Below are 56,325 nucleotides of genomic sequence, written 5' to 3' on the forward strand. Positions count from 1 at the left end.
GCACGTCCGCTTTTGGGCAGCAACTGGCTACCCCAGCATCAGCGCAGAACAGCTTTCCCCATAGCTCGGCTCATGACCACCGCGGTTCGGGCATCGAAGACTTTCCGACGCCCGCCGGCGTCCGAAACTCTCAACGTTTCCAGACTGTCCGCTTCCGGACTAAGAATGAAAGAAGCAGATATTGAGATCCGCTAAGGCGCCGTTCTTGCAAAAACCGACATGGGTCGGCGCTGCCTGACGTCGGCTAGCCGTCGGGAGACCGGCAACTACCTTGCACAGCGCTCATCCGCTCGCAGACGGATCGATCGAGCCGAATAGTGTCTCCAGCAGGGGGCATTCCGGGGTCTTGCCATCCGCGCATCGCACGACGGTGTCGGCAAGCACCGACTCCATGGCCTGAAGATCCGCGATCTTGGTACGAATGTCGGTCAAATGGGCCGCGGCGACTTCGCGCGCTTCGGCGCACGGGCGATCGCGGTCCTCGGCCAACCGCAGCAGCGCGCGGATCTCGTCCAGCGTGAAGCCCAGTTCCCGCGCGCGCCGCACAAAGCCGAGGCGCATGAGATGACCATGGCCATAGAGCCGGTGACCGCCGTCGCTGCGTGCAGGCGCGGGTAGCAGGCCTATTTTCTCATAGTAGCGGATGGTCTCGATGTTACACCCGGTGCGCCGCGACAGCATCCCGATTGGAAGCCGGGGCGCTGTGTCCTGCAGATTTTTCCGATCCATGATGAATTACCTCTTGAACCTGTAGCCACTACAGATCCTATCTAGGGTCAACAACGTGATTCGGAGAACAGAAAATGACTCAACCTGAAACGGCTTCCAAACGAGGTACGTGGGTTGCGATTGCCGCAGGAAGTCTCGGCGCGATTGGCGCAGCCTCGTGTTGCATCGTCCCGCTGGTGCTCTTCACTCTGGGCGTCAGTGGCGCATGGATCGGCAACCTGACCGCGCTCGCCCCCTATCAGCCCATCTTCCTGGCGGTGGCCATCGCCTTTCTGGCGGCCGGGTTCTGGCGGATCTACCGTCGACCACAGGCGGTATGCGCCGAGGGCGAATGCGGCACGCCTTCCTCCAACCGCCTGGCAAAGACGGCCTTGTGGCTTGCAACGGCGCTGATCGGACTCGCCGTCCTCTTCCCCTATCTCGCCCCCCTATTCCTCGAAGTTTGAACAAGGAGACCATGATGAAGAAGCTTACCCTGCTCGCGGCCGCGGCTGTGCTGTTCGCATCCGGCCCGGCCTTTGCCGCAATCCGGACCGTGACCCTGGCCGTCGAGAACATGACTTGCGCGACCTGCGGCCCCGTAGTCAAAAAGAGCCTGTCGCGCGTACCCGGCGTGACCGCCGTCGAAGTGTCAGCCGAAGCGCATACCGCGACCGTCACCTATGACGACGCCAAGGCCAGCACCAAGGCGTTGATCGCGGCGACCACCAACGCCGGCTACCCTTCGCAAGTCCGCAAGTGAAAGCCGGATCATGAGTGATTGCTGCAATCCGGTCGATCGCCCTCAGGGCAAGACGTACGATCTTATCGTCGTGGGCGGCGGATCGGCTGGTTTCTCGGCCGCGATCACCGCGGCGGAGCAAGGGGCTCAGGTCGCCGTTATCGGTGCGGGCACCATCGGAGGAACCTGCGTCAATGTCGGCTGCGTTCCTTCCAAGGCGCTGATCCGCGCGGTCGAGAGCATCCACCACGCCAATGCCGCGCCGATGCGGTTCAAGGGTGTCGAGGCCCAGGCACGAACGGCCGATTGGGGCCAGATGATCGCAGAAAAGGACGCACTCGTCTCGAGCCTTCGCCAGGCGAAATATGCGGACCTCCTGCCTCTCTACAATAATGTCGCCTACCATGAAGGCACGGCGCGGCTCATCGGTAATGGCGTCGAGACCGGTGGAAGGCGGTTCATCGCCGACCGGGTCGTGATTGCGACAGGTACTCGTCCGGCTGCACCGGCTATCCCGGGCCTTCCGGATGTCGATACGCTCGACAGCACGACCGCGCTCGACCTGACCGAATTGCCGAAATCGATGATCGTCCTCGGAGGCGGCTATATCGGTGTGGAACTCGCTCAGATGTTCTCGCGCGCCGGTGTCGACGTGACGCTCGTTTGCCGTAGCCGCCTTCTCCCTGAGATGGAGCCGGAGATCGGCGCCGCGCTGACCGACTATCTTTCGAGCGAAGGCATCACCGTCTTTGGCAACCTCGCCTATCAGTCGGTCCACAAGACGGCGGAAGGGGGCTCTGCGCTCACCGTCCTGCGCGACGGGGTCGCCGAAACCATCGTCGCGGAGCGCCTTCTCGTGGCGACCGGGCGCGCCCCGAATGTGGAGGACCTCGGTCTCATCGAGGCGGGGGTGAAGCAGACGCTCAGCGGTGCCATCCTTGTCGATGACCATATGCGAACCTCTGTGCGCGGCGTCTATGCCGCCGGGGACGTGACCGGCCGAGACCAGTTCGTCTACATGGCGGCCTATGGTGCAAAGATCGCCGCCAAGAACGCCTTGAACGGCGACAGTCTGAGGTACGACAATTCGGCCATGCCGGCCGTCGTATTCAGCGATCCGCAGGTAGCCAGCGTCGGCTTCACCGAAGCGCAGGCTATCGCGGCAGGATATGCCACTCGAACGTCGACCCTCCCGCTCGAAAATGTCCCGCGCGCATTGGCGGCCCGCGACACGCGCGGTCTGATCAAACTGGTGGCGGATGGCCGGACCCGCAAGCTGCTGGGCGCACACATCCTGGCGCCGGAAGGTGCGGACAGTATCCAGACCGCCGCCATGGCGATCCGCTGCGGTCTCACGATCGACGATCTGGCAGAGACGATTTTCCCCTATCTGACCACGGTCGAAGGCCTGAAGCTGGCGGCGCAGACATTCGACCGGGATGTGAAAAGGCTGTCCTGCTGTGCAGGCTAGGATTGCCCAGTCCTGTCGCTGCGGTGAGATGACATGAGTAGCCCGCGCGGTTCCGATCCCGGCAGCGGCGCTACGGATTGGTCGGGTAGCTGGCGCACGCTTGTCGGGCTCTGGGGCATTCCGGGCGTGGCCATGCTGGCCGCCATGTGGCTGGGACCCACGCCCCGCGCGGTCATCTGGACCGTCATGCTCGTCGGCATGGGCACGGCTTGCATCATGAACGCCCGACGATGCGGACGGACTCATTGCCGTTTCACGGGACCGTTCCTGATTGCGATGGCGACACTCGTCGTTGGCTACGCAATCGGGATGCTGCCGCTGGGACCACATGGCTGGCGCATTCTGGGCGGAGTCACGCTTGGCGGTTTTGCTGCTCTGTGGTGGGGCAGCGAACGGGCTTGGGGGATGTTCTCGCGTTCCAGGGATGTTAGTGCTTCTCGCAACTGCTAGGTTTCGCGCGAAATCGGACGCCCGTGCACTGCCATTGGGGCCTATTTTCAAACGACCGGTTTGGGCCACGCATCGCTGGCTAAGAATGGCCGGGATCAGGCGCAAAGCTGCCTAATCCTGCTCGAAGAGGGGAATGGACGCAAAATCGCTGGGGGCGCGCCTGCTGCGAGATTGGTGTCCAGATTTCCGCACTTCGTCCTGATTGCTGCGGCGTCGGATCTGCGCCGCCGTGCGGCTGGCAGAAGTGCCGCGCTGCCGCTCAATCAAGCCGCGAAGGCTTTCTGTCAGGACCAACGTGGCGGCGCCCATCTTTACGATCTCGACTTCGCCTCTCGCGATTAGAAGATAGAGAGTACTGCGACTTATGCCCGTAAATTGACAGGCGTCGGGAACCCGCATGCTGATGGGCTCGATTGCAAGCGGCGACGACGGCGGAGGGGCAAGGGGTTGGAAAGGCATAACGGTGCTCTCGCGGAACAATTGTGACGGGACGGTCGGAAGGGCGCCGCCCCGTCGCGCTCGATTATCCAAATTCGTGCTGCATTAATCCACACGACGTTTGTACGCCACCGCCTGTTCTCCTACGTTAGGCTGCCTTCAACTTGGCCCGATGGACACTCTCGGTTGTCGTCGGACGCCATGGCATACGGACATAAAATGACGCGTTCTCGGCCGCAGGCTGAGTGTCGCGGGACAGCCGCGATTGCCCGGAACGTGGGTCGAAAGATCGTCCCGACACCGGCTCAGCGCTCCCGATTAGCGCGCGGCTGAACCGCCGCTAGCGTCATTTTCGTCCGCCAGGTTTGTGTCCCGCGAGGGTGCGGATGTGCACCTCGATACGTCGCAGAAAAACGTCACTTAGCGCGAGCGAGGCGGCGGCGACGTCGGATCAGCCGCTCGAAAAGTGGCGGAAAAGCGCTATGCACCCGTGCGTGAGGTGTGTCTCTCCAATATGTGGGTCCGATGCGAAGCATCGTGGCCCGGAAAATTCGGTCCGCCCAGGAGAGAGAGCCTAGGGGCGATTGACCGTTTTGGGGTGGGAAGAGGACATTCAGTCCATTATAGGAATTTGGGTCTGCGTAGCGAAGGATCGATGGTGGCCAAGCATCTCACGATATTAATGCTGGCCTTGTTGACCGCTTGTTCGTCAAATAGTGACAGTGTCACGATGCTTGCTACTAGACTGGCACACCAAGACAGCGTCGGTCTCTCTAAAGAATATCGTGACGGCTATATTCCGTGCGGCGTTAAGACGCTTTCTAAAGTGCCGAGTAAGAAAATTGATGCTGCGCTCGAAGCGCCCGATGTTTCCGCAATATGGGAGATACTCGGCAGCGACACACTTGATGGTTATGTTAAGGCGTGCAGGCAAACCGACCTCCAGAGAGGGCCTTCGCTAAAAACATAGTCATCCCCATACCGTCCACAATCGCTCGGCTGCCGTCATAATCGCAAGATCGGTGCGGAATGACCGGGATGGGAGTGGGGAGCGGACTGTCTGCTTCGGTGCGAGCATATGTAGAAACCGGACGCAAATGCTGGCAAAGTCTGTGTATGAAGCATGATCGCCTTTGCGCCATAGGGCATAACTTCGCAGATTCGATGGCCAGTGGCTTGGGGTTCGTGATTGGCCACTACCCCATAGATGTATTTGGCGAAGCTGCGTCATCTCCAGAAGCATTGATAGAAGTCGATTTTCTCAACGGTCGCGTTGTGCGTGGAAAACCGTCAGGCAACCTCGAAGTTGCTGTCGCTCTCTTTGCTAAGGCTCTGCCCGAATTTTGTGAGAGTAACGGGGCACAGGCCGCAGACTTCAAGGCCTTGTCTGCGACATTTGATACAACACCACTTGGGCGGCGAGTGTTACTTTTAGTAACCGACCAGAGCGGTCGTAGCTCTACAACCGAGTATCGAGGCGTTCCATTGAAGCGTCTCCAAGTTTTAGATCGCCTCGGGCGCATCCGGAAAAAACCAAGGCAAGTCGGTGGCCCGATCCAATGACCGTCCGACAACAGCACGCTCTGACAATCACTGGAATGGCGAAAACCGGTCGTTAGCCGACATTCGATCCAGATCGGCCGCGAACGGCGACTTTGGGGTGGAAAGCGGACGAAACGGCTTATCGCTTTTGATAGATCTCGACCGCCTCCTTCACGAGCAGTTCCTCAGTCTCTTCCATATTGGTGCCGGTGTAAGCCTCCATTCGCCATGTCCCGTCGAGGTAGTGCTCGCCGAGTGGTGACTCCAAAAAGCTCACGATTCCGCGCAGCTCTTCCTCGGTGAATTCCCAGTTGATATGGCTCTCATATGCTTCCTGATATTGAGGGCGATATTTCTCATAGGCCGCTTTCAGCGCATCAATGGGGCCGGTCCATTGCTCGATCAGCGGGCTGTTCCGTGGAGCATTTTCAGTGCCTTGCGCCCATCCCAGCTCGGGTATGAAAGCGTATCTTTCTAAAAAGCTCCCTGTGTCGATCCGGCCTTGAAGGCCAGATGCCTTCATAAACCTATGAATCAGAACCAACTTCTCCGGACTTGGCGGAGACAATTCCTGTGCGGACGGCGCAATCATAGCTTGGGAGCTTCGCGGCTCCGCGTTCGCCGACGAATTATGGCTGAGGGCCAGCAGAGCAATGCAAATTAGCCTTTTCATTCAGACACTATGACATCTTTGGCTACGTCCGCAATCGGTCGTTTGCGGACATTCGTATGGCATTTCCCTGCTCAGGGGAGAAGCGAGGCTTTCTCTTCGAGCGTAGCGATCCGCTCCGTGCAGATCGCGTGGACCGCGCGGCCGAGCTCTTCTACGCAGTCGCCGAGCCACATCAGTTCCTCTTCGGTGATCCGGTAATGCTTCGAATAGCGGGCCTTCACATAGGCCTCTTTCAGCTTCTCGAACCGTGCACGATCTTCCCGGCGTTCGCGCGGCCAGGCATCGACCAGCCGCATGTCGATGCGTTCAGCTTGCGTGCGCAGGAACCCGAGATTGTGGACATGCGGCGTGTAGAAAGTGCAAACCAGCAGGACGCAGTGGTAAAGGCGTTCCGCCGCTTGGTGCATCAAAAATGCTGCTAGTTTCGTTTTCCCGTTGGTGATGGCATCGTTCGCGCTCCCGTGAAAATCAGAGGCGGTAGGAAACCATTCGTCAAAATACTCTCGCGCCATAGCCAACGCTTGGTCGGGCGTCTTGGGCTTCGGCGTATGAAGCGGTTTGTCGTCATATTCATAGAGCGCGATCCCGTCGCGCGCGACGTCCATGAAGAAATAACGCCCGTGGGCGAGGCCGTCGTTCACCTCCTGCAAGGTATGAACGATGAAGTTGACCGGCGTCTTGAGCGTCTTGTCGATCGCAAGCTCGCGGATGAGCCGGTCTTCGAGCTTGCTCCAGAAATCGACCTTCTCGGTGAGACGCTTATCATTGACGATGATGAGAAGGTCGAAGTCGGAGCGGTAGCCCTTGGCGGTGTGCGGCTCATCGACCCAGCCGCCGCGCGCATAGCTGCCATAGAGGATGATCTTGTCGATCCGGCCCTTCTTCTTCCAGCCCATCGTACCGAGCGCGATGGCGTCTTCGAACTCCTCGAAGACAATCGCCTTCACGCGTTCGAGCTCGCGCTGCTTGTTGGCGGGAAGATGATCGAGATCGGTTTTCATCGCTGGCGGCACCCTGTCGGCGCGGCGGCTGCTTTGCAAGGTCTTGGCGGCTTTATCGCCGCCAGAATTGCCACCACCTACGGTTCTTTCTGTCGACCGATTGGGCGATGACCCGCAAACTGCGGATCATCGCTTCCTCGACTTCTACGACGCTAACGCCGTGACGCTCGGCCAACTGGCGATAGCTTAGCTCCTCCACGCGGTGTCCGAGGAAGATGGCGCGATCCTCCTCATCGATCCGATCGACGGCGCGCTCATATTGGCGGAGCAGGTGGCGCCACGCGCGGGTATAGCGGCTCATGACGTTTTGCCTTCGCAATAATCGGCCCATTCGGCCATCATCACGCGCCGCTTCTCTAGGAGATTGCCGCGCCGATAGGCAGCCTCCGTCTTGTTCGCGACGATGTGGGCTAGGGCGGCCTCGGCGACGTCGCTGGGATGGTTTGTTTCTTCGCTCACCCAATCCCGGAAGGACGAGCGGAACCCGTGCGCCGTGTATGGCTGTCCCATCTCCTTGAGCAATTTGCTCATCGTCATATCCGACATCGGCTGTTTGCCACGGACGCCGGGAAAGATAATGGGGCAGCCGGGAAGGCGAAGTTCCGCGCACCGCTCGACGATGCGGATAGCGCGAGGGCAGAGTGGCACCACATGCTCCCGGTTTGCCTTCATACGGCCCTTGGGGATGGTCCACAGGCCATCGGCAAGGTCGATCTCATCCCAAGTGGCGCCGCGCACCTCGCCCGACCGGGCGGCAGTGAGGATGGCAAATTCGAGGGCGAGGCGACTGAATGACTCTCGCTCGCGCAGCGCAGGGATGAAAGCGGGAACCTTCGCGTAGGGCATCGCCGCGAAATGGCCGTCCTGCTTCGGTTGGCGTGGCAGGCCCTTCGTAATCGCCTGCATTGGCGCTTCGCTGTCACGGTAGCCCGACGAGTAAGCCCAATTGAGGACCGCGCCGACCCGCTGGCGAACGCGACGGGCAGTTTCCGGTTTCGATAGCCAAATCTCCGACAGGAGGTTGCGGATCATCGGGCCGGTTATTTCATTGACCCGGACGTTGCCGATATGCGGGAAGGCATAATCGCGAAGGCTCTGCTGCCACTGCGCTTCGTGCTTCTCATTCTTCCAAGTTTTGCGGTGCGCCGCCAAAACCTTGGCGGTGGCTTCGCGAAAGGTCGGGATGCCTTGCGCCTTCCGGCGCTCGAAAAGCGGGTCCAGCCCGATCGCGACCTGACTGCGGATTTCCCGCGCTCGCTCGCGGGCGTCGGCGAGGCTGACCTTGGAGGCGCTGCCCAAACCGAAGTCCCGGCGGTTGCCCGCCTTCTGGACCCGGCACACCCAGCTCTTGCTGCCTCCCGGCTGCACGACGAGATAGAGGCCGTCACCATCGGAGAATCGTCCGGGACGGGTAGCCGACTTAACGGCGCTGACCGATAGCCTTTTCATGCTGATTTTTTCCCACGTTTCTTACCACAAATTCAAATGTGTGGGTCTGGACAGCATGGGATACATGAGGACACGAAACACCCCGGAGATCCTAGGTTTTCCTAGGCTCTCGGCGGATGGTCGTGGATGTGTGGAAATAAGAAAATGGAGGAGAGTGAGGGATTCGAACCCTCGGTACCGTTGCCGGCACTTCGCATTTCGAGTGCGACGCTTTCGACCACTCAGCCAACTCTCCTCGCTGAGAGGTGACGCCCCTAGCGGCGGTCCGCCGCGCTTGCAACCCTCTAGTCACAAAAGCGACGGACCGCGCCTCAGATTATGGCTTTTCCGCTTCCCACCAATAGGCGGCGCGCTTGCGTGTCCCCGTCGCCACCTCGTTCATCGTCAGCGGATCATAAAGCCGTCCGCCCAGCATGACGCGGTGGATGCGTTCGGTGTTGCGGATGTCCTGCGTCGGATCGGCGTCGAGGATCAGCAGATCGGCGAGCTTGCCCGCTTCGAGCGAACCGACGTCTTTGCCATAGCCCAGCGAGGTCGCAGGCATGATCGTCGCGGCACGCAGCGCGTCGATATTGCTCCACCCGCCGCGCACGAACGACCAGATTTCCCAATGCGCTCCGAGCCCCGATTGCTGCCCGTGCGCGCCGATCGACACCATTCGGCCCGCGGCCGCGATCTTGCCCGCTTCGCGCGCCGAATCATCGTCGACATAATCGCCCTCGGGCGCGATCGTGCGGCGCTTGTTGTTGGCCGCGAGCTGCGCGGGCGGGATATGTTTCGTCAGGATCGGATGCTCCCACACATTGGTGTGCGCGCGCCAATAGGGATCGCCAGCGGGACCGCCATAGGTGACGACCAGCGTCGGGGTGTAATCGACCTGCGTCTGCCCCCACAGCTGCACCAGATCCTTATAGAAGGTGTGGAGCGGTATGTTGTGCTCGACGGTCGAATTGCCGTCCTGAATCAGCGACACGTCCATCGTGTAGAGCGAGCCGCCCTCGGGAACGACGAGCATGTTCTCGGCTTGCGCCGCCTTGACGACCGTCTGGCGCTGATCGCGGCGCGGCTGGTTGTAGTTTTTGACGCTGTGAGCACCTTGCGCCTTCAGGCGGCGAATATGGGCGAGCGCGTCGTCATAGCTGTTGATCTCTGCATAAACCCCTGCCGCCTTCGCACCATAGATGATCTCGCCGGTGGAAAAGATACGCGGCGCGAGGATCAATCCGGCACGCTGCATTTCGGACGAGACGAAGATTTCGGATGCGCGCGACGATGGGTTGTGGCTCGTCGTGGTCCCCATTGCGAGGTTGGCGATTTCGGACCAGTTTTGCTGCGGGATGAGTTCGTCATCGCCATGGGGACCGTGCGCATGGGCGTCGACGAAGCCGGGGACGATCGTCTTGCCCGTCGCATCGACCGTAACGGCGCCCGCCGGGACGGTGATCGACGCCAGCGGCCCGACCGCAGTGATCCGGTCGCCCTCGATGACGATCGCGCCATTGTCGATGATGCCGCCATCGGCGCCCGCCATGGTGACGATCCGCGCGCCGGTGATGACGACCGTGCCACGGCGTTTGGCCGCGGCCTGCGTCATCGCCAGCGAGACGCCGTCGGTCGGCGGCGTAAATTTCGGTGCCTTTTCGTCCGCGGGCGCGTTGGTGAACAGGCTGGCGAGATCGGCGCTGAAGAGCGTCGCGCCGCGGCTCCAGTGGAGGCGGCGACCGCCGTCGGACCAATGCATATAGTCCGCGCCGCTGCCGCTGACGCGCGTGACTGGCAGCGCGCCGCTCTTGGTGCCAAGCGCAATATCCTGTCCGCCGGGCATCAGCGGGGTAACATAGGCGTCGTAATTCTGGCGGAAAGCCAGCGTGCGACCGTCGGGCGAAATTTCATAGTCGCTGACCAGTTCGCCATTGGCGTGGGTGCGCTTGTCCTGGCCGCTGAGGTCGGTGCTGACGAGCTGGCTCTTGCCGTCGCCCGCGGTGACCATGAAGATGCGGTCGCTGGTCGCGCCAAATTGCGGCTTGGCACCGTCGGCGCTCACCCGCTCTGCCGTACCGCCGGTTGCAGCGATGCGATAGACGCCGGGATCTTCGCTCCAGCGCGCCGACGTGAGCCCACCGCCGCTACGCCGTTCGAAAACGATCGTCTTGCCGTCGGGTGAGAAGCGCGGTTCGGCATAGAGCCCGGGGACGCTCGTCACCTTGCGCGACACTCCGCCGCCCGCACCGATGGTGTGAATTTCCCCCATGCCGGTGTCGGTCCAGCGTACAAAGACCAGCGACTTGCCATCGCGCGACCAGCTCGGCCACGCCTCAATCGCATCGTCCTTCGCGGCAGTCAGCCGACGCGCCGTGCCGCCGCTGGCGGGCTGCACATAAAGCTTGCCGAGCGTTTCAAAGACGACACTACGCCCGTCGGGCGAAACTTCGGCCCAGCGCGGCATTTGCGTCGTGAAGCTGTCGGGGGCGACCTCGACCGCGGGATGGGTGGCGTCGATGATCACGCGGTCGTCGTTGATGCTGAACGGAATGACGCGCGCATCGCCGCCCTGACCGCTCACACGCCGCAGCTTGCCGCCCGCCCAGAACAGAATGTCGCGGCTGTCCGGGGTCCACGCCATGTTCGGATAGACGCCGGTGACCGCCCAGGTTTCCTGCACATCCTGGTCGAGGGCGTCGAAAACCTTCCGCTCGGTGCCCGAGGCGAGGTCTTTGACGTACAGCTTCGACTGCGTCGCCTCGCGGCGGACGAAGGCCAGATATTTGCCGTCGGGTGAGGGGGTAGGTCGCACCGCGCCGCCCGCGCCCGACGCCGCGGTGCTGACCTTTGCCTCCTGCAGATTATAGCGTTCGATATGGAACAGGTCGGTGTTGCTGTCCTGCGCATATTCAAAGATGGGGCCGGGGGTGACGTTGCGCGTGTAGAAAACGCTCTTGCCGTCGGCAGCAAAGATCGGCTCGCCGAGTTCTTTCTGATGACGCTCATTGGGTTTCTTGACCAGCGGCACACCCGCGCCGCCCGACACATGATACATCCACACTTCGCCGGTGCCGAGCGAGCGGCCAGTCGTGAAATGCTTCTTGGCGACGATGAACTGGCCGTCGGGGCTCCAGCTCGGCTGGTTGAGCAGTCGGAAATCTTCCTTGCTCAGTTGCACCTTGCCGCTGCCGTCGCGGTTCATCAGCCAGATATTGTCGCCGCCGCCTGCGTCCGAAACAAAGGCGATACGATTGCCGTCGGGCGAAAAGCGCGGCTGATGCTCGAACGCCAGTCCTTCGGCGATGCGCGTCGGGGTGCCGCCCTCAATCGGCATTGTATAGATATCGCCCAGCAGGTCGAACGCAATCGTGCGGCCGTCGGGCGAGACATCGACGTTCATCCAGCTGCCCTCATCGACCGCGATCGGCACCTTGCGCGTGGTCATACCCGGCGGGGCGTTGACGTCCCATTTTTCGGGCTTGGCATCCGCGGCGGGGGCTGGCGCCGCCTGCTGCGCAAAAACCGAAGTCGAACAAGCCAAAGTCGCCGCAAGGGCGAGAGCGAAGCGCGCCATGATGTTATCCCCGTTTGAAATTATCTGCCGACCATATGACCCTGTAAAGAACATGCAAGCGACAGGTTTCGACGAAGGACTGGCAGCGTCGACGAGCGACTGCTAGCGCGGTCGAAAGACCAAGACGGGGAGAGCAAGGCGTGCCGCTGAAGGGAATACGAGTCCTCGATTTCGGGCGCTATATCGCCGGACCCTATTGCGCCGCACTACTCGGCGATTATGGCGCCGACGTGATCCGCATCGAAGCGCCGGGCGGCAATGACGACCGTTATACGGTGCCGGTCGCCGACGATGGATCGGGCGCGATGTTCATGCAGATGAACCGGGGCAAGCGTTGCCTGACGCTGAAGCCTGGTAGCCCTGAGGGCCGCGAAGTTGTCCGGCGCCTGGTTAAAACCGCCGATGTCGTCGTCGCCAATCTGCCGCACGATGCGCTGACCAAATTGGGGTTGGATTATGCCAGCCTGTCGGCAACCAACCCACGTATCATCCTGGCCACCGCCTCGGCCTTTGGCAGCGAGGGTCCGCTCGCGCAGAATGTCGGCTTCGATGCGGTCGGACAGGCGATGTCGGGCGCGGTGCATCTGACCGGGACGCCCGATCAGCCGTACCGCGCGCAGGTCAATTATGTTGATTTCGGTACCGCACTCCACACCGCCTTTGGCGTGATGCTGGCGCTGCGCGAGCGTGAGACAACGGGGAGGGGGCAATGCGTATCGGGATCACTGCTCGGCACCGCGCTGGCGTTCTCCAACGCACTGACGATCGACCATGCTCTCAACGGGATCGAGCGCCAACCGATCGGCAATCGCAGCTATAGTTCGGGGCCGACCGACATCTTCCGCACCCGCGATGGGTGGATCGTGACCCAGATCGTCGGCGGCGGCATCTTTGCTCGCTGGGCCAATCTGGTCGGGCGCCCCGAGCTGGTCGATGATCCGCTCTATGCCAGCGACATCTTGCGCGGCGACAATGGCGAGGCGCTGAGCGTCATCATGCAGCATTGGTGTAGCGAACGCAGCAGCGACGATGCAATCGCCGAGCTGAGCGCGGCACGCGTTCCCGCCGCGCCCGTGCTGCGTGCGGCCGAAGCGCTGGCGCAGCCGCAGGTGGCCGCGATGGGGCTGATCGAACCCGCCATCTATCCGGGCACTGCGACCGAGGCGCCGGTCATCCGCGCTCCGATCCGATTGTCCGAGAGCGCCAAGGTCGCGTCCGAACGAGCGCCGCAGGTTGGCGAGCATAGCGACGCAATCCTGGCCGAAATCGGCTATGGCGGCGAAGAGATTTCCGCTTTGCGCGCGGCAAGCATTATTTGAGCAGCGCAGGGTGGACGGCGGCGCCTCGGTACCTTAAATACCGATCAGTACGAAATTCACCTGCCCCCCAAACAGCCGAGGAGTGTCGAGATGAGCGATCAAGCCGAATATGTGCCGCCAAAGGTCTGGACCTGGGACAAGGACAGCGGCGGACGCTTTGCCAATATCAATCGCCCGATCGCCGGGCCGACGCACGACAAGGATCTGCCGGTCGGCCAGCATCCGCTCCAGCTCTATTCGCTTGGCACGCCCAACGGCGTGAAGGTGACCGTGATGCTCGAGGAATTGCTCGCGGCAGGACATAGCGGCGCCGAATATGACGCGTGGCTCATCAACATCGGCGAGGGCGATCAATTCTCCAGCGGTTATGTCGCGGCCAATCCGAACAGCAAGATCCCCGTGCTCGTCGATCGCAGCGGCGGCGAGCCGATCCGGGTGTTCGAATCGGGCGCGATCCTGATCCACCTTGCCGAAAAATTCGGCGCGTTCCTGCCGACCGAGACCGCGAAGCGCGCCGAAACGCTGTCGTGGCTGATGTGGCAGATGGGCAGCGCCCCCTTCCTCGGCGGCGGCTTTGGCCACTTTTATGCCTATGCGCCGACCAAGCAGGAATATCCGATCAATCGCTATGCGATGGAGGTGAAGCGCCAGATGGACGTGCTCGACCGTCGGCTGGGGGAGAGCGAATATATCGCGGGCGCCGACTACACGATCGCCGACATGGCGATCTGGCCCTGGTATGGCGCGCTCGCCAAAGGTTTGGTGTATGATGCGGGCGAGTTCCTGCAGGTGCAGGACTATAAAAACGTCCAGCGCTGGACTGATCAGCTTGCGACCCGTCCCGCGGTGAAGCGCGGGCGGATGGTGAACCGGGTGACCGGCGACCCGGCGAGTCAGCTGCGCGAACGGCATGATGCGTCGGACTTTGACCTGCGAACGCAGGACAAGCTGGAGGCGGCTGAATAGACATATTCTGCGCAGCGCCAGCTTGGGGCGTGATTAGCATTTTGTAAGCCAAGCGTCGGGTTGCCCGGAATCGTTGGCATATCGGTTTCGCGCGACGCCGGAAAAATTAGCAAATTGCGCAAAAACGGCGTCGGGTTCTTTCGACGCCGTTTTTACTCCGGCGACCACATGCTGCGCGGCATGACAGCTTCCCTTCGCTTGCCGCGGAATGCCCGCAAACCCGCACGCCCTTTGGTCGATGAAGAGCGCGGTGCCGCTATTGTTGAAATGGCGCTGGTGCTGCCGCTGCTCCTCGCGCTGATGATGGGCGTGCTTGTCTATGGTCAGTATTTCATGCTGGCGCACAGCGTCCAGCAGGCGGCAAACGATGGCGCCCGCGCCGCCATCGTCGGGCTTGACGCCACCGATCGCCGGGCCGTCGCAACGCGAGCGGTCGGGCGCAGTCTGCAAACGGTGAGCGGAGCGCACAGCGTGGCGGTGTCCGAAACGAGCGAGGCGATTACCGTCGCGGTGACCTTTACAGCGCCGGAGGACGGCTTCCTGCGCTCATCGCTGATCCCTTCGCCCACCCCTGTCATCCGCGCGCGCGCGACCTTTGAATTGCCGGTGGATTGATCATGGCCCTGCTGGACATCCTCCGCACCGTTGCCAATGATCGCCGGGCGGGGATCAGCATCGCGACGGCGTTCGCCATGACGATGCTGATCGGCGCCGCGGCGCTCGCGGTCGATGTCGGCTCGCTCTATCTCGACCGCCGCAAACTGCAGGGGATCGCCGATGCCGCGGCGATGGCGGCGGCGGGCCGACCCGGCGAAGAGCAGGCCGCGGCGCAGCGGATCATCGCGGCGAACTGCGATTGCGGCATCCGCATTGCGGCGCTGACGACCGGTACCTACACCCCGGACGCAACGATTGCGGCCGAACAGCGATTTGCCGCGGGAGGCGCGTCGGCCAACGCCGTGCGGATCGTCCTGACCCGCGATCGTCCTCTCTATTTCGGGCGCTTTTTGACGGGCCGCAGCGAAAGCATCATCCAAGCCACCGCCACCGGCGCGCGGCGCGGCTATGCTGCCTTTTCGCTCGGTTCGCGCGTCGCAGCTGTCAATGGCGGCCTGCCCAATGCGCTGCTGTCGGGGTTGACGGGTAGCCAGATCAATCTGTCGGTGATGGACTATAACGCGCTGGCCAGCACCGACATCGATCTGCTGGCGTTTTCGGACGCGCTGCGAACCGAAATCGACTCCGAGGTGCTCACCTTTGGCCAGACGCTCGACAGTCAGGTGACGATGCCGCAAGTGGTATCAGCGCTGGCGCGTGCGTCGGAGGGGCAAGCCGCGAGCGCGCTGGAACATATCGCCGATCGCGCCCTGCCGCGCGGCCTCTTTCCCTCGCGAGCGATCGATCTGGGGCCGCGCTCATCAAGCTTCCGCGTCGATCCCGCCAATCCGGTCAAGGTCAACGCGCTCAGCCTGCTGCGCGCAATGCTGCTGCTCGGCAGCGCCAATCGTCAGGTCGACTTGGCCGTGGCGAGCAACTTGCAGGGAGGATCGGGAATCGACATCGCGCTGCTGATCGGGGAGCCACCCGCGCACTCGCCGCTGATCGCCGTGACCGACACCAACGCGGTGATTGTGCGCACCGCGCAGGTACGGCTGAAACTCGACACCAAGGTGCAGACACCGCTGGCGAGTGTCCATATCCCGGTCTTGGCTGAACTGGGATCGGCATCGGCGCGAATTGCCGACATCGATTGCGGCCGCAACAGCAGCGCCGCGGTCTCGCTTGCCGTCGTTACCTCGCCGGCGATGCTGGCGATCGGTACCGTGGACGCTGCCGTTTTTCAGAACATGCAGCGCCCGCTCGATCCCCGATCGGCTCGCGTGGTGAAGCTTCCGCTCGCCAGCGTCGATGCTGAGGCCGAACTGGTGCTGTCGGATCTGAACGAAAAACAGGTCCCCTTTTCGCGCAGCGACATTGACAACGGACGGGTCAAGACCGTGTCGAGCTCCGGGCTGGTCGCGGGTGCCGCAAAGTCGCTTTCGGATCGTATGGACTTACGCGTGAACGTGTTGGGGCTAGGCCTGAACCTGAATGCGCTGCGAACGGTTGTCGGTGACACCGTGGCGCTCGCAGCGCCGGTGCTCGACACGGTGCTGGCCGATCTGACCGGGTTGCTTGGCGTGCACGTCGGGCAGGCCGATGCGCGGGTCAACGCGTTGCGTTGCGGGAAAGCCAAGCTGGTTTGATTGCGCCATATCGGCGTCGCGGCGGACAAAGTTTTTGCCCATCTTCGCGCGATCCACCCCAAAAGGATCAACAGTGATCCGACAATCGGGGAGGCCATGGTGCGAGCAACCCAGGAACCACAGCGCGTCTCGGCGGCAGATTTCATCCGCGGCTTTGCCAACTGGCGCCTGCAAGCGGCGCGCAAGCCGGTCGTGGTGACGCATCACGGCAAAGACGCGCATGTACTCATCTCGCTCGACGATTATCGTCGTCTGGACAGTGATGGGCCCGACGCCGTTCGGACGCCCGATTGCCCACAGTCTTCGCTTGCGGGGGTCGTCGAATCGATCCGCGACGCCGTGATTCTGATCGACCGGCAGTGGCGAATTGTGACGGTCAATCCCGCCGCGTCCGACATGCTCGAAAGCGCGTGCGCTGCCCTGATCGGAGAGCCGTTGATGACCGCCGTGCCGCGGATCGAGGGGAGCTTGCTGGCGCAGCATATGATCCGCCTGATTGATCATCGCGAGCGCTTTTCCGGCGACCTGCCGGACATCTTGCGGCCGCGCCAATGGCTGCGTGTTGGCCTGGTTCCTGTGCCGGTCGGCGGGGCGATCATCCTTCGCGATGTCAGCGACGCGCTGGCCGACTTTGCCGCGAACGACGCGCGCCAGGCGTTGGCCAGGGCGATCGAGGCGCAGGGCCGTATCGGTCACGCCCGTATATCCGTGCGCGGAGCAGTCGAGGCGGCGAACGACACGCTACTCGTTATGCTCGGGGTCGACGCCGCCGCGATCCGGCGGGTGCGTTTTTCGGCGTTGTTGGCGGTCAGCGATCGGCCGGCTTTTTCTGAGGGACTGGAGGCGCTGTTCCGTTCGGGTCAGCCCGTGTGCATCGCGTCCCAGATGGTGACGCGCGACGGCGACGCCATCGACGTCGATCTGACGATCGCCGAAGTCCGCGGACCTTATGCCAGCGATGGTGCGGTTGTTCTGGTCACCCGGCGCGCCGCCTAGAACCAGCTGCCGCGTTCGATTGTCTTGCTGCCAGCGGGCAGCGAGAAGGATTGGCCGTCCTCGCCGACGATGATCGGCCCGTCGAAGTGACTTTCGGCGCCGCCGAGGAAGGCTCCATTGAAGTAGGACGACGGCATCGACGGCACGACATGGCTGAGCACCAGCATCTGAACCCCTGCGACGCGCGCGCTGTCGGCCGCCTGCGTCGGGCTGGCATGATAATCGAGGATGTCGCGCATGATCTGTGCAGTCTGCTTGCGGCCCGCCTTGTCGAGCTTGGCCGCAAGCGTCTTGACCATCGCGGGGTTCAATGCCTCGTGAATCAGAAGGTCAGCGCCTTTGGAAGCTACTTCAAGGGACTTCGATGGCGCCGTGTCGCCACTGACGACGAGGCTGCGTCCCTTATAGTCGAAACGATAACCCACCGACGGCTGCACCGGGCGGTGATCGACGGCAAAAGCGGTGACGCGAAGGTCGGCCGCGTCGTAGATGACCGTCGGTGCCGCCGGGAGCGCAAAGGCGATCGCTGTGGCACCGGCAGCTGCGGGGGGCGTGATCGCCTCGCCATGGTGCGCGGTGCGATAGCCATTATCGAGTGCGTAGGCGGCGTTGAACCCGGCAATAACCCGCTCGACGCCCGGTGGGCCATAGACGGGCAGGGGACTGCCGTTGCCGCTGGCGGTCCAGCGCAGCAACATCATTGGCCCCATGCCGTCGATATGGTCCGAATGAAAATGGGTCAGGAACATCGCCTTGATGCGGCCGTTGGGCAGGCCCATCAGCGCGATGTTGCGTGCCGCGCCCTCTCCCGCGTCGACGACGAACATTGCCTTGCCGGCGATAACCACCGTGCAAGCCGCGGCGCGTTCGTGGTTGGGGAGGGGGGAGCCGGTGCCGCACAGGCCGACATGCAGGCCATCGGGCAAGTCAGCGAACGTATCGCGGCCGATATTGCGTTCGGCGGCGCGTTCGAACAACCACATGCCGATCGGGCGCTGGAACAGCCATGCGGCGAGCGCGGCGGCGCCGATGATCGCCGCAGCCCATAGCGCGGCTCGTCTTGCCTTGGTCATCGCTTTCCCCCATCCTGTCCGCAGCACCTGCTTACGCTGGACAAGGGGCGTTCTTACGCGCAATCATGGCGCCAAGGAAAGTTGTCAATTGCAACTTGCCGTTTACGTAAAGGTGAGCGCTCATTATAAGGGCGCCATTGCCCAATGGGAGATTCGTGATGGACATGGAATTCAGCCCCGAAGATATTGCCTTCCAGCAGGAAGTGCGCGACTTCATCGCCGAAAATTACCCCGCCGAGCTGCGTGAAAAGCAGGACGAGGGCGAGGAAATGTCCAAGGAAGATTTTCTCGTCTGGCACAAGATCCTGCACAAAAAGGGCTGGATCGCGCCCGCGTGGCCGGTCGAATATGGCGGCACCGGCTGGACCCCGACGCAGCGCTTTATCTGGTCTGAAGAAACCGCGCGCGCCGATTGCATTCGCCTGATGCCCTTCGGCCTCGCGATGGTCGGCCCGGTGATCTACACCTTCGGCACGCCCGAACAGAAGGCCCATTTCCTGCCGCGCATCCTGTCGGGCGAGGATTGGTGGTGCCAGGGCTATTCGGAACCGGGTTCGGGCAGCGACCTCGCTTCGCTCCGCACCACCGCCGTGCGCGACGGCGATGATTATATCGTCAATGGACAGAAAACCTGGACGACGCTGGCGCAGCACGCTGACTGGGGCTTCTTCCTCGTCCGCACCGACAAGGACGCCAAGCAGCAGGAAGGCATATCGTTCCTTTTGATCGACATGAAATCGCCCGGCATCACCGTGCGTCCGATCATCACGCTGGGCGGCGAGCATGAGGTCAATGAAGTGTGGCTGGAGGATGTTCGCGTTCCCGTCGCCAACCGCGTTTACGAAGAGAATAAGGGCTGGACCTGCGCCAAGTTCCTGCTCGCGCACGAACGCACCGGCATCGCTGGCGTCGCAGCGTCGAAGCGCGGGATCGAGAAGGTGAAGGCGATTGCCCGCACGGAGCTCGACGGCGACAAGCCGCTGCTCGCCAATGCGTTTTTCAAGCGCAAGGTGGCCGAGTTGGAAGTCGATCTGGCGGCGCTGGAATTCACCGAGCTGCGCAGCCTGGCCGGTGCCAATGCGGGCCGCGGTCCCGGGCCGGAATCGAGCCTGCTCAAGATCAAGGGGTCTGAAATCCAGCAGCGACTCACCGAACTCAGCCTCGAAGCGGTCGGCCATTATGGGGCGCCCTATTTCCGCGGCTTTGGCGAGGGCGACAACGAGCATCCGATCGGCCCCGATTATGCCCACCGCGCTGCGCCGACCTATTTCAACATGCGCAAGACGACGATTTACGGCGGGTCGAACGAGATTCAGCGCAACATCATTGCCAAGATGGTTCTGGGGCTCTGACGAAAGCGTCGCCCCCGCGAAGGCGGGGGCCGCGATCAGCCTGACTCAGCGCCGCAGTATAAACCTATAGCGGCCCCCGCCTTCGCGGGGGCGACGGGGATGTAAAATGGATTTCACCTACACCGAAACGCAGGACATGATCCGCGACACACTGTCGCGTTTTCTGAGCGACACCTATGATTTCGACACGCGCCAGAAGTTCGTCAATTCGGACAGCGGTCGCGATCCGGCGATCTGGACTGCCTTGGCGCAGGAACTCGGCATGCTCGGCGCACCGTTCGCCGAAGAGCATGGCGGTCTCGGCGGCGGCGCACTGGAAAATGCGATCGTGATGGAGGAGTTGGGCAAGGTCATCGGGATCGAACCTTATCTGCCGACCGTCGTCATCGCCGGCGGGGCGCTGAAGGCCGTGGGTGGCGCGCAGGCCGATGCAATCATCCCGGAAATTATTGCCGGCAACGTTATCGTCGCCTTTGCCTATGCCGAACCGCAGGGGCGCTACGACCTGGCCAATTTGCGCACCACCGCCAAGAAGGACGGTGCGGGCTATGTGCTGAACGGCCATAAGGGCGTCGTTTATGCCGCGCCTTGGGCCACGCACCTGCTCGTCACCGCGCGCACCGGGGGCGCCTCGCGCGATCGGGAGGGGGTATCGCTGTTCCTGATCGACGCGAACCTGCCCGGCATCGTGCGCCGCGACTATCCGACCGTCGATGGCAGCCGTGCGTCAGAAATCTATTTCGAAAATGTCGCGATCCCCGGTGATGCACTGCTTGGCGGCGAAGGCACTGGTCTGCCGCTCGTCGAACAGATCGTCGATGAAGCAACCGTCGCGGTGTGCGCCGAGGCGACCGGCGTGATGCAGAAACTGCACGAAGGCACGCTGGAATATACCCAGCAGCGCAAGCAGTTCGGGGTACCGATCGCGAAGTTCCAGGTACTCCAGCACCGCATGGTCGATATGTTCATGGAGGTTGAACAGGCGCGCTCGATGACGATCATGGGTGTGCTCAAGCTCGGCCTGCCAGCGAACGAGCGCATGGCCGCGGTCTCCGCCGCCAAGGCGAAGGTCGCGCGCGGCGCCAACTTCGTCGGCCAGAATGCGATCCAGACCCACGGCGGCATCGGCATCACGCAGGAGCTGGCGATCGGCCATTATTTCAAGCGCGCCACGATGATCGAAAGCCAATTCGGCAGCCATGACTACCACATGGATCGGTATGAGCGGATTGCGTTGGCGGATTGAAGAACCTTCGCCCCTCCCTTTGAGGGAGGGGTGCGAGGCTTACGAGCTTGCTCGTTAGTCGCAGCGGGGGTGGGTATGCGGCCAAAAGAACGCCTGCGGCGACCCACCCCTAGCCCCTCCCTGAAGAAGGGAGGGGAATGATGCTCAGTACGCCACGTCAACCGCAATCCGCAGCGTCCTCGGCCGCAGCGGCGTCATGAAGCCTTCGTTACCCTCCACGAACGGCGTTCCGAGCGAAAAGCGGTTGCCGCGTGAGTCAAACAGGTTGGTCAGCGTGAGCGACAACCCGCGGCGGTCGTTGCCGATCCGCATTGCCAGCCCGGTGTCGATATAGTCGCCCTGACTCTCGCCCAGCACCGGACCGATGCCGAGCCGCGATGGCCCGATATAATTCGCCCAGCCGTTAACGCGGAAATCCTCGTCGCCGACTACCGTGGCATAGTTGACAGACCCGCGCACCGCGTGGCTCGCGACATTGGGGATGCGACCTAGCCGTCCCGGCGCCGCGGCGAAGACCGGCAGGATCTCCAGCGCCAGATCATCGACCCGGCTGTGATTATGGACCGCGCCCAGTTCGAACGTCAGCGTCTCGGTCGGCCGCATCGCTAACGCGGCGGAGATGCTGGTGATGCGCCCGTCACCGATATTGGCGGTGGTCGGAAAGCCGGTGCTGTCGATGAAATCCGCCTGAATGTTGCGCCAGCGGCTGTGCGATATGGCAAGACTGGCGTCGAACAGGCTTTGCCCTTTGTCGCCGAATCGTACCCCGGCCTCCCATGTTCGAACCTGATCGTTCAGGAATCGCCGGACAAAATTGCCATCGACCGCCAAACCGCCGGGACGGAAACCCTCCTGATAGCGCGCATAAACGCGGACATTGTGCAGCGGTGTCGCGAGCAGCGAAAAAGACGGTAACAGGTCGGTTTCATTGCGCGACGCGGTCGTTGCCCGTCCCGCCAGCGCGAGCGCGACGCTCACGCCTTCCGCCATGCCGCCGAGCCGCGCGTGCGACAAACGCACGCCGCCCGAGGCGACGAGGTCAGGCATGACTTCGACCGTCGCCTCGGCATAGCCAGTGACCTCAGTGATCTTGTTGGTCACGCCGGGCAACACGGCACGGAGGGTGCCATAGCTATATTCGCGGTCCTGCCGGGCGCGATTGTCGATGACGCTCGCGCCGACGACCCAGCCGAGACCGTCGTGATACGGGCGCGACAGTCGGTTCTCGCTGACGAACATGCGCGTGGCGTTGCGCTGGTCGAGCACCCGCGGCACATTGCTGAGCGGGGTCACCTGGATCGGTGCGAACACCCGCTCGACATCCACTGCGCCGGTCGTAATGATGGTGCCGGGCGGTGCTTCGGGCAGGCTGGCGTCAAAGCGTTCGAACAGACGGTGGTCGATGAAGGCGTTGGACGACTGGAAATGCAGGTCGCCCCAATCCTTCATGACGACGACCGTGCCGAGACCATAACGCGCCGACGCATTTTGTTCGACCATCGAATTGCGGGTCAGCGGGTCGGCGGCCTTGTCGGCATATTGTGCATCGTTGGACTTGATCGATTGATAGACGCCGCCCAGATCGACCGTCCAGTCGTTGCCGGCTTCGAAACGAAAGGTGGCGCGCCCGCCGCGGACGTGGACCCGATTGACGTCGTTCTGACCGCGCAGTGGGTTATCGATATAGCCGCCGTCGGTCAGCATATAGCCGACCAGCCGCAGCGCATGACCCTGGTCCCCGACCGGCAGATTGGCAATCGCGGCGATGTCGCCGCCCGGATCGCCATGCTGGGTCAGCGAGACGCCCGCGATCGCTTGTATCGTCATCGCACGCGGATCGGGCGCTTTGGGGACGACGCGGATGATCCCGCCGAGCGATCCGGCGCCATAGAGCGTCCCTTGCGGACCTTCGAGGATTTCGACATTGTCGACGTCGTAAAGGCGCAAGTCAGGATCAGGCGCATTATAACTAAGGCGGATATCGCCCAGATACTGCCCAACCGTCGATTGCGTGGGACCGGTGAAGCTGGAATCGGCGATACCGCGAATAAACAGCTTGTTGCGCCCCGAACCCAAATGGGTCGAGGATACCGTTGCCGTCCGCGACAGGATCGAATCCATGCCGCGCTCACCGCCAAACGCCAAATCGCCGCCACTCAGCTGGGTGACGACGCCGGCAAAATGCGAATAGGGCAGGTCGGTTTTCGATGCCGTGACGATGATTTCGTCCTGCACGCCAGCGACCATGTCGTGCGCCGGTTCGCGCGCGCGCGGCTGCGGCGCCGGTTGCCGGGCAGGGCGATGTGCGATCCGCGGGGCAGCGGGGCGGCGCTCGATCCGCCAACTGGTCGCGCTGACGCGGACGGCGCGGGCATCCGAACCCTTCAGCAGACGCTGAATCGCTTCATCGACGCGCATCCGACCGCGCACGGGTTTGACGCGTGCTTGCCATAACTTGGCATCGACGACGCTGATGCTGACCCCGGCCTGACGACTGATCACCGGCAGCGCGGTGGACAAGCTCCCTTTTGGCACGTCGAACGCGTGCTCCTCTGCCGCCAAAGCCTGCACAGGCAGGCTCAGCAGCGTCGCAGCGGCGACAAGGGAAAGGCGCGATGAGATGCTCAGCGGGTCAGGATCCAGCCATCGCCCTGCCGCTTGGCCTTCGTTCCCGACAAGGCGGCGAGATCGGCGATCGTGCGATTGCGGTTCTTGTCGATAATCAGCGCGCCGCGGAACGACAGGTCGGCCGCACCGGGCGCGATGCGGACCTCCATTCCAGCGGTGCGTTTCAGATCCTCGGCCACGACGGCAAGCGGCGCGTCATTGTAAACCAGCAGACCGGTCCGCCACCCGCCAATGCTGGCGATATCGACATCCTTTACCGCCGGGGGCTGGCTATCGTTGTCGCGGGCCTCAATCGCTTTGCCTGCGACGATGCGGACCTTGTCGCGGTCGGGATTGTAGAGGACAATGCCTTCCGACACTGCGACCAATGTCTGCCGTTCGCGCCGCACGACGTTGAATGCGGTACCAAGGTCGACGATCCGGTCGTCGCCCGTTTCGACGATAAAGGGATCGTCATCGCGATGGACGACATGGAACATCGCTTCGCCCGCTTCCAGCCGGGCAAAGCGGGGACGATCCTTGTCAATTTCGACGACCGAGCCCCCGTTGATTTCGATCCGCGATCCGTCGGCGAGCTCGATCGTGCGATGTTCGCCCGCCGCGGTCTCGATCCGGTTGGCGTTACCGAACGGGTTCAGCGTCGATAGGCCAATGACCGCGACCAACGCGGCTGCCATCGCTCCGCCGACCCAGGCACGACGCGAAGGACGACGCGGCGCCGTCGGCATGGCCAAGGGTACGGGCTTGGCGATCGAGGGTAGCGCGTCGAGATCCTGATCGAGACTCGCCACCGCATCATAGATCGCGACATGCTCGGAATCCTCGGCGAGCCAGTCGGCAAAGCCGTCCCAATCGTCAAAAGCCGGATCACGCTGACGGACCAGCCAGTCGATGGCGCGCGCTTCGATGCTGTTCATGTCAGGATGCATCAAACTGCCTCCGTAGCGCAGCAAGCGCGGCATAGACTTTGCGCAAATCGGCTTCGACGGTGCTCAGGCTGACCCCCATTTCATGGGCAATATCGCGCTGAGCCATCCCGTCGATCCGGAACCGTTTGAAAATAGCCGCCGCCCGCTCGCCGGTGGCGGCAATCGCTGTATCGACCTGTTCGAGCTGTTGACGCGAAATCAGTGATGTCTCGGCGGAGGGTTGATGTCCCGCCGCGGCCTCACCCCACGCCTTGTCACGCAGCGCGCTCTGCCGCGACGAACGGTAGCGATCGAGCATCAGATTGTTCGCGGCGCGCATGACATAGGGCAGGGGATCAGAGATTGGACCCATCGGACGATCGGTCAACCGCATCCACAAATCCTGAAACAGGTCCTCGGCGGCATCGCCAGCGCCGCGGACCTGCAAGAACCGGACGATCCGGTCCCGGTTGGCGAGCAATACGCCTTCGATGCCTTGCGCGGTTTCGGTTCGGTCGTGCGAACTGGTCATCGATTGTTTGCTCTGGAACGCCATTTTCCGCCGGTCCGCGCTGCCCCGGCGCGCGCCATAGGTTCCCCCGATGCCGCCGTCATATAGCGCCCATGTCCCGCCGCGCAACCGCGGCGGCGGAAAAGAGAGGAGGGGCAGTGCAAGCATCGGTACCTTCGTTCATTTCTGTCTAAGCAAGGGGGAGGCGGGGGTAGGGAGGTGCCTCCCCCTTGCACGCGGGGCCGGCCGGGGGGCTAGAGGCCGACCCGCAGACTCGCACGGAACGCCCAACCAATGCGGTTTTGCTGTTCCTCCGCGGACATTTCGCCAGCAACCTGAAAGGCCGAATTGCCAGCAATGCCACGGAGACGGCCGACCCAGCCGCTCGTGCGATCATCAGGGGTAAGGGTGAACGGCGTACCGTCCTTGAACGACGCGGTGGTCGAACCCAGCGTGCCGCCGACGATCTGGCGGCGCCCGCCCTCAATTTCAAAGCGCGTCCAGCCGTCATATTGATCGAGGCCGCCGAAATCCATGCCAAGGGCAACGGTGCCGGACACCGCCAGCTCATCGCTATCGCGGCCGAGCACTTTCAGGTCGAGCGCATCGCCGCCCCCGGTTTCCTGATAGCCTTTCTCGGTCAGCTTGAAATAATCGACTGCAACCATCGGGCGGATCGTGATCCCGCCGGCGTGCGCATCATAGGCGAGTGAGCCCGAAGCCGACCACAAGGTTCCGTCCCATTTGCCCTTCATCGTCTTTTCGATGTCATCGGCGCCCGCCTCCGCGCTGAAGATTCGGGTACCCTTCATTTTGATCGGCGCGCCCGATACGCGGGCGTTGGCCATGAAGCCCTTGGATCGCAAGCGCCAGTGCAACGCGCCTTCGAACTGGCTGGTGCTGACCTCATTGGCGTTGCTGCCATTGCCGTCCTTGCCGCTGAGGAAAGCGATCGAGCCGCCGAAACTGCCGACATCGCTCTTGATTTCGGCGCCAAGGCCGATGCCCCAGCCGCTGACGTCATAGCTGGCCGTGTCGCCGATGCTTTTCGACGTACCCCACACCGCCTGATTGACCCAATAGCCCCATTTGCCTTCGTCCTGGAACGGCGCATTGGGATCCTGCAGGTGGCGCGACAGCGCGCGCGAGCCGGAGGTGACGGTTTCGAACACGCCGCCTTCATGTTCCGGCAACATCTGGCCCAGTTGGGCGCGGAACTGTTCACCATCGGTGATGCCAAGGAAGACGTCTTCGACCTTCTGGTCGGCAACCACCGCGTCGATCACCGCGTCGAAAGCGCCCGCTTCGGATCGATTGAGCCCAAGATCACTGGTGCTTTTCCGCGCCACATCGACGATCAACTGGGTCGCGTTCGACGTCAGCGTGCCTTTGTATAGGAACGGCAGCAGCGTCTGCGATGCGGTGAGATTGCTTGCCCCGGTCAACGATCCCGCGGTCAGGACGATGTGGCGTCCCTCCGCCTGTTCGATGCTGGTCAGCCGCAACGCCAGTTTGGATTCGGCGCCGAAGCTGGCGTTACCGGTCACCTGCAACGCCGTACCGGTGCTGCCGGTGTCGAGCAGAACGCCCAGCGTCCCTTTGTCGGTCACCGCCAGCGACGCAATTTGCGCCGCGCCGGATACGTCAAAGGTACCGCCGCTGACCGACACGGCGAGTCCCTGCGCATTAGCCAAAGAGCCGGAGAAGATGGACGTGCCGCCGATGCTAAGCGTGTCCGTGCCGCCACCAAAATCGGCTGCGCCGGTGAATTTGGATGTTCCAGCCAGCGTCATGCTGTCATTGCCCGCCCCAAAGCGCGCGTTGCCCGCATAAGTGGCGTCGCCCGACAGCGCGAGACGGTTGTTGCCGCCGCCAAAGAAGCTGTTTCCTTTCACCGAGCCGTCGGCAATGTCGAATACGTCATTGCCGCCACCGAACCGCAAGTCGCCAACGATGCTGGGGGCGGTGATGCCCGATGCCACGGCGGTCTGTTTCACCGTTGCGCCAGTCGCATGGGCTGACAGGTCGATCGCGACGTTGCGGTCGGAGCTGGCCAGCGCCCCTGTGGCGCTGATGGCACCGCTATTCTCGACGACATCGACATTGCCGGAAAGATCGACAATCGCGCGCGCGGTCCCATTGTCGCCGCCGGTTTTCGCCGCGATCGTACCGCTGTTGCGGATCAGCGCCACGTCGCTGCCTGCCTCGACCAGCACCGCAGTCGCGATCGAACCCGCGACATTGCCTGCGGTCGTCGCTTCAACCTTGCCCGCGTTGCGCAATTCGGGGGTCGTCGCCCCGCTGCCGATCCGGATCGCCGTCGCCGCAACATCTCTCGATAGCGCAGCGACGCTGCCGCTCGCCCCGATGCCGATGCCGCCTGCGATGGTCACGGCGCCGCCCAAGCCACCGATCTGCATGCCGTTGCCGTCCTTGCCGGCATAAAGTCCGTTGCCGCTCACCGACCCATCAATGATCAAGCCAAGCCCGGTTCCCGTACCGGCGACCGGGCCAATCGTGACGCTTTGCGTAGCCGATCCGATCCGTACCGCCGCGGCCGATCCGAACGATCGCACGGCGGCGCTACCCTCCTTGTCATCAGGGATGCCGTCCTTGTCCTCGTCATTGTCGGTGGTGCTGTTGTCCTTGGGCGGGACGGCGAGGACGATGCCCCCCGTCACATTGCCTTCAATCGACAGCGCCGGGCCACCGATCAGCAGATCGTCGGCATCCAGCTTGGACGGATCGGCGGGCGGCGTTGTGAAGCGATAGCCGGTGGCCGTGAGATTGCCCTGCACGACCAGTGCGCCGGTGATGTTGCCCGCCAGCCGCGCAGCCGTCGCGTCGAGGCCGGTGGCGGTGATCGTGCCAGCCAGGCGAACATTGCCCGTGACATCTTGCAACCCGACGCCAAGCGCCCGGTCGCCAAGTACCGTGACCGTACCGTCGGTGGTAAAATTGCCGGTCAACGGCCCGCCCAAGCGGATCCCTGCCGAATCATTCCCCTCGATCGTGATCGCGCCGTTGTTGACGATATTCCCCGTGAAGTCCCCGGCTGTGGCGATCCCGATACGGTTGCTGCCCAGCGCAAAAGCACCGTCAATATCACCGTCATTGTCGATGTCGGTCGGTGCATAGGGTTCGTCGATAATGATTTTCCCCGTCGCGGCATTGGTGATCGATCCCACCGTTCCGGCATTGGCAACGATGCCACGCGCGCCGTTGACGTTGCTGATCTCGATCGTGCCTTCGTTGATCACCTTGTGGTTGCTGTCGATCGTCACCGCGGTGCCGGCCGTCGGCTTCACCGAACCCGTCGACGTGATCTTGATGTCGTCGGGCGCGCCCGATTTGATCGTCGACGTCCGCACCGGCGCCGTGGTCGCGGTGGTGATCGTCGTTTCGGCTTGGGCCGTCGTCGAAAGCAGGGCGGCCAGACAGGTGGTGGCCAGCAGAGTGTTGCGCATCGGGTTCCTCATGTGATCAGGGCCGGGTTTGCATCCCGGCGACAGACACAAGACGGAGCTCCCGCAGCGCAGCCTTGGAAAAAAGTTCAGCCTGTCCGACCAACCCCTCGGCGCGCTACCCAACGCGGTTGCCACGGCGGCGCAAAGCGTCGAAAAGGCCAGGCGCAGTCGCTGTCGGCATAAGCGCAAGCTGCAACAGAAGGACGCTTCAGCACCCAATGACATCGGCAAACGAAATTTTGGAAACACTGGGCTGGCGCCCTTACTTTGCCGATCAGATGACCGATGACGAGGTTGCAGCATGCCTTCCAGTCCGGGTCATGACCGTACACCGCGGCAAGATTTCCGTCGCGGGCACCAGCGGACAGCAGCTTATCTCCCCCTATATCGTCGGTGCCGGGCCATCCGACGCCCACCCGACCGTCGGCGACTGGCTCTTGATCGATCGGAGCACGCACGAGGCTGTTCGCATTCTGGACCGGTTGAACCTGTTCAAGCGGCGCGCACCCGGCGATCCGAACCGCGAGCAGATGATCGCAGCGAATGTCGATACGCTGTTCGTCGTCGCGTCATGCAATCAGGATTTCAGCGTTGCGCGGTTGGAGCGATATCTGGTTCTGGCGCGCGAAGTGGGGGTCAAACCGGTCGTCGTCTTGACCAAGACCGACCTGACCGAAGATCCGGGGCAATTCGTCGCCGCCGCGAGCGCGATCGAACCGGGTTTGCGCGTCGAACCGGTCAACGGCCGCGATCCGGCGAGCGTTGCGCGCCTGGCAGCATGGTGCGGCAAGGGCGAAACCGTGGCGCTGCTCGGCTCATCGGGCGTCGGCAAATCGACGCTGGTCAACACATTGCGCGGATCGAGCGATATTGCCACCCAGGCGATCCGCTCCCGCGACGATACCGGACGCCACACGACCACCGTCCGTGAAATGCACCGGCTCGATCACGGCGGCTGGCTGCTCGACACGCCGGGGATGCGCGAACTCCAGTTGCCGCAAGCAGCGACGGGCATTGCCGAGATTTTCGACGATTTCATTCTGGTGGCAGAGCAATGCCGCTTTTCGAATTGCGCGCACGGGTCGGAGCCCGACTGCGCCGTCCGCGCCGCCATTGCTGACGGTACGCTGACTGCCGATCGGTTCGAGCGCTGGCAAAAGCTGGCAGCCGAGGACCGCGCCGCCGCTAATCCGCCGAAGCGCCGCCGATAGTCAATTGGCGGGCCACGCCCGATGATGATGGGCATTATATCTACGCTATAGCACTACCCTAGAACCGCCGGGAGACGCGAGCTGCCGTCGTTTGGCGCTACTTCGCGCCGTACAAACTAAACCCCCAGGAGTGTCTTAGTAGATAATCCGATTATCGGGATCGAGCGTCCGGTCCTGGGGCGGTTACGGTTTTCCCCGGCTGGCGGTTCGCTATCGGGGAAACAGCTCGGTTGCTATAACGCTCGGATGACCCCACCTGCATCGCTCGAACTCTATCATCGCTTCGTCGAGATCATCGACCAAGCGGCTGATACGAAGAATATCTACGCCGTGCCCGAGGCAGCGGAAGCGGCCAGAATGATTGGTGGCGAAGAGCCTCGCACCATGAGCCAGCGTTGGAACTACATCTACACCGACGGATCAGGCGTGGAATTGCATGTCCATGCGCGCTGGTGGGACAGCTCCAAGCCATTTTCCATCCAACCAGACATCCACGTCATGCGCGCGGAGCTGAAAGGCGGGGCTTTGCCGATGTCGCACGAGCGCCGCTATGAAACGTGACCTTGAGGCGCCTGCGGGCATCATGGAATGCTTCCGCATCGATGAGAGCGGCTATACCGGCTTTGACCTCCTGAACGTCGATCAGCGCTTCCAGGGCGCGGCGGCGATCGCGATCGGCGATGACGATGCGGCGCGCCTGATTAGGGAGCATTTGCCGCGCGTCCAGGCGAGCGAGCTGAAGTATCGATCGCTCTCGCGTCGACCGGCCAACCATGCCGGGCTGCTTGCGCTGCTCCAAGAGCTGCTCGCTGGCTACAAGAGCGTCACCTATGTGTGTGACAAGCGTTTCCTGCTGATCCTGATGTTCTGCGATTATGCGGTGGAGCCTTGGTATTACGAGCGCGGGCACAATTTTTACGAAGACGGCCAGAACTATGCGATGGCCTCGCTGCTCTCCGTCGCGGGTCCTACACTGCTAGGCGAGGCCGAGTTCGCGGCGCTGCTGGCGACGTTCCAGCGGGCGGCGAGAGAAAAGAGCGCAGATGCCTTGCGTGACCTCGTAGCCGCCGCGCGACGAACGAACTGGCGGAAGTTTCCAGAAGCAATCGGCCCGCTGGCCCGCGATGCGGCGCCCGAGTGCCTGTCAGCCATTATGACGCCGGGCGTAGATACGGACATCGCGATTGTCGTGCTGCAGTCGCTAATCAGCCGGATGGAAATCATGAGCGACGGTCCGTACCGGGTCGAGCACGACCAGTCGAAGAACCTCGAGCGCTATCACGAGCTGCTGCAGCGGTTTATCGACCACGAGGACACCATCGAGCTTCGCCAGACAGCGATCGCCAGCTTCAAATTTCCGCTGAAGCTCTGCCAGGTGACGCAGGTTGATTCAAAGCAAAGCCCGGCGGTGCAGTTGGCCGACGTGATGATCGGTGCGGCGCTAGAGGCGGCGAACACGATGGCGGGGCTGCGGAGCGGCGGGCTCGACCCCGATGCGGTCATGGCGCTCTACGCCGACAACCAGTTCATCCACCTCATTCCCAGCGTCGATTTCGAGGAGCAGAAGGCGTTCAGGAAGGGAACGCAGGCGGCGGAGGTGATCGACTATTTCGCGGCGAACTTTGCGGGGGATCGCAAGCGCCCGGACCGGGGATAGCCGCCCATCGAGAGGTCGCCAGCGGCTGCCGGCTATGCAGCAGCCCTCACGACTTCGGCTTCACGGTGGTGGTGGGATAGCCGAAGGAGAAGAAGAAGTGCGAGACGCGGATGCTGCCATGGCTGGGGGCCAGCGCCGGCTCCCGCTCATGCTCCGTGTCGAAATCAGCGGCTGTGAACAGTGACGACGGCCGCGCGTAGGGTTCACCGGCGGCGGTCGGCTTCAGCCGCAAGAGAGTCGCGAGCGCGGCATCGCCCAGCGCGGCGCGGATGTGCGGCACGATCTCCGGCTCGGGGTCGAGCAGCACGCCGACCATCGCCGCGACCGCCTGCTTGCGGCTGTAGATTCCTGTGACGAAACGGCCCAGCCCCTGATCGCGGAGATAGTGATCCCGATGCTTCTTCTGCCGCCCGAGCCGCTTGAACTCGAACACCAGCTGCATCGCCTGGGTCTCATTGTTCCAGCCATAGACGATGTCTGTGCGTCGCTCCTCGATCATCGCGCCGGTGGCCGGATCAATGTCACCGATGATATCCTCGGCCGCCCACATGCCGAGCAGACCCCGCTCGCGCGCGACATGGTTTTCGACATAGACCTTCAGGCGCTTGGTGAGGGCAGCTTCCTTGGTCTTGGGGTTGAAGTCCGGAAGTGGCCGGGCGGCCAGCTCGGACCAGCCCTGGCGCAGCGCTTCGACCGCCTCGGTCGCCGGTTGCAGCGGAAACGCGGAGAGCCAGTCGGCAGCCTTCGTCACGCAGGCACTGCCAGCTTTTCGGAGCCGGCGCGTGACTGAACCGTCCGCACGATGTGCTCGGCGTCACGCAGAGCCTGGCGGACGGTCCAGCTGCGGCGCGTGAGCCGCCGGGCCAGATACAGGCTGCCATCGATCCACAAATGAGCGTCCGGGACGAGGGTGAGGTGATCGCCCGAGGGGATGGTTCGCAAGCCCGACTTGCGCAGTGATGCCAGGGTTTCGATGACCAGCTCGTCATTAATGGCTGCCTTGGCAGCGGAGGGCGCGCGCCCCTGTTCGACGTAGCTGATCTTCACGATACCCGACGGACCTGCACGCGTCGGATCGCTGGTGACCACGTTGACATCGAACCGCCCTCGGCCGCCGGTTCGATCGCGCCAGGTGGTGAGCGCTGCTGCCAGCGCATCGGCGTAGATGTGGAAATCCTGCTCGCCCGCGGTTCTTTGCGCCGGAGTATCGAGGCTCTTGAAGCTCCGCGGTCTGATCGAGGGCATCAATACCTCGACCGTCTCAGTCACCAGCGTCTGCTCTTCATCGGTCAGGCCGAAGTAAGAGAAAACGGCCTTGTCGAGATTGTCACGAACCGACTGATAGTCGGCGCGCTGGAGCAGCTCGTCCTGGCCTCTCAGCCGGTCGACGTAACCCGTGACCGAGGCCAGCGCGGTAGCGGCAGCGTCTGGATCGGGTGCGTCTTCCGGCGCGAAGAACGGAAAGGCATCGACATCGGTGAGGTGGATGCCGTTGCGCTCGCACAGCATCTTCCAGCCGCGCATCATGAGGAAATAGCGGGCGAGGCTGGACCGAAGATAGACGGCGGCGAACTTGAGCAGGGGCGCGTCGGCCTCCGGACCGGCGATCACCCCTATGCTATGCGTGAAGCTCGCCGGCTGGTCGTAGTAAACCGCGCGGACGTTCTGCTGCTCACGCGAGAAGCCATCGGGGAAGACGACGCGGGGTCCGTCGAACACGGCGAGCACCGCATCGTTCAGGCCGACGACGGTGGTCTTCTCCGCCGGCCAAGACCGCAGCAGGTCTGGATGCAATACCGGAACCCCCGCGCTCAGCGCGGCGATAGGGATATGAGGCATTTCGCGAAGCGGGCCGGGATCGACTGCTTCACGGCTCTTGTCTTCGAGATGGATGCCTTTGCGATAGGTCCAGCGCCTGAACTCGCGGGGTCCGCGCCAGAGGTTCGCGAAGGTGCCGCGCAGGCTGAGCCGACTCCAGATCGCCAAGTCGTTGGCGTCGCCCCACATCATGGTGACGAGAAGCTGCGGATCCTCGGCGACCGAACGGGTTTGTAGCAGGTGCCGATCGGCCGACTGCATGGTGAGACGGCCGAGCGCTAGGCTCAGGTCGGCCTTGGGAACCAGATAGTCGAAGGTTTCGCCGAACGGGATGACCTTCGGAACGACGGCCTCGCGGCGAGCGCCAAGGAACACATGGCAGGTGTTTTCGGCGGTTGGAAACAACAGTCCCTGTAGGTCACCGAAGTTGATGATGCGGCTAGGCTTGTAGGCGCGCAGTAGGTAGGAGACGAAGGCTTCGCTGGAGGCGCCGAGCAGCTGGCCGATCGGCAGGATCAGACAGGTGCGCCCCCCTTCGTCCAGGTAGTCGAGCGCGCGCAGGGCGTAGGCACCGGCCACTTGGCGGCGTGAGAAAGGCGTGCCCGCGCGCGCCGCCCAAGCGTCCGCCGTAGTGTGCGCTTCACCTTCCGGCTCCGCCCATGGCGGATTGGAGATAATCAGCGAGAAGCGACGCCCGAAGAAGGCATGGGCATTGTCAAAGAAGTCCGCGCGATCGCGGCCGTGAGCGAGGTTGTGATCCTTGAGCGGCGGAAGCTTGGTGCCATCGCGCTCCTGCGCTTCCAGAATGTCGGCCGGATCGAGCCCCTCCAGTAGCGACAAGTAAAGGCTGAAAGCCGTGACCCGGCAGGCCATGAAGTTGATGTCGCCGCCGAAGATGCTGCGGGTGAGAAGTTCGCCGCGCTCGGCGAAGCCGAGCTGGCCGCCCTTCTGCGCCTCCGCGAGCGCGATCAGGCGGCGATAGGCCGTCGTCAGCAGGATTCCCGAGCCGCAGGCGCCATCGAAGATAGTCTCGGTCAGCGGATCGGGAGAGGCGAGGAACGCCTGATCGATGGCGAGCATGGCGAGATTGCGGGGCGTGTAATAGGCGCCGTCTTCCGCCTGTTCCTCGGGCGTCAGGAACTGTTCGTAGAGGCCGGAGAGCAGCTCGACGGGTATGTAGCTGAAGTCGTAGTTCCAGAAGTCGCCCTGACCGGTCTGCAGGTCGGTGCGGCTGAGAAACTGCGAGAGCAGACCGAAGCCGCTGTCGGATAGCGCCGTCCAAGGATCGTGCCGATCGTCGCCGAGGAAGTCGCCGTTGAAGTCCGACCGCAGCCGGTCGATCAGCGCAGCGATGCCGGAACGGTCGAGCCGGGCGACCAACTCAGGGAGTCGGTCAACGTTGCGTCGCGCTCGATAGGTCGCGCCGACGATCTCACGATGTTCGAGATAGGAGATGAAGAGCACCTGGCCCATCAGAAGCTCGGCGAGGCGTCGCCGCAGGCGCGCGTCCTCGACGCCGGTTAGGCCCTCATCGGTTAGTCGTGCGACAGCGGTGGACAGGTTCGCCAGCAGCTTGCGATCGACGCGGGCCTTGACGTCGAACCATTTCGGGATCCGCCGCGACAAGTTGGCCGTCGATACATCCGACGCGGAAAACGGGCCATCCGGACGCGCATCTTCGAGCCGCAAGCGTTCGCCAGCATTCTTCAGCTTGCGGGCCGGGAGCGCGATGGCCTCCTCACCCTTCAGCTCGATCACGATCGTCGCGAGGTTCTGGTTCCAGATGCGCTGGCGAGCCTTGTCCAGTTCGACCTGCGACAGCGGCGTTCCGTCCTCCCCGACGAAAACGACCGTCGGCACACCCTCGACGTCGAAAACGGCCTGCGCGCGGATGGCCCCCGTCGGCTTGAGGAGGGTTTTGATCTCGAGAGCATAGGGGTGGGTGTCCGGAACGGCATCGCCGCGCAGATGCAGAACGCCCGGCTCGGCCGTGTAGCCGAGCTTCTCCAGCCAGCCGTGGACGGTCGTGGCAGTCATGCCCGTTTGCCCGCAGCCGTCGATCGCGAGCGCTTCGATCCATCGAGCTCATAAGCCCAACCCACCGGGAGGCGGCGGGCCTTGATGGCATGGCCTTTCTTCCGAAGATAGCTCAGGTCGCGGTTGATGGTGGGTTGAGAGACGCCGACCGCTTCTGCGAGGGCGGCAGCAGACCGACCACCGCTCTCGATGAGTTCGAGAAGCGTTTCATGCCGTTCGCTAATCGCCGCGCTTCGGTCGTAGGGCACTCCGACGCCTTTCAAGTCTATCACGAATCGATAGACTCGGCGACCGACAAACGCAAGAACATCCGCGGAACGCTTGGTATGGCACGCGAAGCGCCGATTGCGACGGAGCCGGCAGGGCTGGTCGGCAGGGGGTTTGACACCGCTTGGCGAACGCTCATAATCCCCAAGAATCTATCCAATCTGCCGAAACATAGATTGAGATGGCGTAGCCGTTGCGGCTGTAGAGCGGGAAAGGCGGCTAATGGCGGTCTGCGGCGGTATGGCGGGGCACGCCCGATGATGATGAGCACTACACCTACGCCGTGGCACTACCATAGCGCTGCGGCATGACGGCATTAAGCGCCCAAAGGCCTTCCGTCGATGGCAATGCTATGAACCATACGCGTACTTCCGTAGCGATGGCCGAATACATTCAAACATTCAGCTAAAAAGTAGTACTCAGGCGGGTGACTATTTGAGGATGCTGTTCAGAACCAGATCGAGATGGGCTTCAATCATCTCATCAAGGTCCATCGGATCGACCGGCTCAAACACCAGTTTCCAGATCGCTGCCAAGATTGCAGGCCCGATAATTACCTCGGGATAACGGGTCGCAGGTCCGTCCCGAAATTCTCCGCTTTCGATACCGCGCCGGAGAATTTCGGCGACGATCGCCTTACCGCGACTGACCGCCTCGCGATGATAAAAGCTCACAAGAGTCGGAAATCGCTTGGCCTCGGCTATCAGCAACCGAAGGATCTCGCGCTTCTCGGTGGCGACCATCTGACGGTACAACGTCTCGATTATGAATCGGAGAATTACTGCGCTGTTCGCCGAAGGCAGCTCTAGAGCGCCGGTCAGACGTTCCAGTAATGGTGCGAATGCATCGCGGACGACGGCCTCGAACAGATCCTCCTTCGTCTGGAAGTAGAGGTAGATCGTGCCTTTGGCGATCCCTGCGCGATCTGCCACGTCTTCGAGTCGCGTCGCCGAAAAGCCGCGTTCGGAAAAAAGCGTGAGCGCAGCCGCCAGGATTTCGCCGGGACGCTCCTCTTTGCGGCGTCGTTGCCTTGTGGCTGGCTTAGGAGGTTCGCTCATGCGCATTTTGTGGCTTGCCATACTTCAATCGACAAGGCAATCAGATGACCGGCTAGTCAGTCATGTGTGAGTCGAGGGCGTGGCGGTGGGAAAGAGTTCGTCGAACTTGGCGATCAGCGTGACGTTCGGAACCGGATCGTCCGCGACTACAATTCACGGCTACGGTCAAGCTGCGCTCCTGTCGCTCGCTCAGCAATTCGCTGATGACCACCGAAACGCCCGATGACTGCTTTGCTTAAAAACGCAAAATTACACCGCACCGTTTGGCGAATAGCGCGCGTTACGGCCGCTCTTCTTTTCAGTGTCGCTGGCGCTTTCAAGCTCGCAGGTGCGGAGAGCATGGTGGGTCTTTTTGCGATGATCGGTTGGGGCCAATGGTTTCGCTTTGTTACGGGCGGCCTTGAACTTCTCGGCGCCGCGCTTCTTCTGCGACGCCGGACCGCAATTGCAGGCGCGGTGCTGCTCGCCTTCGTCGCTGCGGGAGCGACCATGACCCATCTGACCCTGATTGGCGGCAGTCCCGTGCCCGCCATTCTTCTTCTGGCGCTGACGATCGGTATCGCCGCTGCGCCTTTGCGGTCGGCAAACCGCTGGTTCGTCGGAAAGGATTGACATGAAGCGCCCAAGTCGTCGAGTTCTATTGGTCGCGGCTGTTGTCGTCCTCGCGGCGTTGGGCGCGGTGCTGCTCTTCACGCGACCGTGGAGCGACAACGACGAACCGCTGACTCTCTACGGCAATGTCGATATTCGCGAGGTCGATCTCTCCTTCCGCGTCGACGGGAGGGTGGCGGAGGTCCTGGTCGACGAAGGCGATGCCGTTACCGCGGGCCAAGTGCTTGCAAGGCTCGACGCCGAACCGCTTCAGACCGAACTCGCTGAGGCGCAAGCGAACACCGACGCGCAGCGCGCGCAATTGGACCTGTTGCGGGAAGGCAATCGGCGCGAGGACATCGCGCAGGCCGAGGCGGCCGTGGCCGAACGTCGCGCCGCGCTTGCCAATGCACAGGGCGACGTCGATCGGCTCGAAAGCTTGCGCGGCACGGGCGCCGTCGCCGACCGTCGGATCGAAGACGCGGTCAATCAGCGCAACGAGGCCGCCGCGCGACTGCGTAGCGCGCAGCAGGCGCTCGCCGAACAGCGCGCGGGCACCCGGCGGCAGGAGATCGCTCAGGCCGCCAGCAATGTCGATCGCGCGAATGCGACCGCCGACCGCATCCGCATCCGCGTCGCCGATACGGTCCTGCGCGCGCCGTCCGACGGCACGATCCTGACGCGGGCGATCGAACGGGGTGCGAATATCTCATCGGGAGCGACCGCCTTCACCGAGGCGCTGGCGCGACCGGTGTGGGCGCGGGTCTTTGTTGATGCGCCCAATCTTGGGCTGGTCGCGCCGGGCACGATCGTCAATATTACGACCGACGCTGCCCCCGGCAAGGTTTACAAGGGCCGGGTCGGCTATGTTTCGCCGACTGCAGAGTTCACGCCCAAGTCTGTCGAGACCGAGGCGCTCCGCACCGACCTTGTCTATCGTGCGCGAGTCATCGTCCTCGACCCGGATTCGCGGCTCCGCCAGGGGATGCCGATCACCGTCCGGCTCGCGAGCGGTGCCCGCGCGGTAGAGGACTGATGGCCATGGCCGGGAAAGCCGACGCCATCGCCTTCAAAGACCTTGTCCGACGTTTCGGCAAGGGGGACGATGAAGTCGTGGCCGTCGATGGCCTGACCGCGACAATCAAGGCCGGGATCATCACCGGGTTGGTCGGCCCCGATGGTGCGGGCAAGACGACGCTCATTCGGATGATTGCTGGGCTGCTCGCGCCGACCAGCGGAACGCTGAGCGTCGACGGGCTCGATCCGACGGCGCAAGGCGACGAGTTGCGCCAGCGGCTCGGTTATATGCCGCAGCGGTTCGGCCTCTATGAAGACCTGACCGTCCTCGAAAATCTGAACCTCTACGCCGAGTTACGCGGGGTCGAGACCGAGAAGCGCGACGAAACCTTCGAGCGGATGCTCGACTTCACCGATTTGAAGCGCTTCACCGAGCGCCGCGCGGGCAAGCTCTCGGGCGGCATGAAGCAGAAGCTGGGGCTGGCCTGCACGCTGCTGGGCGACCCGCAGGTGCTGTTGCTCGACGAACCCTCGGTCGGGGTCGATCCGATCTCGCGGCGCGAGCTGTGGAAGATGGTCGGCGACCTGGCGGGCGAAGGCAAGACGATCGTCTGGTCGACCGCCTATCTCGACGAGGCCGAGCGCTGCCCCGAGGTCATCCTGCTCGACAAAGGCAAGCCGCTGTATTGCGGGACGCCCGATGAACTGGCTGAGCGGATGCAGGGGCGCAGCCGGCTCATCCGCAATATCGAGGGCAACCGCCGACAGGTGCTCAAGCGCGCGCTGGGGTCGGACCGCGTCGTCGATGGCGTGATTCAGGGGCGTGCGGTGCGCGTGGTGCTCAAGGAAAAGGGGAGACCGCTCGACTTGAGCCAGGTCGAAGCCGGGAACGACGCGAGCCTCGACCAGGTAAAGCCCCGGCTCGAGGATGCCGTGATCGACCTATTGGGCGGTGGGCCGGGCGGCGAGTCGGTGGTCGCCAAGCTCCTGAAGGACGCTGACGCGCGTGACGACGACAAGGCCGGCGACGTTGTGATCGAGGCCAAGAACCTTACCAAGAAATTCGGCGACTTCGCCGCCACCGACGATGTCAGCTTCGAGGTGAAGCGCGGCGAGATCTACGGCCTGCTCGGCCCCAATGGCGCGGGCAAATCGACGACGTTCAAGATGTTGTGCGGCCTGCTCAAGGCGACCGAAGGCGAGGCCAGGGTGCTCGGCTACAGTCTCAAACGCTCGCCGGGGGAGGCGCGCCAGCGGCTGGGCTATATGGCGCAGAAATTCTCGCTCTACGGCACGCTGTCGGTGCGCCAGAACATGGAGTTCTTTTCCGGCATCTACGGGCTGGAAGGTCGCAATCGGCGCGAACGGATCGACGCGATGATCGACGCCTTCGCACTCGAAAAATACCTAAAGATGTCGCCCGACGCGCTGCCGCTCGGCTTCAAGCAGCGGCTCGCGCTCGCCTGCGCCATCATGCACGACCCCTCGGTCCTGTTCCTCGACGAGCCGACCTCGGGCGTCGATCCGCTGACCCGGCGCGAGTTCTGGACCCACATCAACGGCGCCGTCGAAAAGGGCGTGACTGTGATGGTGACGACCCATTTTATGGACGAGGCCGAATATTGCGACCGGATCGGCCTCGTCTATCGCGGCAAGCTGATCGCCAGCGGCCCGCCCGACGACCTGCGCGCCGATGCCGCCACCGACGAGAATGACGACCCGTCGATGGAGGAGGCCTTCATCGAGTTGGTCGAGCGCGCCGACCGCGAGGACGATACGCAAAGGAAGGCCGCATGAGCGCCGCATCCGCCACCGGCGGCGTATCATACCGGCGACTGTTCGCGCTGGTGCGCAAGGAAACCGTGCAGACGCTGCGCGATCCGTCGAGCCTGCTCATCGCCGGGCTGATGCCGCTGCTGATGCTGTTCCTGTTCGGCTACGGCCTCAACCTCGATACGGGCGTGACCCGGATCGCGGTGGTGGTGGAGGATTCGGGGGCGGCGGCGCAGGACGTGGTCGCCGCGCTGGATGGCTCACCCTATCTGGAGGTCACATATCTAGGAAACCGCACGGGGGCCGCCGAACGTCTCGATCGGGGGGAAGTCGGCGGCTTCGTGGTCGTTCCCGATGGCTTCTCCAAAGCCGTGGCGCGCGGCCGCACCGGCGATGTCCAGGCGGTCACCGACGGCACCGATCCCAACACGGCCGCCTTCGTCAGCGCCTATGTGTCGGGCGCGATCGCGGTCTGGCGCGAGCAGCGCAACCGGGGCGATGGGGCTGTCGAGCGCGGCGGCCTCGGCAGCGATCCGCGCTATTGGTTCAACCCCGCCACAATCAGCCGCAATTCGCTCGTGCCCGGCTCGATCGCGGTGGTGATGACCGTGGTGGGCGCGCTGCTGACCTCGCTCGTCGTCGCCCGCGAGTGGGAGCGCGGCACGATGGAGGCGCTGCTCTCGACGCCGATCACGCGGGTCGAGCTACTGCTGACCAAGATCATCCCCTATTTCGGCCTGGGGATGGTTTCGATGGCCATCTGCCTCATCATTTCCACGCTGGTTCTCGGCGTGCCGTTTCGCGGCTCGCTCATGCTGCTGTTCCTAGCGACGGCGCTGTTCCTCGGCACGGCGCTTGGGCTGGGCCTGCTCCTCTCGACCGCGATCCGCAGCCAGTTCAACGCGGCACAGGCCGCGCTCAACGCCGCCTTCCTGCCGGTGATGATGCTCTCGGGCTTCGTCTATGAGATCGGCAGCATGCCGAGGCCCGTGCAGGTGATCGCCTCGATCCTGCCGGGCCGCTATTTCGTGACAATCCTCCAGACGCTGTTCCAGTCGGATTACGCCGGTCGGCTGTATTGGCTCAACGCGATGGCGCTGGCGCTGATCGCTGCGATCTTCCTGACCCTGACCGCGATCAAGACCAAGCGGACGCTCGACTGATGTGGAACCGGCTGCGCACCCTCGTCATCAAGGAGCTGCAGGCGATCCTGCGCGATCCGGCCGCGCTTCGGCTGCTCATTATGCCCGTGATGCTTCAGACGTTGCTGTTCCCTTTCGCCGCGACGCTCGACGTGCGCAATGCGTCGGTAGCGGTCCTCAATCAGGACAGCGGTGCGGCGGCAACCGAGATCGTCCAGCGCCTCGGCGCGGCGGACGCTTTCGGGCAGGTGCGTCAGGTCGAAAGCGAGGGCGAGTTGCGCGATCTCATCGACCGGCAGCAGGTGTTGCTCGCGCTGCGCTTCCAGCCGAGCTTCTCGCGCGACATCGCGCGCGGTGAAACCGCGTCGGTCCAGGTCATCGGCGACGGGCGGCGTTCGAACAGCGCGCAGCTCGCGCAGGGCTATGTCGATCAGATCATCCGTGGTTATGGCGCCGAGATCGCGGCCGATGCCTCCGCCCGCGGCCCGCTCGCCAGCGGCGGCGCGCAGGTCGTCGTGCGCAACTGGTATAATCCCAACCTAGAAGGGCGCTGGGTGATCGTGACCAGCATGGTCGCGATCATGACGACCATCGGTGCGCTCATCACGACGGCGCTGTCGGTCGCGCGCGAACGCGAACAGGGAACGCTCGACCAGGTGCTGGTCTCGCCGCTCTCGCCCGCGCTCATCATGCTCGGCAAGATGATCCCGGCGGTCATCATCGCCTGCGTCCAGGCGACCGCGATCACCATTATCGCCATCAATCTGTTCGGCGTGCCGTTCACCGGATCGCTCTTCGTGCTCTACGTCGGGATGTTGCTCTACGCGATCGCGTTGTGCGGGTTCGGATTGTTCATCTCGGCGATCTCGGCCACCCAGCAGCAGGCGTTCCTCGGCGTCTTCACCTTCATGATGCCCGCGATCCTGTTGTCGGGCTTCATCGCGCCCGTCGCCAATATGCCGGTGTGGCTGCAATGGGTGAGCTGGATCGACCCGCTCCGCCACTTCATCGTCGTCGTGAAGGGGGTGTTCCTGAAAGGAAGCGGCTTCGTCGCGCTGTTCCCCAGCCTCTGGCCGATCGCGCTGATCGCGGTCCTGACGCTCACCACCGCCTATGTCATCTTTCGGAGAGGAACCGCGTGAGGAAGCTCGTACTCGCAGGCTTGCTGCCCGGCGTGCTCGCAGGCTGCACGGTCGGCCCCGACTATCGTGCGCCCGTCGGGGCTGTGCCGCCCGCCTTCCGCGAAGCGTCGTCGGCCACTATCGCCCAGCCCGTCGATCGCTGGTGGGAACGCTATGGTGACCCCGCCCTCGTAGCCCTCGTCGATCGCGCGATCTCGGCCAACGGTGACGTCGCCATCGCCGAGGCGCGGATCGCGCAGGCCCGCGCGCGCGCCGACGAAGCACGTGGCGGCCAGCTGCCGCAGCTCAATGGCCAGGGATCGACGACAGTTCGTCGATTAAGCGAGAACGGCGAACAGCTCGCCAACATTCCGACCGGTCTGGTAGAGCCCGACCTCGACTACACCGTCTATCGCGCCGGCTTCGACGCGAGCTGGGAACTCGACCTGTTCGGACGCAATCGCCGCCAGGTCGAGGCCGCAGAGGCGCGGTTGGGATCGGTGGCCGAGGCGCTCAACGACACGCTGGTCCGAGTCGCCGGCGATGTGGCGCGGGCCTATGCCGATTATCGAGCGGCGCAGCGCCGCATCGTCATCGCCAATGAAACCCTCGCCGCTGCACGCCAGACCGCCGACCTCACCGACCGTCTGGCGCGGGCCGGCGAAGAAGCGCAGTCCGAGGTCCAGCGCGTCGAAAGCCTTGCCGAGGAGAGCGCCGCCGCGCTGCCGCCGCTCGTCGCCGATGCGAAGGCCGCACTTTATCGCCTCGACGTGCTGCTGGGTGCGCAACCCGGCGGCGCCGAGGCGCTGATCGCCGCGTCGCCGACCTCGGCGCTGCGGGCGCCCGACGTCCCCGTCGGCCTGCCGTCGGACCTGCTGCGTAGGCGTCCCGACATCCGACGTGCCGAGCGCGAACTGGCCGCCGCCACCGCCGACACCGGGGTCGCGGTCGCCGATCTCTATCCGCGCTTTTCACTGACCAGCACACTCGGGCTGGAAGCACTGAGCATCGGCGACCTGTTCGATAGCGCCAGCCGCTATGGCTCGCTCGTCCCCGGCTTCTCGCTACCGATCTTTGACGGAGGGCGTCGCCGCGCAGTTGTCCGTCGCCAGCAGGCGCTCGTTGACGAGAACCTCGCAAGCTACAACCAGACCGTCGTTCGCGCGCTGTCGGATGTCGAAACGGCGTTGCTGCGCTATCGACAGGATCGCGAGCGTGCCGAGCGTCTTCTGTCGGCGCGAACCCGCTTGACGCGAACCCTCGAACTCGCCCGCCTGCGCTACCGGGCGGGCGAAGCGAGCCTCACCGACGTGCTTGACGTTCAACGCCAAGTGTCCGCCCTCGACGATCGCCTCGCTCAGGCGGAGGCTGTCGTCATCATTGACGCTGTCAGCCTCGACAAGGCGCTCGGCGGCGGATGGCAGGTCGCTACGGTTGCCCAAGCCGATGCTGGGGCCGCTACTCGTGTCCAGCGATAAGCGAATGGATGCGCTGCTTGCCCGCGCGACCGAGCGCGGTGCGATCGGCATGGCGATCGTGCATCCGACTTCCGCGCTCGCCATCAGTGCGGCGGACGAGGCGTTCAGGGCCGGACTAATCGAACCCGTGCTCGTCGGGCCGACGAAGCGGATCGATACAGCGGCGGACGAGGCCGGCGTCGATCTCAACGGCTGGATGTGCGTCGATGTCGAGCACAGCCACGAGGCGGCCGAGCAAGCGTGCGCAATGGTCGCCGACGGCAAGGTTCAAGCGCTCATGAAGGGCTCGCTCCATACAGATGAACTGCTGCGGGCGGTGCTCGCCAACCCAAAGGTGAGAAGCGACCGGCGATTAAGCCACGTCTTTGTGTTCGATGACCCCGCTTATCACAAGCTCTTCCTGGTCACCGACGGCGCGGTCAACATCGCCCCTACGCTGGATCACAAAGCCGACATCGTCAGAAACGCCGTCGATCTCTTTGCCAAACTCGTCTGCGAAGACCGACCTGCCAAGGTCGCGGCGCTGGCGGCGGTCGAGACGGTTTCGCCTGATATGCCGGCAACCGTCGAAGCGGCGGCGCTCGCCAAGATGGCGGACCGAGGCCAGCTCGGGTCGTGCATTGTCGATGGTCCACTGGCGTTCGACAACGCGATCTCGGCCGAAGCAGCAAAGCAGAAGGAGATTGTATCGGCCGTCGCCGGCGACCCTGACATCTTGATGGTGCCGAACCTTGAGGCCGGCAATATCCTCGCCAAGCAGCTGACCTTTCTCGGTGACGCGGAGTCGTGCGGGATCGTGCTCGGTGCACGGGTTCCGATCGCGCTGACAAGCCGCGCCGATGGCGAACGCGCACGCCTGCTGTCATGCGCTTTGGCGGTACTCGCGGGCGATCCGGGGCGACGCGAGTGAGAGCGGCGATCCTGACGCTCAACGCGGGTTCGACCAGTTTGAAGGCAACCTTGCGAACGGCCGAGCGTGAAGATCGCGTTTTGTTTGCTGCCGAAGCGGTACGCGCTAACGACGTTTGGACTCTGCAAACCGGTGACCGCCGCGAACAGGTCGATGGCGAGATAGACCAAGCAGCGATCAAGGTGCTCGAACGAGCGTCAACCGCGCATTCCGCGTTTGACACCGTGGCCGTCGCGCACCGGATCGTCCACGGTGCCGACAGTTATGTCCACCCGTGCGCGCTCGATCACCACGCCGTGGAGCGACTGAGGAGCTTCGCTCGCTTCGCGCCGCAGCACCAAGGACCGGCGCTCGACTTGATCGAGGCCGTACGATCCGTCCTGCCAGAAGCGATCAACATCGGGTGTTTCGACACCGCGTTCCACAAGACGATCCCGGCCTTGCACCATGTGCTGCCCTTACCCGAGCGGCTGCGCGCGCTCGGGTATAGGCGATACGGGTTCCACGGACTGTCTTTCCAATCGATCGCCATGCAACTCGCGGCGACAAGGCCGGATTTACGAAAGGTCGTGGTCGCCCATCTTGGCGGCGGCTCCAGCCTTTGTGCGTTGCACGACGGCAAGAGCATCGCGACGACGATGGGTCTGACCGCGCTCGACGGGGTGCCGATGACGACGCGGAGCGGCAGCCTAGACCCCGGCGTCGTGCTCGACCTTGTTCGACGATCTGACGTCGAGACGATCGAGGCGATGCTCTACGGCAAATCTGGACTCGCCGCACTTTCGAATACGAGTGGAGACCTGCGCGCAATGCGCGCGGCTGGCACTCCAGAGGCAGACCTCGCGATCGACGTATTCGCTGCGCGGGTTGCTGAGGCCGCTGCGGCTATGAGCGTTGCAATGGGCGGGATACAGGCGCTCGTTCTGACCGGGGGCATAGGGAGCAATGACATCCTAGTCGGCGACGCCGTGGCTTCGCGACTGAACTTCTTTCCGCCTTTTGAAACGCTGCGCCTCAAGACCGATGAGGAGGCCGTTTTGGCCGATGGCGCGCGCGCGGTTCTCGAAGCGCAGGGATCCATGCCGGAGGAGCACGACGATGGCCTATCCTAACCCTATGAACATGTATGATTGGATCGATACTTGGCAGCAAGCTTGGCGCGCGCCATCGGCAGTGCTCGGGGCGTTCGCTCGTGGGCTCGACGATCGCAATACACTCCCGCCTTGGCTCGCGCTGCCAAAGGCGCTTGGCTTCGATCCCCCCGCACTTACGATCCGGCGCGCGACTTCGGCTAGCCTCTCCGTCTTACGTCGGCTGACGGAGCCAAGAGAAAAGCCGGCGTTCGGAATCGTCGAGGTCGATGTTGATGGCACTGCCCACGCCGTGCGCGAGGAGGTAGTCGAAGAACGCCCATTCTGCCGCCTGCTCCGCTTCGACCTTATCGGCCGGTCCGATGCTCCGACAATTCTGCTCGTCGCGCCAATGGCGGGTCATTATGCGACCCTGTTACGCGAGACCGTCCGCGACCTGCTGCCAAGCTATTCGGTCGTGGTGACCGACTGGTCCAATGCCCGCGATGTTCCCATCCACGATGGCGGATTCGACTTGGACGACTACATCGATCTACTGATCGGGCATATTCAAAAGCTTGGACCGACCACGCACATCGTTGCTGTCTGCCAGGCAGGCGTACCCGCCGTCGCCGCTACAGCAATCCTAGAATCATCGACCACGAGCGACGTAGTCTTGCCGGCCAGCCTGACAGTCCTCGGTTCCCCGATCGATACGTCCCGCTCTCCCACGGAGGTCAATCGTCTCGCTTCCGAACATGATAGCGACTGGTTCACCGATACGCTTATCACCACGGTTCCGGCCCGCTTTCCAGGTGCCAACCGCGCCGTCTATCCCGGCTACCTTCAACTGACAGCGTTCGTCGCCATGAATCCGCAGAGGCACGAGAAGTCCGCGCGCGATGCAATCGCCCATTTTGCTGACGGCGACTTTGATGCGGCCGAGAAGGTCGACAGCTTCTACGGTGAGTTTCTCAGCACCATGGACCTGACCGCCGAGTTCTATCTTCAAACGGTTGAGCGAGTCTTCAAGCGCAACGCGCTTGCCGAGGGTGACTTTCGCTTTCGCGGCACGCCTGTCTCCCTCACGACAATCACACGCACACCCATCCTGGCCATTGAGGCCGAACGCGATGACATCACGGGGTTGGGTCAGACTTCGGCGATCCTTGAGCTCGCCAGCGAGCTGCCCCCGAAGTGCAAGCGCCATTATCTTCTTAAGGACGCAGGTCATTACGGCCTGTTCAGCGGGTCGAAATTTCGACGTGAGATCGTGCCTGAGCTTTGCGCCTTCCACGAGGGCGAGGCGTGAGAAGGCCGCAGTCGCTGGGCGCACTGGCTATCGCTGGTGCGCTTGCACTCGGCGGATGCGCGACCATACCTCGCGCACCGGCGACCGTCGAGATGCAAGCCATAGCGGTCGTTCCCGGTTATGACGCGACGATTCGCTACTGGTCGGACGGCCCTGCGGAGAGCTGGACGGCATGGCGCATGAAATGGCTCACGGAGCGGGCGCAAACCGGCGCGCAGTCCTCATTCGCCATGCTGGCGATATCGAGCGGCTCGGATAAGGGTGCCTTTGCAGCGGGGTATCTGAACGGCTGGTCCGCCTCGGGGACACGACCCGCCTTTGCGTTGGTGACGGGGGTGAGCACCGGGGCGCTGATTGCGCCTTTCGCGTTCATCGGTGAAACCGAGGACGACGTTCTGCGCCTCCTCTACACAGATGTCGACGCCAAGGACATCTTCAGACGCTCGCCGCTGCGCGGAGTGCTGGGCGGGCCAAGCTTCGCCGATACCAGGCCTCTGGCGCGCCTGATCGCACGACACGTCACCGATGAACTCGTCGATAACATCGCCGAAGCACATCGCAATGGCCGACGTTTGCTTGTCATGACGACAAACCTCGACGCGCAGCGCGGCACTATATGGGATCTCGGCGAGATCGCCGCGAGCGGAGCGCCGGGCCGCGTCGAGCTGATCCGCGATGTGCTGCTGGCCTCCGCAAGCATCCCCGGCGTCTTTCCGCCGGTCCATATCCAAGTGCGTAGCGGTGGTCAAACATTCGATGAAATGCATGTCGATGGGGGCACGACAAACAGTGTTTTCGTTATCCCAGATTCTCTTCTGTCCACGCAAAACGCCGAGGGCCTTGCCACAACAGTAAACCCAGAGATGACGCTGCTTTACAATGGAGTGCTTTCGCCGCGGTACGAGCGCGTGGAAGCAAGTGCGTTCAACGTGATCGCGCGAGCGCTTGAGACCGTGATTGGTGCCGGGGATCGACGGGCGGTCAGCAGTTATCAAGCCTTTGCGCGTCAAACAAAATTGCGGCTCTGCATTGAGGCTATCCCGCCAGATTCGGATCCGCCGTCGGCCGACATGTTCGACCGTAGAGACATGCAGCGCTTGTTCGCGATCGGCCGAGAGGCCGGCGTAAGCCGACAATGCCGATCATAGGCCGCGATCGCCCATCATCGACGGAGATCCAATCATGAAATACGTAGCTTTACCGTTTCTCACGATGCTCACCGGGGCGGTTTCGCCATCGCCAGAATTGGTCGCGTCGATCGAAACCGATAAACCGGGCCAGGCGACAGTTTGCTTGTGGAAGGACAAAGCCGGTTTTCCGAATTGTCAGAAGGGTAAGCCTTTTCGCCAAATGACGGTGACGGTCAGCAAGGGCCGCACCGTGGTGCGCTTCCAAAATGTGCCGGAGGGCCGTTACGCACTCTCCGTAGCGCTGGACGCCAATGCAAACGGCAAGATCGATACCAACCTCCTTGGTATTCCACGCGAGCCGATTGGGGTTTCAGGCAAAAAGCCTCGCTTCGGTAAACCTGCCTTTGCAGACGCGGTTTTTAGCCATCCTGGCCTGCCTTCCACGATAAGATTGTCTGAGTAGGCAGTATGCGAACTCCAGTCGCAACCCCATACCATGGCCTTTGATATTCGGCAGCTCCGTTACGCAATCGCCGCAGCCGATCACGGCAGCTTTTATCGCGCAGCCCGCGCTCTCGATGTCGAGCAGTCGACGCTGAGCCGCGCTATCTCAAAGCTAGAACGCTCGATTGGAATGCCGATCTTTGAGCGCTCGCGGGCCGGAGTCAGGATGACGCTTGCCGGCACTGCGTTCATTCGCGGCGCGAAGCCGATGGTGGCGACTGCCGACAAGCTGGTGGCGATGATGCGCGCTGCCGGACAAGGCCGGGCGGGTGGGCTTATGCTCGGGCATAATAGCTCGGTCTCGGCAGGCAACCTGCGCGCGACCATGATGAGTTGGCGAGACGCCAATCCCGATGTCGAGGTGCAATGCGTCGAGGCCGACCGCAGTGTTCTTCTTGCCGGGCTGGACACCGGCGAGATCGACATCGCGATTTTGATGGGCGCGACCAGTCATGACGGTTTCCGGTGCGAGCCGCTGTGGAGCGAGCGGATGCTGGCGGCGCTGCCGGCGACGCACCCGTTGACCGAACGGGACGTCGTTCACTGGACCGATTTGCGCGGGGAGCGCTTCTACCTTCCGGCGGCCGATCCGGGCGCGGAAATGCGCGACATGCTGCTGGGGCGTCTGGCCGTGTCGGGCGTCACCCCGGACATTCAGATGCACCAGTGCAGCCGCGAGACGATCCTGAGCATTCTCGGCGGTGGGTCGGCGGTCAGCATCGTTTGCGAGGGCTCGACCGGCGCGCGCTACCCGGATCTCGTCTATCGCCCGATCCACGGCGAGCAAGGCCCGGCGCTGGCGGGATATGCGGGCTATTGGCGAGACGAAAATCGCAACCCGGCGCTTCGTAGATTCCTCGGCTTTATCAAGATGCGCTACGCGCTATCCTTTGATTTTTCGCATAGATTGCAATAGGATAATTGGGTAATTCTGGGAGCAATCCGCCATGTTGCAGGGCAAGACACGTATTATCGTGCTGGTGACTTTGGTCGTTGGCTTCACCGGCGGATTCATCCTTCGCCCGGTGATAATGCCACCGGCCAACAAGACGGTCGTGGTCGGCGCGGCACCTGCGTCGGCTCAAGCGAGAAGCACGCAGTATTTCGTGGCGAACGTCGCCGAAGCCCGTCAGGTCGTCGCCGGCTGTCGTGACGGTTCGGTGCGCGGGGGTGAATGCACGAACGCCGAAGAGGCGCTCATCAAGGTCGATGCCGCCGAGCGTCGCAAGCGTTTCCTCGGCAACTGAGCACTAGCGCGGTTAGTCCTTCGCGCCGCGCCGACCGCGCACAAACCCCCGATCGCTCGCCATGAACCGGCTGACCATCGGCGCGATCAGCTTCTCGGGCGTCACGGCCTCCGCGCCGGTCTCGCTCGCGAGTGCGGCGGCATAAGCCACGAGATCGCGGTGGACGGTGGCGGGTAGCTCAACCGTCAGTTTGACCGGCCGGTCATCGGCCAAGGCTCCCAGCTTCAGTTTCGTCATCGTGTCGCTCCGATAGGTTCAAGCACCAAGTCGCGCGTGATCACCACGCGAAGCGGATGCCCCGGCCGGATGGTGAGCGTGGGCTGCACGTTGAGCTGCCGCCGCACGATCTGCTGGCCAGTCTGATTGACGGTGTCCTGCGATCCCCGGCGCAGCGCGCGGGTCAGGTCGTCTTCGCTGTCTGCGCCCAGCTCTGCGCCGACGTCCAACAGTGTCGAAACGGCGGCGGCCTTGAGCAGATTGCCCCAATGCTGGTTCACGCGGTCCTGTAGGCCCGCGAACCCCACGCCGTCGGCGCCGGGCTGGCGCTCGAGAACGATCGAGCGGCCGTCCGGCATGATGAGCCGATCCCATGCGAGCAGCACGCGCGTCTGCCCGGCGGCGATCTCGCTGTCATACTCGCCGATGAGCCGCGCGCCTTGCGGAATGAGGAGGATGCGCCCCGTGGGGCTGTCATAGACGTTGGCCGTCACTTGGGCCGTGATCTGGCCGGGTAGGTCCGAGCGGACGCCCGTGATGAGCGCAGCCGGGATGATGCTGCCGGCCTGCACGATGTTGGGCGAGGCAGGCGCGGTCAGGCGCTCGACGCTGACCGTGCGCTGGTTGGCCGCCTGTCCCATGAAGGCGCGCTTGCCAGCCTGGTCGCCTTGCGCCGCCTGCTGCGCTAGTTCCTGCGCGGAAGGCCCCGGCAAGCCCGGCGTCGAGACCGGCTCCCCACTCGCCCGCGCGCCGCCGCTGCCAAGGAAGACCGAGCTGGTGCGAGCCGCATCGCGTTCCTGCACCGCGCGCTGCCGAGCGGTTTCCGCCGCCTGTGCGCGGGGATCGGGCGGGCCGGGCTGCGCGCCGATCGGCGGCACGGGCACTTCCTCGCCGCGCTGCTGCGCCGACACGATCGGGCGGCCGAGGTCGCCGGGAAGCGGCGGGCCGAGCCGGGGTGCCTGTGCGTAGTCGCGCGGTCCCGACGTGATGGTCTCTGCCGTGGCGCGGTTGTCGGTGTTGTAGAGTTCCTGCGCAGCTCGATCGCCCGGCGGCCGCAGCGCATAGATCAGCGAACTACCTATGCCGAGCCCGGCGGCGACGCCGACGACGGCGAGCGCCTTGCGCGACAGCCGCATGACGCGGGGTGGATCGCCGCGAAGCTGGAACGCGGTCGGATCGGAGCGGGCCGACTGCGGGGCGGGCCGATCCTCGACGGTCGGATCGTGGCTGTCGGTCACGGCCGCGCCCTCCGTCCGTCATCGCGCACGATGCGGACGCGCTGCTCGGTGCGCCGATCGCCCAGACGCAGCTCGGCAGCGGCGAACAGGCGATCGACCATCATGTAGCGGCCCTGCACGCGATAATTGACCAACTCGGCGTCACCACGCGCGCCGGTCACGAACAGTGGCGGCATCTCGCCCTGCGAGATTCCGGCCGGAAACTCGATGAACACTTGCCGCCCGTCGTCGAAGGCGCGGGCTGGCGTCCACGGCACGCGGTCGCCTTCGATCCGGTAGCGGAAATTGAGCGCCATCACGTCCACGCCGGTCGCGGCCGGCATGGCAGCGGCGGCAGCGGCGTTACGGCCTTGCAAGGCGATGAGCTGGTCCTGCGGATAGGTCCAGGACACGGACGCCATGTAGGTAGCGGGCGTGGCGCGCAGCTCCAGATGATAGGTGCGCCGGTCGGTGTTGATGACGAGGTTGGTGGCAAGGTCCGGCCGCGTGGGTTTCACCAAGATATGTACGCGCGCGGTCGCGCCGCTGCCGCTCACCGTGTCGCCGATGATCCACCGCACCGTGTCGCCGGCCGCAACCGGCCCCGGCCCCACGAGTTGCTCACCTTCCTGCAAGGTAATGTCCGTGATCTGGCCGGGCGCAGTATAGACTTGATAGAGTGCGCCTTCGGTCCACGGATATTGCTGGATGGCGTTGAGGAAGCCGTCGCGCACCGGCTGGATGCGCGCGGCGTCGTTGGCGTCGCCGACCCGGCGGCGCGGATCGGCGGGCTCCGCCTGCCGCGGACCCTCCGCCACCGGCTTCAACTGGCCGGGCAGCGGCAACGGCTCGGGAATTGTGACGATCTCGACCGCGCGGGGCGGCTCGGCCGCGGGCGTCGCCACGATCGCCGGGGGCGGATCGTCCCAAGCGATCATGGGCGGCCTGGCCGACGTGGTGGCGCAGCTTGCGAGCGCGGATGCGGAGACGAACAGCGCGGCAGTGGCCGCGCGGCGGATGGGTATGCCGGTCATTGCGACAGCTCCTTCGACCAGTTGAGGGCGTTGACGAAGACGCCGAGCGGATTCTTGCGCAGGGCGTCGGGGGTGCGCGGCGGCTGGACGACGATCGTGAGGATCGCGGACCAGCGTTCGGTGGCGGCAAGGCTGCCGTCTTGATAGCGGCGCTCGATCCAGGCGATGCGGAAGCTGTCGGGCGAGGCGCGGATGACGCTCGACACCTCCACCGCGACCTGCACCCTTCCGACATTGGCGAACGGGTCGTTGGCCCGCGCATATTCGTTGAGCGCGAGCGCACCGCGATCCGTCGTGAAGTCGTATGCCCTGAGCCAGTTCTGACGGACGATGACCGGATCGGCGGGGATCGCGCGGACCTGCTCGATGAAGCGGGCGAGGTGGAACGCGATCTGCGGATCGGTCGGGCGGTAGCCGGCTTCGGCCGGCGCAACCGCTTGGGCCTCGCCCAACCGATCGACTTGAACGACCCAGGGGACGATATGGCCGCGCGTCGATTGCCAGACGAGTCCGCCGGCCAGACCGCCCGAGAGCGCCAGCGTGCCGAAGAAGGCGAGCCGCCAGTTCTTCGCCTGCACGCGCGCCGAGCCGATGCGGTCGTCCCACGCCTGCGCCGCGCGCTGATAGGGTGTGGCCGGCTCGGGCGTCTGGCCGTAGCGGATGCTCGGTCGCTTGAACATGGATCAATCCTTCTGGCTGGTGTCGACGGACGCGCCACTGCCGCCGCCATCGCCGGAGCGCAGCGTGTGGGCGGCGATGGTCGCGCCGTGGGTCATGGTCTGCCGGTTCTTCATCGCGGTCGCCCAGGCGGGCGCGCCGGCCGGTGCGTCTGGCGACGGCGCGGAGCTGCCGCCCGAAATCGTCCCGCCGGTGGCGGTGACGGCGGCGCGGCCGCCCGAGCGATAGCTGTCCTTGAGCGAAGCGGCCGCCTTGCGGAGCGGCGACATGACCGCACCGGCCGCCGCCTGGCCCACACCGGCAGCACCGCCGGCGACCGCAGCCCCGCCGGTCTTGCCGGCGGAGCCGAGCGCATAGGCGCTGTTGGCAGCGCCCGAAGTGAAGGCGGCGCCTCGCGCGGCGCCGCCGACCGCGCCCGCCGCCGCGCCGACACCAAGCCGGGCGGCGGCAGCGCCGCCGGCCAGCGCACCGCCGGCTGCGAGCACGGTTCCCGCTGCCGCCCCTGCGCCGAGCGCTGGGCCGCCCGAGACGATGCCATTGGCGATCGACGGGCCGAAGATGCCAAGGCCGAGAAGGCACAGCGAGGCGAGCGCGACGGCCAGCGCGTCCTCGATGCTCGGCTGCGCGCCGCCGAACCCGGCGCGGAACTCGTCGAACAAGGTCGAGCCGATGCCGACGATAACGGCGAGCACGAGCACCTTGATGCCCGACGAGATCACCAACCCCAATACGCGCTCGGCCATGAAGGCGGTTTTGCCGAACAGGCCGAACGGGATGAGGACGAAGCCGCAGAGCGTCGCCAGCTTGAACTCGATTAGCGTCACGAAGAGCTGGATCGCCAGAATGAAGAAGGCGAGGATAACCAGCAGCCAAGCGATCAGCAGCACCGCGATCTGGATGAAGTTCTCGAAGAACGCGACCCAGCCCATCAAGTCTGAAATGGATTCTAGGATCGGCTGACCCGCCTCCAGGCCGACTTGGGCGACGCGGCCTGGCTGGAGCAGTTCGGCCGCCGTAAAGCCGGTGCCCGACGCTTTGAGGCCGAGCCCTGCGAAGCTCTCGAAGACGATGCGTGCCAGGCTGTTCCAGTTGCCGATGATGTAGGCGAAGACACCGACAAACAGCGTCTTCTTGACAAGGCGCGCGATGATGTCGTCGCCTTCGCCCCACGTCCAGAACAGCGCGGCCAAGGTCACGTCGACGACGATCAGGGTGGTGGCGATGAACGCCACCTCGCCGCCGAGCAGGCCGAACCCGCTGTCGATATAGCGGGTGAAGACATCCAGAAAGCGATCGACGACGCCGGTGCCGCCCATATCAATTCTCCTGCGGGGTAGCGCCATCGGCGATGCGGGCGGCGGGACGCGCGCCGGGCGCGAGGAACCGACGACGGTTCTCGGCCCAGGCGTGCAGGCAATCAGGGTCGCTCGCCCCGGCCGCGCCGATCGACTGGCAGCGGCGCAGCTCGATCAACAGCGGGTCCGTCGCCGATTTCTCGGCGACGGCCGCCGGCCCCTCGCGCGGGGGTTCGGGCACTCGGCTCATCTCGATCGCCGTCATCGTGATGGCGATGGCGATGAAGATGACGGCGCCGATGCGCGCGATGAGCTTTCTGTCCATGACGATCAGTCGTGGAACATGCGGGCGTTGCCCGGCTGATAGCCGGTGGACCGCGTCAGGAAGCGGCGGAGCCGTTCGCGGCTTTCGGCTTCGACGGCCGCGTTGCGCGCCGAGTCCAGCGCCTGCGCCCGGCCCTGCGCGGCGAGCAGCGCCGTCAGGTCCGCGAGCTGCTGCGATTGCAGCGCGAGAAGCTGGTTGCCCGCCTGCGCGGCCTGAAGCGCGCCTGTCGCCGACTGGCTTGATGTGACCAGGCCGTCCATCGTCGTGCGCGCGCCGTCGATATTGCCGACGACGCCGGCCTGAACGCGAAGCGCGTCCTCGAACGCGCCGACGCTATCCTCCAACCGCGCGTTGGCGTTGGCGACCATCTGCGCGTGGGTGCCGGTGAGCGCCGCGCCCTTGTAGCGGCCGTTGAAGACCTGCTGGACGTTCTGCACGTCGTAGGCGATGCGCTGCGCCTCGCCGAGAAGCTGCTGGGTGCGCTGCACCTGCTGCTGCAACTGCTGGAGCGAGTTGAACGGCAGCGACGCCAGATTGCGCGCCTCGTTGATGAGGCTGGTCGCCTGCTGCTGGATTTGCTGGATCTGGTTGTTGATCTGCTGGAGCGACCGAGCGGCCGTCAGCACGTTCTGCGCATAGTTGGTCGGGTCATAGACGATCCCGCCGAACTGAGCGTGAGCCGGCGTGGCGGCGGTGATGCCGATCATGCTCGACGTGGCGATGGCGCCGGCCAGCATGGCACGGTGCAGCATATTGGGTTTCATGGGGTCATGTCCTTCAAGGCAAGGGGGAGCTGGCCGGCATCTTCCCGGCGACCGGCCAGCGGATCGGATTGAGGTTCGGGAAGAAGATCGACCGCCCAAGCCAGACCGCGATGGCGCAGCCACTCGGCGGCGAAGTGCTCGCGGCCGTGGGCATCGACCAACTCGGCGATGCGGAGCTGATCGGTCTTGGAAGAAGCGGCGGCGAAGGCCAGCGCGACCTCGCCCAGTCCCAGCTCGAACAGCCGGTTGCCGCGCCTCGACTGGCAGTAATAGTCGCGCTTGGGCGTCGCCCGGCTCAGGATTTCGATTTGGCGGGCGTTGAGGCCGAACCGCTCGTAGATGGCGGCGATCTGCGGCTCGGCCCCGCGCTCGTTCGGCAGGAAGATGCGCGTCGGGCAGCTTTCGATGATGGCCGGCGCGATGCTCGACGTCTCGATGTCGGCGAGGCTCTGCGTGGCGAACACGACGCTGGCGTTCTTCTTGCGCAGCGTCTTGAGCCATTCGCGGAGCTGCGCAGCGAAGTCCGGGCTGTCTAGGACCAGCCAGCCCTCGTCGATGATGATGAGCGTCGGCGAGCCGTCCAGCCGGTCTTCGATCCGGTGGAACAGGTAAGACAGGACGGCTGCTGCCGATCCGGCGCCGACCAAGCCCTCGGTCTCGAAGGCCTGAACCGACGCCACGCCAAGACGCTCGGCCTCGGCGTCGAGCAGC

General features: G+C 63.8%; 53 protein-coding genes and 1 tRNA gene (1 of these 54 only partly in view). 29 read left to right on the forward strand and 25 right to left on the reverse strand.

Annotated elements, in window-relative coordinates; genetic code table 11:
* Positions 1-282 precede the first annotated feature (282 nt).
* Positions 283-729: a MerR family transcriptional regulator gene (locus VGN68_RS19125; protein ID WP_137889245.1), complete on the reverse strand. Its 447-nt coding sequence runs from the start codon at positions 727-729 to the stop codon at positions 283-285.
* A gap of 74 nt (positions 730-803) precedes the next feature.
* Between VGN68_RS19125 and VGN68_RS19130 the strand changes: the two genes are divergently transcribed.
* The 4 genes from VGN68_RS19130 to VGN68_RS19145 are packed head-to-tail and all read left to right on the forward strand — an operon-like array spanning position 804 to position 3,371.
* Positions 804-1,175: a mercuric transporter MerT family protein gene (locus VGN68_RS19130; protein ID WP_137889248.1), complete on the forward strand. Its 372-nt coding sequence runs from the start codon at positions 804-806 to the stop codon at positions 1,173-1,175.
* Between the two features lie 14 nt (positions 1,176-1,189).
* Positions 1,190-1,471 (forward strand): mercury resistance system periplasmic binding protein MerP, encoded by a 282-nt coding sequence (gene merP, locus VGN68_RS19135; RefSeq protein WP_137889375.1) that lies wholly within the window; start codon positions 1,190-1,192, stop codon positions 1,469-1,471.
* Between the two features lie 10 nt (positions 1,472-1,481).
* The gene (gene merA / locus VGN68_RS19140; protein WP_327479013.1) at positions 1,482-2,921 is read left to right on the forward strand and encodes a mercury(II) reductase; all 1,440 of its coding nucleotides are present in this window, start codon (positions 1,482-1,484) and stop codon (positions 2,919-2,921) included.
* Positions 2,922-2,954: 33 nt separating this feature from the next.
* Entirely contained in the window at positions 2,955-3,371 is a 417-nt protein-coding gene (locus VGN68_RS19145; protein ID WP_137889252.1) for a hypothetical protein, read from the forward strand.
* A 111-nt stretch (positions 3,372-3,482) separates the two neighbouring features.
* Here VGN68_RS19145 and VGN68_RS19150 read toward each other — a convergent pair whose 3' ends face one another.
* On the reverse strand, positions 3,483-3,830 hold the full coding sequence (locus VGN68_RS19150) for a helix-turn-helix domain-containing protein (protein ID WP_327479015.1): 348 nt from the start codon (positions 3,828-3,830) through the stop codon (positions 3,483-3,485).
* Positions 3,831-4,467: 637 nt separating this feature from the next.
* Between VGN68_RS19150 and VGN68_RS19155 the strand changes: the two genes are divergently transcribed.
* Both VGN68_RS19155 and VGN68_RS19160 read left to right on the forward strand, forming a co-directional pair.
* Positions 4,468-4,779: a hypothetical protein gene (locus tag VGN68_RS19155; RefSeq protein WP_327479017.1), complete on the forward strand. Its 312-nt coding sequence runs from the start codon at positions 4,468-4,470 to the stop codon at positions 4,777-4,779.
* Between the two features lie 146 nt (positions 4,780-4,925).
* Positions 4,926-5,372: a hypothetical protein gene (locus tag VGN68_RS19160; protein WP_327479019.1), complete on the forward strand. Its 447-nt coding sequence runs from the start codon at positions 4,926-4,928 to the stop codon at positions 5,370-5,372.
* Positions 5,373-5,490: 118 nt separating this feature from the next.
* Here VGN68_RS19160 and VGN68_RS19165 read toward each other — a convergent pair whose 3' ends face one another.
* From VGN68_RS19165 to VGN68_RS19195, 6 genes are all read right to left on the reverse strand, one after another.
* A complete protein-coding gene (locus VGN68_RS19165; protein ID WP_327479021.1) occupies positions 5,491-5,874 on the reverse strand; it encodes a DUF2059 domain-containing protein in 384 nt (127 codons plus the stop codon).
* A 221-nt stretch (positions 5,875-6,095) separates the two neighbouring features.
* Entirely contained in the window at positions 6,096-7,025 is a 930-nt protein-coding gene (locus VGN68_RS19170; protein ID WP_327479023.1) for a nucleotidyltransferase and HEPN domain-containing protein, read from the reverse strand.
* Between the two features lie 52 nt (positions 7,026-7,077).
* On the reverse strand, positions 7,078-7,326 hold the full coding sequence (locus VGN68_RS19175) for a sigma factor-like helix-turn-helix DNA-binding protein (protein ID WP_327479025.1): 249 nt from the start codon (positions 7,324-7,326) through the stop codon (positions 7,078-7,080).
* The gene (locus VGN68_RS19180; RefSeq protein ID WP_414713057.1) at positions 7,323-8,474 is read right to left on the reverse strand and encodes a tyrosine-type recombinase/integrase; all 1,152 of its coding nucleotides are present in this window, start codon (positions 8,472-8,474) and stop codon (positions 7,323-7,325) included. Before VGN68_RS19180 ends, VGN68_RS19175 begins: the two co-directional genes overlap by 4 nt.
* 145 nt (positions 8,475-8,619) lie before the next feature.
* Positions 8,620-8,709, reverse strand: a tRNA-Ser gene (locus tag VGN68_RS19190).
* Between the two features lie 81 nt (positions 8,710-8,790).
* On the reverse strand, positions 8,791-12,030 hold the full coding sequence (locus tag VGN68_RS19195; protein ID WP_327479027.1) for an amidohydrolase family protein: 3,240 nt from the start codon (positions 12,028-12,030) through the stop codon (positions 8,791-8,793).
* Positions 12,031-12,170: 140 nt separating this feature from the next.
* Between VGN68_RS19195 and VGN68_RS19200 the strand changes: the two genes are divergently transcribed.
* From VGN68_RS19200 to VGN68_RS19220, 5 genes are all read left to right on the forward strand, one after another.
* Entirely contained in the window at positions 12,171-13,349 is a 1,179-nt protein-coding gene (locus VGN68_RS19200) for a CoA transferase (RefSeq protein WP_327479029.1), read from the forward strand.
* Between the two features lie 90 nt (positions 13,350-13,439).
* Positions 13,440-14,315 carry a glutathione-dependent disulfide-bond oxidoreductase gene (gene yghU, locus VGN68_RS19205; protein WP_327479031.1) on the forward strand — a complete coding sequence of 292 codons (876 nt, stop codon included), beginning with the start codon at positions 13,440-13,442 and terminating at the stop codon, positions 14,313-14,315.
* Between the two features lie 180 nt (positions 14,316-14,495).
* Positions 14,496-14,930 carry a TadE/TadG family type IV pilus assembly protein gene (locus VGN68_RS19210; RefSeq protein ID WP_327479033.1) on the forward strand — a complete coding sequence of 145 codons (435 nt, stop codon included), beginning with the start codon at positions 14,496-14,498 and terminating at the stop codon, positions 14,928-14,930.
* 2 nt (positions 14,931-14,932) lie between these two features.
* Entirely contained in the window at positions 14,933-16,561 is a 1,629-nt protein-coding gene (locus VGN68_RS19215) for a TadG family pilus assembly protein (protein ID WP_327479035.1), read from the forward strand.
* 96 nt (positions 16,562-16,657) lie between these two features.
* Positions 16,658-17,557, forward strand: a complete 900-nt coding sequence (locus VGN68_RS19220; protein WP_327479037.1) for a PAS domain-containing protein — start codon at positions 16,658-16,660, stop codon at positions 17,555-17,557.
* On the opposite strand, the gene VGN68_RS19225 is transcribed toward VGN68_RS19220, so the two are convergent.
* On the reverse strand, positions 17,554-18,630 hold the full coding sequence (locus VGN68_RS19225; RefSeq protein WP_327479039.1) for an MBL fold metallo-hydrolase: 1,077 nt from the start codon (positions 18,628-18,630) through the stop codon (positions 17,554-17,556). The two genes, VGN68_RS19220 and VGN68_RS19225, sit on opposite strands and share 4 nt — an antisense overlap.
* Before the next feature lie 158 nt (positions 18,631-18,788).
* On the opposite strand from VGN68_RS19225, the gene VGN68_RS19230 reads away from it, so the two are divergent.
* Positions 18,789-19,982: an acyl-CoA dehydrogenase family protein gene (locus tag VGN68_RS19230; protein WP_327479042.1), complete on the forward strand. Its 1,194-nt coding sequence runs from the start codon at positions 18,789-18,791 to the stop codon at positions 19,980-19,982.
* A gap of 106 nt (positions 19,983-20,088) precedes the next feature.
* Positions 20,089-21,228 (forward strand): acyl-CoA dehydrogenase family protein, encoded by a 1,140-nt coding sequence (locus VGN68_RS19235; protein ID WP_327479044.1) that lies wholly within the window; start codon positions 20,089-20,091, stop codon positions 21,226-21,228.
* 144 nt (positions 21,229-21,372) lie between these two features.
* On the opposite strand, the gene VGN68_RS19240 is transcribed toward VGN68_RS19235, so the two are convergent.
* The 4 genes from VGN68_RS19240 to VGN68_RS19255 all read right to left on the reverse strand — a co-directional run bounded on the left by VGN68_RS19240 (position 21,373) and on the right by VGN68_RS19255 (position 28,742).
* A complete protein-coding gene (locus VGN68_RS19240; protein ID WP_327479046.1) occupies positions 21,373-23,748 on the reverse strand; it encodes a TonB-dependent receptor in 2,376 nt (791 codons plus the stop codon).
* A 104-nt stretch (positions 23,749-23,852) separates the two neighbouring features.
* Positions 23,853-24,773: a FecR family protein gene (locus tag VGN68_RS19245; RefSeq protein ID WP_327479048.1), complete on the reverse strand. Its 921-nt coding sequence runs from the start codon at positions 24,771-24,773 to the stop codon at positions 23,853-23,855.
* 1 nt (position 24,774) lies between these two features.
* Positions 24,775-25,443, reverse strand: coding sequence for a sigma-70 family RNA polymerase sigma factor (locus tag VGN68_RS19250; protein ID WP_327479050.1), 669 nt, complete (start codon positions 25,441-25,443; stop codon positions 24,775-24,777).
* Between the two features lie 86 nt (positions 25,444-25,529).
* The gene (locus tag VGN68_RS19255) at positions 25,530-28,742 is read right to left on the reverse strand and encodes an autotransporter outer membrane beta-barrel domain-containing protein (protein WP_327479051.1); all 3,213 of its coding nucleotides are present in this window, start codon (positions 28,740-28,742) and stop codon (positions 25,530-25,532) included.
* 218 nt (positions 28,743-28,960) lie between these two features.
* Here VGN68_RS19255 and rsgA point away from each other — a divergent pair, with 218 nt between their 5' ends.
* The 3 genes from rsgA (at position 28,961) to VGN68_RS19270 (ending at position 31,610) form a co-directional block, all read left to right on the forward strand.
* Positions 28,961-29,953: a ribosome small subunit-dependent GTPase A gene (gene rsgA / locus VGN68_RS19260; RefSeq protein WP_327479052.1), complete on the forward strand. Its 993-nt coding sequence runs from the start codon at positions 28,961-28,963 to the stop codon at positions 29,951-29,953.
* Positions 29,954-30,199: 246 nt separating this feature from the next.
* Positions 30,200-30,514 (forward strand): hypothetical protein, encoded by a 315-nt coding sequence (locus VGN68_RS19265; RefSeq protein WP_075150487.1) that lies wholly within the window; start codon positions 30,200-30,202, stop codon positions 30,512-30,514.
* 22 nt (positions 30,515-30,536) lie between these two features.
* Positions 30,537-31,610 (forward strand): DUF3800 domain-containing protein, encoded by a 1,074-nt coding sequence (locus tag VGN68_RS19270; protein ID WP_327479101.1) that lies wholly within the window; start codon positions 30,537-30,539, stop codon positions 31,608-31,610.
* 46 nt (positions 31,611-31,656) lie between these two features.
* Here VGN68_RS19270 and VGN68_RS19275 read toward each other — a convergent pair whose 3' ends face one another.
* The 4 genes from VGN68_RS19275 to VGN68_RS19290 form a co-directional block, all read right to left on the reverse strand.
* Positions 31,657-32,361 (reverse strand): Fis family transcriptional regulator, encoded by a 705-nt coding sequence (locus tag VGN68_RS19275; protein ID WP_075150488.1) that lies wholly within the window; start codon positions 32,359-32,361, stop codon positions 31,657-31,659.
* Positions 32,358-35,465, reverse strand: coding sequence for an N-6 DNA methylase (locus VGN68_RS19280; protein ID WP_327479103.1), 3,108 nt, complete (start codon positions 35,463-35,465; stop codon positions 32,358-32,360). Before VGN68_RS19280 ends, VGN68_RS19275 begins: the two co-directional genes overlap by 4 nt.
* Positions 35,462-35,713 carry an HTH domain-containing protein gene (locus VGN68_RS19285; RefSeq protein ID WP_075150490.1) on the reverse strand — a complete coding sequence of 84 codons (252 nt, stop codon included), beginning with the start codon at positions 35,711-35,713 and terminating at the stop codon, positions 35,462-35,464. Before VGN68_RS19285 ends, VGN68_RS19280 begins: the two co-directional genes overlap by 4 nt.
* 450 nt (positions 35,714-36,163) lie before the next feature.
* Positions 36,164-36,796: a TetR/AcrR family transcriptional regulator gene (locus VGN68_RS19290; protein ID WP_327479105.1), complete on the reverse strand. Its 633-nt coding sequence runs from the start codon at positions 36,794-36,796 to the stop codon at positions 36,164-36,166.
* A 216-nt stretch (positions 36,797-37,012) separates the two neighbouring features.
* On the opposite strand from VGN68_RS19290, the gene VGN68_RS19295 reads away from it, so the two are divergent.
* The 13 genes from VGN68_RS19295 (at position 37,013) to VGN68_RS19355 (ending at position 50,085) form a co-directional block, all read left to right on the forward strand.
* Entirely contained in the window at positions 37,013-37,402 is a 390-nt protein-coding gene (locus tag VGN68_RS19295; protein ID WP_075150492.1) for a DoxX family protein, read from the forward strand.
* Between the two features lies 1 nt (position 37,403).
* The gene (hlyD, locus tag VGN68_RS19300) at positions 37,404-38,417 is read left to right on the forward strand and encodes a secretion protein HlyD (RefSeq protein ID WP_075150493.1); all 1,014 of its coding nucleotides are present in this window, start codon (positions 37,404-37,406) and stop codon (positions 38,415-38,417) included.
* 5 nt (positions 38,418-38,422) lie between these two features.
* Positions 38,423-40,195, forward strand: coding sequence for an ATP-binding cassette domain-containing protein (locus tag VGN68_RS19305; protein WP_075150494.1), 1,773 nt, complete (start codon positions 38,423-38,425; stop codon positions 40,193-40,195).
* A complete protein-coding gene (locus VGN68_RS19310) occupies positions 40,192-41,334 on the forward strand; it encodes an ABC transporter permease (protein ID WP_075150495.1) in 1,143 nt (380 codons plus the stop codon). Before VGN68_RS19305 ends, VGN68_RS19310 begins: the two co-directional genes overlap by 4 nt.
* Complete coding sequence (locus VGN68_RS19315; RefSeq protein WP_075150496.1) at positions 41,334-42,455, forward strand: ABC transporter permease; 1,122 nt, start codon at positions 41,334-41,336, stop codon at positions 42,453-42,455. The genes VGN68_RS19310 and VGN68_RS19315 overlap by 1 nt, the downstream gene beginning before the upstream one ends.
* Positions 42,452-43,912 carry an efflux transporter outer membrane subunit gene (locus tag VGN68_RS19320; RefSeq protein WP_327479115.1) on the forward strand — a complete coding sequence of 487 codons (1,461 nt, stop codon included), beginning with the start codon at positions 42,452-42,454 and terminating at the stop codon, positions 43,910-43,912. Before VGN68_RS19315 ends, VGN68_RS19320 begins: the two co-directional genes overlap by 4 nt.
* A 4-nt stretch (positions 43,913-43,916) precedes the next feature.
* Entirely contained in the window at positions 43,917-44,822 is a 906-nt protein-coding gene (locus tag VGN68_RS19325; protein ID WP_066777674.1) for a bifunctional enoyl-CoA hydratase/phosphate acetyltransferase, read from the forward strand.
* A complete protein-coding gene (locus tag VGN68_RS19330) occupies positions 44,777-45,934 on the forward strand; it encodes an acetate kinase (protein ID WP_327479121.1) in 1,158 nt (385 codons plus the stop codon). The genes VGN68_RS19325 and VGN68_RS19330 overlap by 46 nt, the downstream gene beginning before the upstream one ends.
* Positions 45,921-47,204, forward strand: a complete 1,284-nt coding sequence (phaZ, locus tag VGN68_RS19335) for a polyhydroxyalkanoate depolymerase (RefSeq protein WP_327479123.1) — start codon at positions 45,921-45,923, stop codon at positions 47,202-47,204. The genes VGN68_RS19330 and phaZ overlap by 14 nt, the downstream gene beginning before the upstream one ends.
* Positions 47,205-47,383: 179 nt before the next feature.
* Entirely contained in the window at positions 47,384-48,352 is a 969-nt protein-coding gene (locus tag VGN68_RS19340; protein ID WP_327479125.1) for a patatin-like phospholipase family protein, read from the forward strand.
* 34 nt (positions 48,353-48,386) lie between these two features.
* Positions 48,387-48,797: a DUF2141 domain-containing protein gene (locus VGN68_RS19345; protein ID WP_327479127.1), complete on the forward strand. Its 411-nt coding sequence runs from the start codon at positions 48,387-48,389 to the stop codon at positions 48,795-48,797.
* A gap of 33 nt (positions 48,798-48,830) precedes the next feature.
* Complete coding sequence (locus tag VGN68_RS19350) at positions 48,831-49,754, forward strand: LysR family transcriptional regulator (RefSeq protein ID WP_047169904.1); 924 nt, start codon at positions 48,831-48,833, stop codon at positions 49,752-49,754.
* 31 nt (positions 49,755-49,785) lie between these two features.
* Positions 49,786-50,085: a hypothetical protein gene (locus VGN68_RS19355; protein ID WP_327479138.1), complete on the forward strand. Its 300-nt coding sequence runs from the start codon at positions 49,786-49,788 to the stop codon at positions 50,083-50,085.
* 12 nt (positions 50,086-50,097) lie between these two features.
* Here the strand turns inward: VGN68_RS19355 and VGN68_RS19360 are convergent, their stop codons facing one another.
* The 8 genes in view from VGN68_RS19360 to trbE are tightly spaced (at most 5 nt apart) and all read right to left on the reverse strand, a layout consistent with a single transcriptional unit that may run on beyond the window.
* Positions 50,098-50,322 (reverse strand): DUF2274 domain-containing protein, encoded by a 225-nt coding sequence (locus VGN68_RS19360; protein ID WP_047169902.1) that lies wholly within the window; start codon positions 50,320-50,322, stop codon positions 50,098-50,100.
* On the reverse strand, positions 50,319-51,539 hold the full coding sequence (locus VGN68_RS19365) for a TrbI/VirB10 family protein (protein WP_327479141.1): 1,221 nt from the start codon (positions 51,537-51,539) through the stop codon (positions 50,319-50,321). Before VGN68_RS19365 ends, VGN68_RS19360 begins: the two co-directional genes overlap by 4 nt.
* Complete coding sequence (gene trbG, locus VGN68_RS19370; RefSeq protein ID WP_075150505.1) at positions 51,536-52,552, reverse strand: P-type conjugative transfer protein TrbG; 1,017 nt, start codon at positions 52,550-52,552, stop codon at positions 51,536-51,538. Before trbG ends, VGN68_RS19365 begins: the two co-directional genes overlap by 4 nt.
* Positions 52,549-53,232: a conjugal transfer protein TrbF gene (gene trbF / locus VGN68_RS19375; RefSeq protein ID WP_075150506.1), complete on the reverse strand. Its 684-nt coding sequence runs from the start codon at positions 53,230-53,232 to the stop codon at positions 52,549-52,551. Before trbF ends, trbG begins: the two co-directional genes overlap by 4 nt.
* 3 nt (positions 53,233-53,235) lie before the next feature.
* A complete protein-coding gene (gene trbL, locus VGN68_RS19380) occupies positions 53,236-54,546 on the reverse strand; it encodes a P-type conjugative transfer protein TrbL (protein WP_327479145.1) in 1,311 nt (436 codons plus the stop codon).
* Position 54,547: 1 nt separating this feature from the next.
* Positions 54,548-54,850, reverse strand: coding sequence for a putative entry exclusion protein TrbK-alt (gene trbK-alt, locus VGN68_RS19385; protein WP_327479147.1), 303 nt, complete (start codon positions 54,848-54,850; stop codon positions 54,548-54,550).
* Positions 54,851-54,855: 5 nt separating this feature from the next.
* On the reverse strand, positions 54,856-55,614 hold the full coding sequence (gene trbJ, locus VGN68_RS19390) for a P-type conjugative transfer protein TrbJ (RefSeq protein WP_327479149.1): 759 nt from the start codon (positions 55,612-55,614) through the stop codon (positions 54,856-54,858).
* Positions 55,611-56,325: the end of a conjugal transfer protein TrbE gene (gene trbE, locus VGN68_RS19395; RefSeq protein ID WP_327479255.1), read on the reverse strand. 1,775 nt of this gene lie beyond the right edge of the window; the window shows 715 of its 2,490 coding nt (coding positions 1,776-2,490); its start codon lies off the right edge, out of view; it ends in the stop codon at positions 55,611-55,613. The genes trbJ and trbE overlap by 4 nt, the downstream gene beginning before the upstream one ends.

The organism is Sphingopyxis sp. (assembly GCF_035998965.1).
Classification (GTDB): domain Bacteria; phylum Pseudomonadota; class Alphaproteobacteria; order Sphingomonadales; family Sphingomonadaceae; genus Sphingopyxis.

What these genes read in the sequence shown, in the direction of transcription:
- trbJ (WP_327479149.1), bottom strand. Translation starts at nt 55,614, where the DNA reads ATGAAACCCAATATGCTGCACCGTGCCATGCTGGCCGGCGCCATCGCC.
- VGN68_RS19125 (WP_137889245.1), bottom strand. Translation starts at nt 729, where the DNA reads ATGGATCGGAAAAATCTGCAGGACACAGCGCCCCGGCTTCCAATCGGG.
- VGN68_RS19350 (WP_047169904.1), top strand. Translation starts at nt 48,831, where the DNA reads ATGGCCTTTGATATTCGGCAGCTCCGTTACGCAATCGCCGCAGCCGAT.
- VGN68_RS19290 (WP_327479105.1), bottom strand. Translation starts at nt 36,796, where the DNA reads ATGCGCATGAGCGAACCTCCTAAGCCAGCCACAAGGCAACGACGCCGC.
- VGN68_RS19265 (WP_075150487.1), top strand. Translation starts at nt 30,200, where the DNA reads ATGACCCCACCTGCATCGCTCGAACTCTATCATCGCTTCGTCGAGATC.
- VGN68_RS19295 (WP_075150492.1), top strand. Translation starts at nt 37,013, where the DNA reads ATGACTGCTTTGCTTAAAAACGCAAAATTACACCGCACCGTTTGGCGA.
- VGN68_RS19355 (WP_327479138.1), top strand. Translation starts at nt 49,786, where the DNA reads ATGTTGCAGGGCAAGACACGTATTATCGTGCTGGTGACTTTGGTCGTT.
- VGN68_RS19230 (WP_327479042.1), top strand. Translation starts at nt 18,789, where the DNA reads ATGGACATGGAATTCAGCCCCGAAGATATTGCCTTCCAGCAGGAAGTG.
- VGN68_RS19270 (WP_327479101.1), top strand. Translation starts at nt 30,537, where the DNA reads ATGGAATGCTTCCGCATCGATGAGAGCGGCTATACCGGCTTTGACCTC.
- VGN68_RS19220 (WP_327479037.1), top strand. Translation starts at nt 16,658, where the DNA reads ATGGTGCGAGCAACCCAGGAACCACAGCGCGTCTCGGCGGCAGATTTC.
- VGN68_RS19325 (WP_066777674.1), top strand. Translation starts at nt 43,917, where the DNA reads ATGGATGCGCTGCTTGCCCGCGCGACCGAGCGCGGTGCGATCGGCATG.
- phaZ (WP_327479123.1), top strand. Translation starts at nt 45,921, where the DNA reads ATGGCCTATCCTAACCCTATGAACATGTATGATTGGATCGATACTTGG.
- VGN68_RS19170 (WP_327479023.1), bottom strand. Translation starts at nt 7,025, where the DNA reads ATGAAAACCGATCTCGATCATCTTCCCGCCAACAAGCAGCGCGAGCTC.
- VGN68_RS19315 (WP_075150496.1), top strand. Translation starts at nt 41,334, where the DNA reads ATGTGGAACCGGCTGCGCACCCTCGTCATCAAGGAGCTGCAGGCGATC.
- VGN68_RS19130 (WP_137889248.1), top strand. Translation starts at nt 804, where the DNA reads ATGACTCAACCTGAAACGGCTTCCAAACGAGGTACGTGGGTTGCGATT.
- VGN68_RS19210 (WP_327479033.1), top strand. Translation starts at nt 14,496, where the DNA reads ATGACAGCTTCCCTTCGCTTGCCGCGGAATGCCCGCAAACCCGCACGC.
- VGN68_RS19330 (WP_327479121.1), top strand. Translation starts at nt 44,777, where the DNA reads ATGCGCTTTGGCGGTACTCGCGGGCGATCCGGGGCGACGCGAGTGAGA.
- VGN68_RS19345 (WP_327479127.1), top strand. Translation starts at nt 48,387, where the DNA reads ATGAAATACGTAGCTTTACCGTTTCTCACGATGCTCACCGGGGCGGTT.
- VGN68_RS19225 (WP_327479039.1), bottom strand. Translation starts at nt 18,630, where the DNA reads ATGACCAAGGCAAGACGAGCCGCGCTATGGGCTGCGGCGATCATCGGC.
- VGN68_RS19165 (WP_327479021.1), bottom strand. Translation starts at nt 5,874, where the DNA reads ATGAAGGCATCTGGCCTTCAAGGCCGGATCGACACAGGGAGCTTTTTA.
- hlyD (WP_075150493.1), top strand. Translation starts at nt 37,404, where the DNA reads ATGAAGCGCCCAAGTCGTCGAGTTCTATTGGTCGCGGCTGTTGTCGTC.
- trbG (WP_075150505.1), bottom strand. Translation starts at nt 52,552, where the DNA reads ATGACCGGCATACCCATCCGCCGCGCGGCCACTGCCGCGCTGTTCGTC.
- VGN68_RS19340 (WP_327479125.1), top strand. Translation starts at nt 47,384, where the DNA reads ATGAAATGGCTCACGGAGCGGGCGCAAACCGGCGCGCAGTCCTCATTC.
- VGN68_RS19180 (WP_414713057.1), bottom strand. Translation starts at nt 8,474, where the DNA reads ATGAAAAGGCTATCGGTCAGCGCCGTTAAGTCGGCTACCCGTCCCGGA.
- VGN68_RS19160 (WP_327479019.1), top strand. Translation starts at nt 4,926, where the DNA reads ATGAAGCATGATCGCCTTTGCGCCATAGGGCATAACTTCGCAGATTCG.
- VGN68_RS19360 (WP_047169902.1), bottom strand. Translation starts at nt 50,322, where the DNA reads ATGACGAAACTGAAGCTGGGAGCCTTGGCCGATGACCGGCCGGTCAAA.
- VGN68_RS19255 (WP_327479051.1), bottom strand. Translation starts at nt 28,742, where the DNA reads ATGCGCAACACTCTGCTGGCCACCACCTGTCTGGCCGCCCTGCTTTCG.
- merP (WP_137889375.1), top strand. Translation starts at nt 1,190, where the DNA reads ATGAAGAAGCTTACCCTGCTCGCGGCCGCGGCTGTGCTGTTCGCATCC.
- VGN68_RS19150 (WP_327479015.1), bottom strand. Translation starts at nt 3,830, where the DNA reads ATGCCTTTCCAACCCCTTGCCCCTCCGCCGTCGTCGCCGCTTGCAATC.
- VGN68_RS19280 (WP_327479103.1), bottom strand. Translation starts at nt 35,465, where the DNA reads ATGACTGCCACGACCGTCCACGGCTGGCTGGAGAAGCTCGGCTACACG.
- yghU (WP_327479031.1), top strand. Translation starts at nt 13,440, where the DNA reads ATGAGCGATCAAGCCGAATATGTGCCGCCAAAGGTCTGGACCTGGGAC.
- trbL (WP_327479145.1), bottom strand. Translation starts at nt 54,546, where the DNA reads ATGGGCGGCACCGGCGTCGTCGATCGCTTTCTGGATGTCTTCACCCGC.
- trbK-alt (WP_327479147.1), bottom strand. Translation starts at nt 54,850, where the DNA reads ATGGACAGAAAGCTCATCGCGCGCATCGGCGCCGTCATCTTCATCGCC.
- VGN68_RS19310 (WP_075150495.1), top strand. Translation starts at nt 40,192, where the DNA reads ATGAGCGCCGCATCCGCCACCGGCGGCGTATCATACCGGCGACTGTTC.
- VGN68_RS19175 (WP_327479025.1), bottom strand. Translation starts at nt 7,326, where the DNA reads ATGAGCCGCTATACCCGCGCGTGGCGCCACCTGCTCCGCCAATATGAG.
- VGN68_RS19215 (WP_327479035.1), top strand. Translation starts at nt 14,933, where the DNA reads ATGGCCCTGCTGGACATCCTCCGCACCGTTGCCAATGATCGCCGGGCG.
- trbF (WP_075150506.1), bottom strand. Translation starts at nt 53,232, where the DNA reads ATGTTCAAGCGACCGAGCATCCGCTACGGCCAGACGCCCGAGCCGGCC.
- VGN68_RS19195 (WP_327479027.1), bottom strand. Translation starts at nt 12,030, where the DNA reads ATGGCGCGCTTCGCTCTCGCCCTTGCGGCGACTTTGGCTTGTTCGACT.
- VGN68_RS19250 (WP_327479050.1), bottom strand. Translation starts at nt 25,443, where the DNA reads ATGCTTGCACTGCCCCTCCTCTCTTTTCCGCCGCCGCGGTTGCGCGGC.
- VGN68_RS19235 (WP_327479044.1), top strand. Translation starts at nt 20,089, where the DNA reads ATGGATTTCACCTACACCGAAACGCAGGACATGATCCGCGACACACTG.
- VGN68_RS19145 (WP_137889252.1), top strand. Translation starts at nt 2,955, where the DNA reads ATGAGTAGCCCGCGCGGTTCCGATCCCGGCAGCGGCGCTACGGATTGG.
- VGN68_RS19245 (WP_327479048.1), bottom strand. Translation starts at nt 24,773, where the DNA reads ATGAACAGCATCGAAGCGCGCGCCATCGACTGGCTGGTCCGTCAGCGT.
- VGN68_RS19305 (WP_075150494.1), top strand. Translation starts at nt 38,423, where the DNA reads ATGGCCGGGAAAGCCGACGCCATCGCCTTCAAAGACCTTGTCCGACGT.
- rsgA (WP_327479052.1), top strand. Translation starts at nt 28,961, where the DNA reads ATGACATCGGCAAACGAAATTTTGGAAACACTGGGCTGGCGCCCTTAC.
- merA (WP_327479013.1), top strand. Translation starts at nt 1,482, where the DNA reads ATGAGTGATTGCTGCAATCCGGTCGATCGCCCTCAGGGCAAGACGTAC.